Raw genomic sequence first — 51,784 nt, 5'->3', positions numbered from 1 at the left:
CTCGTCGACTACGGCGTCGTCGGCGACCTCTTCCAGGTCCTGCCCCAACTCACCGACGCCATCACCACCCACAAGGGCTGACCACCCGACGGAGGCGACGACCGTCGGGAGCGGGGGCCACGACGCTGCCGCCGCCGGAACTCCTCCCGGGCGCGCGCGTTCGTGGCCCCCGGTCGCCCCGCGGCCGGGGGCCGTCGTGTTGCCTGTTGACCCGCGCCGACCGCCGGGCTAGCTTCGCTTCAACGTTTTGTTGAAGCGGTCTGAGTCGGGGAGGGCACAGCCCATGGCGCAAGCGGCCGGTACGACGCTGGCGGACGCGGTACGAGCGGAGGTCGGCGCGGCCCTGGCCGCCACCGACGCCGAACTGGCCCGGCGCTACCCGGGCGACCCCGGCACGCGGCAGCCCGTCCACACCGTCTACGTGCCCGCCGACGCCTTCGGCGCCGGGACCGCGCGCGCCTGGGGCGACGAGGCGCTGGCCCTGCTCGACGCGCACGCGCCCGGCGCGGGCGCGCTGACCGGGGTGCTCGGCCTGCCCGCCGCGCTGGCCGCGGAGGTCCACGACCGGGTCCGGGACAAGCTGCTGCGCGAGCCCGTCGAGGACCTGCGCATCGACTTCGAGGACGGCTACGGGGTGCGGTCCGACGCGGAGGAGGACGCCGCCGCGGTCGCCGCGGCCCGTGCCGTCTCGGCCGCGGTCGCCGACGGCAGCGCGCCCCCGTGCGTCGGCATCCGCATGAAGTGCATGGAGGAGGCCGTCCGCGACCGCGGCATCCGCACCCTCGACCTGTTCCTCACCACCCTGCTGGACGGCGGTGGCCTGCCCGACGGGCTCGTGCTGACCCTGCCGAAGGTCACCTTCCCGTCCCAGGTCGCCGCGATGGCCCGGCTGTGCGGGGCTTTCGAGCAGGCCGCGGGGCTGCCCGCGGGCCGGCTCGGGTTCGAGATCCAGATCGAGACCACCCAGGCGATCGTCGGCCCCGACGGCAGGACGGCCGTGCCGCTGCTCATCGACGCCGCCGAGGGACGCGCCACGGCCCTGCACTACGGCACCTTCGACTACAGCGCCGCGTGCGGCGTCAGTCCCGCCCACCAGTCGATGGACCACCCGGCGGCCGACCACGCCAAGGCCGTGATGCAGGCGGCGGCCGCGGGCACCGGTGTCCGGCTCTCCGACGGCTCCACCAACGTCCTCCCGGCCGGTCCCGCGGAACAGGTGCACGCCGCATGGCGGTTGCACTACCGGCTCGTGCGCCGGTCGCTGGCCCGCGCCTACTACCAGGGCTGGGACATGCACCCCGGACACCTGCCCACCCGGTACGCCGCCGTCTACGCCTTCTACCGCGAGGGCATGGCGGCCGCGGCGGCCCGACTGGCGGCGTACGTGGCCGGGTCCGGCGGCGCGGTGATGGACGAGCCCGCGACCGCGCGGGCGCTCAGCGGCTACCTGCTGCGCGGCCTGGACTGCGCGGCCCTCGACGGGCAGGAGGTGGCGGAGGCCACCGGACTCACCCGCGCGGAGCTGGAGGCGCTCGCGGGACGCGCGCCCGGGGCGTCCTGACGCCGCTTCGGGCGCGGCGTCCTGGCACCGCCTCGGACGTCCGCCCGCCGCGAAGGCGCGGGCGGCCGTCCCGGAGCCTGGTGCCGTCCGGGCCGTCCGGGCCGTCCGGGCCGTCCGGGCCGTCCGGGCCGTCCGGGCCGTCCGGGCCGTCCGGGCCGTCAGGACGCGGGCGGGATCTCGCCGGAGCCGCGCGGAATCAGGCGGGCCGGCAGCTCGGTGCGGGTCGGGGCGTCGCTGGCCATGCCGTCGAGGCGGCGGAACAGCAGCTGGGCCGCGGTGCGGCCGAGACCGGGTGCGTCCTGGGCGACGACCGTGACCGGCGGGCTCAGCAGGTCCGCGAGCTCGAAGTCGTCGAAGCCGACCAGCGCCACCGGACGGGTCAGCCCCGACAGCACGCGCACCGCCGTCACCGTGACGCGGTTGTTGCCGGCGAGCAGCGCCGTGACCGGTTCCGGGCCGGACAGCATCGCGTCGATGGAGGCGCGCACCCGCTCCGGGGTCGTCGGGCCCATCGCGTACCAGGCGTTGCTCACCGGCAGGTTCGCGGCGGCCATCGCCTCGCGGTAGCCGCGCAGGCGCTCGGCGGCGGTGTGGATGCCGGGCTGGTCGCCGATGAAGCCGATCCTGCGGTGTCCGTGGGCGATGAGGTGCGCCACGCCGTCCCGCACGCCGCCGGCGTTGTCGGTGAGGACGACGTCCGCGTCCAGCCGGCCGGCCGGGCGGTCCACGAACACCGTCGCCACGCCGGCCTCGATCTCCGGGCTGAGGTAGCGGTGGTCGTCGCTGGCGGGCACCACGATCAGGCCGTCCACCCGCCGCGCGCAGAAGGCCAGCACGAGCTCCTGCTCGCGCCGGGGGTCCTCCGCGCTGGAGCCGGTGAACAGCAGTGCGCCATGCGCCCTGGCCACGTCCTCCACGGCCCGGCTCAGCGGCGCGTAGAAGGGGTCGGCGAGGTCCTCGAGCACCAGCCCGATGCTGGAGGTGCGGCGGGTGCGGAGCAGCCGCGCGCTGTCGTTGCGCCGGAAGCCGAGCGCCTCGATGGCGGCCTGGACGCGTGCCACGGTGTCGGGCGTGACGCCCGCTTCCTCGTTCACCACGCGGGAGACCGTCTTGAGGCCGACGCCCGCACGGGCGGCGACATCCTTCATCGTGGGCCGGGGGGCACGTCCAGGTGTTTGGGTCACGGTCGTAGTATTCCCTGCGGCAAGACATGGACAACGTTGTCAGGATCAGGTGAGACTACTCCTGGGGCCGCTCAGTGCGGAACCCTTGGGGTCGAGACCCCGACGGCGCCGGACGTGCACGGCACTGGACGACACACGACGAAGGAGACCACCGAGCGATGCAGTCCCCCCACGGCGCCATTGGACCACATGTGGCCGCGCTGGACATCGGCGGTACGAAGATCGCCGGTGCGCTCGTCGACACCGAGGGACGGCTGGTGGCCCGCGCCCTGCGTCCGACCCCCGCCGGAGAGGACGGCGAGACGGTGCTGCGGGCGGTGACCGAGGTCCTCGGCGACCTGCGGGCCGAGGCCCGGTGGCAGGGCGCCGTCGCCGTCGGGATCGGCAGCGCCGGACCGGTCGACGCCGCGCACGGCACCGTCAGCCCGGTGAACGTCCCCGGCTGGCGGGAGTTCCCGCTGGTCGCGCGGGTCTCCGAGGCGAGTGAGGGGCTGCCCGTCGTCCTCACCGGCGACGGCGTGGCCATGACCGCCGCCGAGCACTGGCAGGGTGCGGCCCGCGGCTACGACAACGCGCTGTGCATGGTGGTCTCCACCGGCGTCGGCGGCGGACTGGTGCTCGGCGGCGCTCTGCTGCCCGGGCCGACCGGCAACGCCGGTCACATCGGGCACATCAGCGTCGACCTCGACGGCGACCGGTGCCCGTGCGGTTCGCGGGGTTGCGTCGAGCGGATCGCCTCCGGGCCGAACATCGCCCGGCGCGCGCTCGACAACGGCTGGCAGCCGCCGGCCGGTACGGCGCCCACCGCCGCGGCCGTCGCGGAGTCGGCGCGGGCCGGCGACCCGATCGCGCTCGCCTCCTTCGACCGCGCCGCCCAGGCGCTCGCCGCGTCCATCGCCGCGACCGCGACCCTCGTCGAGATCCACGTGGCCGTCATCGGCGGAGGCGTCGCCAACGCGGGCCCGATCCTCTTCGACCCGCTCCGCGACCACCTCACCCGCTACGCCACGCTCTCCTTCGCCGCGGGCGTCGACGTCGTCCCGGCCAAGCTCGGCACGGACGCCGGCCTGGTGGGCGCCGCCGCGGCCGCCGCGCAGGCGCTGCGCCTGGAGGGCTTCACCCTCCGTCCGTGACCCGTGGCGTCCAGGGGCCCGTCCCGGCAGGGGCGGGCCCCTGACGCATGCCTCCGCCCCGGCCGCGCCCGGCGGCCCACCGCATCCCCGCGCGCGAGGGCCCGAGCAGGCGCGTACCGGACGGCCGCGGGAGGCGGGGCGTTTGGTGGGGGCGCGGATCCGGGCAATTCGTAGGGGTCTACGGAGAAGGGGGCACCGTGATCATCTGGGTGAACGGGGCGTTCGGCGCGGGCAAGAGCTGTGCGGGCCGCGCACTGCTCGACCTGCTACCGGAAAGCACCCTGTACGAACCCGAGGTGCTGGGCTGCGGCGTGCGCCGCCTGCTGCCCGAGAAGCGGCTCCAGGAGGTCACCGACTACCAGGAACTGCCCATCTGGCGGCGGCTGGTCGTGGAGACCGCCGCCTCGCTGCTCGCCGAGGTCGGCGGGGTGCTGGTCGCGCCCATGTCGCTGCTGCGCCAGGAGCACCGTGACGAGATCTTCGGTGGCCTCGCCGCGCGCGGCATCGAGGTCCGCCATGTGCTGCTCGACCCCGGAGAAACGATCCTGCGATCACGGATCGCCGCCAGGGCCGACAACCCGGACCAGCCCGAGGCCGACGACGCTGCGCGGCGGTGGGCCCTGGACCGCATCGCCGACTACCGCGCCGCCCTGCCCTGGCTCGGCTCGGACGCCCATCCGGTGTCCACAGCGGGGCTGACGCCGGAGCAGACCGCGGTCCGGATCGCCGAGGCGGTCGGCCGCGGCGCGGGCGACTGCGGCATCGTGCAGACGCCGGAGCCGCGCGCCGAGACGGTCGCCGCGGGCGTGCTGCTCTTCGACGAGGACGACCGGGTGCTGCTGGTCGACCCCACCTACAAGCCGGGCTGGGAGTTCCCCGGCGGGGTGGTGGAGCGCGGGGAGTCGCCGACCCGGGCCGGCTACCGCGAGGTCGCCGAGGAACTCGGCATCCAGCTGACCCGCGGGCTCGAACTGCTCGTCGTGGACTGGGAACCGCCCAGACCCCCGGGGTACGGGGGACTGAGACTGCTCTTCGACGGCGGGCGGATGCCCCGCGCCGACATCGGCCGGCTGCTGCTGCCGCGCTCCGAACTGCGCGACTGGCGGTTCGTCACCGAGGACGAGGCGGCCGGGCTGCTGCCGCCGGTGCGGTTGGACCGGCTCCGCTGGGCGCTGCGCGCCCGGGAACAGGGCCGGCCGCTGAACCTGGAAGCCGGCCACCCGGCCGAGTGAGCCCGCCGCCACGGCCCCTGTGCGGTCCGCCGCCCGCCGCGTGCCCCCCACCGCGCCGGCGTCCGGACCGCACCGCGGGCCGTCGCGGCCATGCCGGCCCGCGGCGTGACGACCGGTCAGACTCCCTGGCCCGCCGTCCGGGAGACGGCGTAGCGGCGCAGGAACAGCGCCTCGGTGAGCGACAGCTTCTCCAACTCCTCCGGCGAGACGCTCTCGTTGACCGCGTGGATCTGCGCGTCGGGCTCGCTGAGGCCGATCAGCAGGATCTCCGCCGCCGGGTAGAGCCTGGCCAGGGTGTTGCACAGCGGGATGGAACCGCCGTTGCCCGCGACGGCCATCTCCTGGCCGTAGGCCTCCCGCATCGCCTCGGCCATCGCCGCGTACGCCGGGCTGCCGGTGTCGGCGGCGAACGGCTCGCCGCTGCCGCGCAGCGTCACCTCGACCCGGGCACCCCACGGCGCCGCCGCGCGCAGGTGCGCGGTCAGGGCGTCGGCCGCCTTGGCGGACTCGGCGCCCGGCGGGACCCGGACGCTCACCAGGGCGCCGGCCCGCGCGTGGACCGACGGGGTCGCGCCGACGACGGGCGGCGCGTCGATGCCGAGGACGGTGACCGCGGGCCGCGCCCACAGCCGGTCGGAGATGCTGCCGGTGCCCACCAGGCCGACCCCGTCCAGCACCTTGGCGTCGCGCCTGAAGTCGGCCTCGTCGTAGGCGATCCCGGGCCAGGTGCCCTCGGCGTCCAGGCCGTCGATGGTGGTCGCGCCGGTCTCGTCCCGCAGCGAGGCGAGCATGTGGATGAGCGCGGCCAGCGCGTCGGGCGCCGCGCCGCCGAACAGCCCGGAGTGCAGGTTGCCCTCCAGCGTGGCGACCCGGACGTCCATCAGCGCCATGCCGCGCAGGGACGAGACGACGGTCGGCAGACCCAGCCGGAAGTTGCCCGCGTCGCCGATGACGATCGTGTCGGCCGCCAGCAGTTCGGGGTGCTGCTCGGCGTAGCGCTCCAGGCCGCCGGTGCCCTGCTCCTCCGAACCCTCCACGATCACCTTGACGTTGACCGGGACGCCGCCCTGCTCCTTGAGCGCCCGCAGCGCCGTCAGGTGCATCATCACCCCGCCCTTGCAGTCCGCCGCGCCGCGCCCGTACCAGCGGCCGTCGCGCTCGGTGAGCTCGAACGGCGGGGACAGCCAGGCCGACTCGTCGAGCGGCGGCTGCACGTCGTAGTGCGCGTACAGCAGCACCGTCGGCGCGTCAGCGGGCCCCGGCAGGTACCCGTACACCGACTGGGTGCCGTCCGGGGTGTCGAGCAGGGCCACGTCCTGGAAGCCCTCGGCGCCCAGCGCGTCGGCGATCCACCGCGCGGCCTTCTCGGACTCGCTCCGCGGGTACTGCCGCTCGTCGGCGACCGAGGCGAAGGCGACCAGTTCGGCCAGCTCGGTCCTGGCGCGCGGGAGCAGCGCGGCCACGGTCTCGGACAGCGGAACGGACGGCATGGGAACTCCTTGAGGGGACAGGCGGACCACGACTGACTCGGCCGGACACGGCCGAACCCCCGCCGGACACGGCCCGGCGGGAGCCGGGCCCGGCGCGACACGGGCGGAGCCAGTCTGACTCAGACCGACCCGGCCGGACGCGGCGGGAGGCGGATCAGGCGTGATCGGGGCCGGTCGGACGCGTGCGGACAGCGGAAACGCGGTGCCGTGACGCCCTCCGGCGGACCGCGGGAACACCGTGGGCACCCCCGCCGCCGGACTTCGCGACGGCACGAGCCGACGGTGCCACAGCATGCCGTGGACCTCGGCGCATAGGATGCGGCTGAACAGCCATTGAACAGCCATGACAGCACGAGGCAGTCGAACGGGCCCGAGTGGGAGCGGAATCAGACGTGAGCGGTGAGCAGGCGGCGCAGGACAGCGGCACGGGGGACGGCGAGGCGCTCGGGGTCTGGGACGTCGTGGTGATCGGCGCGGGCCCCGCGGGGGCCTCCGCGGCGCACGCCGCCGCCCTGACCGGCCGGAGCGTCCTGCTGCTCGAGAAGGCCGAACTGCCCCGCTACAAGACGTGCGGCGGCGGCATCATCGGCCCGTCCAGGGACTCCCTGCCGCCGGGCTTCGAACTGCCCCTGCGCGACCGGGTGCACGCGGTCACCTTCAGCCTCAACGGCCGGCTCACCCGCACCAAGCGGTCCCGGCAGATGCTCTTCGGGCTCATCAACCGCCCCGAGTTCGACGCGGGCCTGGTCGACGCCGCCCGCGAGGCGGGCGCCACGGTGCGCACCGGGGCGACCGTCGTGCGGGTGGAACAGCACGGCCCCGGGGTGCCCGACCGCCGCACCGTCGCGGTGGTCGTCAGCACCGGCGGTCCGGACGGCAAGCGCGAGGAGACGGTGTACGCCCGCGCGGTCGTCGGCGCGGACGGCAGTGCCAGCCGGATAGGGGCCCACGTCGGGGTGAAGCTCGACCAGGTCGACCTCGGGCTGGAGTCCGAGATCCCGGTGCCCGCCTCGGTCGCCGAGGACTGGGCGGGACGCGTCCTCATCGACTGGGGCCCGCTGCCGGGCAGCTACGGCTGGGTGTTCCCCAAGGGCGACTCGCTGACCGTGGGCGTGATCTCCGCGCGCGGCGACGGCAGCGCCACCAAGCGCTATCTGGACGACTTCGTCGCCCGCCTGGGCCTGGCCGGCTTCGAGCCGAGCGTGTCCTCCGGGCACCTGACCCGCTGCCGGTCCGACGACTCGCCGCTGTCCCGCGGCCGGGTCCTGGTGTGCGGTGACGCGGCCGGGCTGCTGGAGCCGTGGACCCGCGAGGGCATCTCGTACGCGCTGCGCTCGGGCCGCCTCGCGGGGGAGTGGGCGGTGCGCATCGCCGAGGCCCACGACGCGGTGGACGCCCGGCGCCAGGCCCTCAACTACGCCTTCGCGGTCAAGGCCGGGCTCGGCGTGGAGATGGGGGTCGGCCGCCGCATGCTGGCGCTGTTCGAGAAGCGCCCCGGTGTCCTGCACGCCGTGCTCACCACGTTCCCGCCGGCCTGGCGGGCGTTCGCCGGGATCACCCGCGGCAAGAGCTCGCTGGCCGAACTCGTCCGCACGCATCCGATCGCCCGCCGTGCGCTGGAGGCCGCCGACCGGCCCTGACCGGGCCGGCCGGGCGAGCCGCGCCCGAACACGGGGCTCGTCGGCCGCACCCGTCACTCGCCCTGCGCGCGGGTGACGGCGAACACGGGGTGCTTGGGCGCTATGGCCAGCAGTTCCTCGTCCGTGGAGTCGGCGCTGACGCCGCCGAAGAAGACGCCCACCTCGGCCTTCCACCGCTTGAGGTAACCGCGCAGCACGGCGATCTTCTCGGCGTCGTCCACCACCTCGGTGGCCGTGAACTCCTCCACGCGCTTGCCCAGCACCAGGCGGCCGCCGCCCGCCGCGCGCATGTTGTGCGTCCACTGGACGTGGCCGCGGGGGGCGACCAGGTACCGCCGGCCGTCCAGGGTGAGCACGTTGACCGGGGTGCGGCGCCACTCGCCGCTCTTGCGTCCGCGCACCTCCAGGACCCGCGAGCCCCAGACGCTGAAGCCGCGCCGGGTCATCCAGGCCACGGTGCGGTTGAAGACGTTGACGGTGAACCAGCCGGGCTTCTGGACGTGCAGGGCCTGCTCGGACATGACGACTCCTCGTGAATCCTCTGTGGTGCTCGTTGCCGCCGGGAACCGCGTGAGCGGAGTGGGCGGTGAGCACCTTCCCCGTTTTGTGAGCGGTGCTCTCGCTTGAGAACAGTGTGCACCGTGGTCCCGCGCAAAAGCAAGAGCACTGCTCTCTTCGTTGGCCGCCGCTCTCCCGCATGGCACACTGTTTTCATGAGTGTCATCCAGGGAGCCAGGGAGCGCGCCAGGACGGAAGTCACCGCCGCGATCAAGGAGGAGGCCCGGCGGCAGCTGGCCTCCGAGGGTGCGGCACGGCTGTCGCTCCGCGCGGTCGCCCGCGAACTGGGCATGGTCTCCTCGGCGCTGTACCGCTACTTCCCGAGCCGCGACGACCTGTTCACCGCGCTGATCATCGACGCCTATGACGCCATAGGGGCCGCTGCCGAGCAGGCACTCGCCGCGTCCGCCGGCGCCGCTCCCGCGGACCGGTGGATCGCGGTCTGCCGCGCCGCGCGCGACTGGGCGGTGGACCACCCCCACGAGTACGCCCTCGTCTACGGTTCGCCCGTGCCCGGCTACGGCGCCCCCCAGGACACCGTCGTCCCGGCCTCCCGCGTCGGCCTGGCCCTGGTCGCCGTGGTCGGCGACGCGCAGCACGACGGCGTGCTCGGCCCACCGCTCGGCCGCCCGCTGGCCGGACCGGTGCGCGCCGACGCCGCGCTGCTCGCCTCCGAGCTGGCGCCCGACCTGCCGGTGCCGACCATCGCCGCGCTCGTCGCGGCCTGGGCGCAGGTCTTCGGCATCGTCAGCTTCGAGGTCTTCGGCCAGTTCAACCGGGTGGTCGAGGCCCGCGGCCCGTTCTTCGACCAGGCCGCCGCGGCGCTGGCCGCGCAGGTGGGGCTCGCCCCTTCCGGTGGCCCGCCCGCCGACGGCCAGGCCGGCGACGGCGATCGGGCCGGCGGGGAGCAGCGGTCCTGACGCCTCCTGACCTCTCCAGGCGACTGCCTGGATCGACGGGCCGGATCGACGGGCCGGATCGGCGGGTCCGGACCGACGGGGCTGCCGGTCAGTCCCAGGTGGGGATGTGGCCTTCGGCGTAGCGGGCGCCGTACCCGCCGGTGGGGAGGATCTCGCTGATCGTGGCGAGGTCGTCCGGGGAGAGGGAGAGTTCGGCGGCTGCGCTGTTCTCCTCGATGCGGGCGGTGCTGCGCGTGCCGGGGATGGGGACGATGTGCTCGCCCTGGGCGAGGAGCCAGGCGAGGGCGAGCTGGGCGACGGTGGTGCCCTTGGCGGCGGCCAGGGCGGCGAGTCGGGTCACGGCATCGAGGTTCTTCTCGTAGTTGCCGGGCTGCCAGCGGGGGTCGTTGTTGCGCATGTCGGTGGCGTCGTACTGGCCGGCCGGCTTGGCGGTACCGGTGATGAAGCCGCGGCCGAGCGGGGAGTAGGCGACGAAGCCGATGCCGAGGTCGGTCAGGGTGGGGAAGAGCTGTTCGGCGTCGCGTTCGAAGAGGGAGTACTCGGTCTGGAGCACGGAGACCGGCTGCACGGCGTGGGCGCGGCGGATGGTCTGCGGGCCGGCCTCGCTGAGGCCGAAGTACGTCACTTTGCCCGCGTCGATGAGCTCCTTGACGGTGCCGGCGACGTCCTCGATGGGCACGGCGGGGTCCACGCGGTGCTGGTAGAGGACGTCGATCCGGTCGACGCCCAGGTGGCGCAGGCTGTTGTCGGCGACCTTGCGGATGTTCTCGGGGCGGCTGTCCAGGCCCAGGCCCTGCTCCGTGCGGGCGAAGCCGAACTTGGTGGCCAGCACCACCTGGTCGCGGAAGCCCCGGACGGCCTTGCCGACGAGGGCCTCGTTGTTGCCGGTGCCCCAGCCGTAGAGCTCGGCGGTGTCGAAGAACGTCACGCCCAGCTCGTACGCCCGCTGGAGGGCGGCGATGCCGGCCTGTTCGTCGCCGGGCCCGTAGGCCATGGTCAGGCCCATCGCGCCGTAGCCGAGCGCCGAAACGGTCAGGCCCTGCGTGCCCAGTGTCCGCTGCTGCATGGAGTCTCCCAAGGTCAAACCAAACTGTTCGGTTTGACATTACGCCGCCGATTGCCCACCACCAAACCGAACGGTTCGGTCGGGTAGCGTGGGGCGCATGACCCCCGCCAGGAGCAGCGCCGACTCGGCCCGCGAGCGCATTCTCGCCGCGGCCTTGGCCGAGTTCTCCAGGCATGGGATCGCCGGAGCACGGGTGGACCGCATCGCCAAGGCCGCCAGGACCAGCAAGGAACGCTTCTACGCCTACTTCGCCTCCAAGGAGGAGCTGTACCGCCACGTCTCCGCCCAGGAACTGGCCGCCGTGGCGGAGGCGACCCGCCTGGACCCCGCCGACCTGCCCGCCTACGCCGGCCGCATCCACGACTACTTCCTGGACCACCCCGACCACTTCCGCCTCATGCGCTGGGGCCAGCTGGAACTGGACACCAGCGGGGACGGAGCCGACGACGCCGTCCGGCAGTCCGTCGCCGGCAAGGTCGAGCAACTGCGCAGGGCCCAGCAGGTGGGTCAGCTGGACACCGCCTGGGAGCCGATCGACATCCTCATGTTCGTCAACCAGATCGCCATGGCCTGGGCGGCCCAGCCCGACCTCCTGCCACCGGGGCACGAAGAGCGAACCGCATTCCTCGCAGCCCGCCGGGCGGCGATCGTCGCCACCGTCGCGTGCCTCTTCCCGGCACACGCAGGCTGACCGCGAACGCGCCGCTGCCCCCGGGGCAACCTCGTGGGACAGGCGCGTGTCGGCGCCCCCTCGCGTACTCCTGGTGAAGTATCCGCCCTGCCCACGCAGGGTGGACGCGTGCGCTCCCGGTGCCGGTCTAGCGTGGGAGCCATGACCAACCAGGAACTGCCCGGGCCGCCGAGCCGCAGGTTCCCCGCCGCGGGACGCCCGGCACGCGCCTCCTGGTTTCCGGTGCTCGCGCTGGCGATCGTGCAGGTCGTCGGCACCAGCATCGCCGGCCGCCACCAGCCCCACCGGGTGGAGCTCGATCCGTTCGGCTACGTGCTGCTGCTCGCCGGGCCCGCCATGCTGCTCTTCCGGCGCCGCCGGCCGGTCGCCGTGGTGGCCGGCACCGGCGCGGTGACGCTGCTCTACGTGGTGCTGGGCTATCCCTGGGGGCCGGTGGTCGCCAGCCTCGTGGTGGCGATCTTCAGCGCCGTCGCCGCGGGCCACCGCAGAGCCGTGCTGATCGTGGCGGCGACGGTCTTCGCGGGCCACGCGGTCGTGGGGCTCTGGCTCTACCGCTGTCTGCCGCCCGCCGGCGACCACGGGACGTCCTGGACCCAGCTGTCCGGCACGGCCGCCTGGCTGCTCGCGGTCCTGGCCGCGGCCGAGCTGTTCCGGCTGCGCCGCGACCAGATCGCCCGCGACCGGCGCGAGCGCGCCGAGGCCGAGCGCCGCAGGACCGACGAGGAGCGGATGCGGATCGCCCGCGAGCTGCACGACGTGCTGGCCCACAGCATCTCGGTGATCAACGTGCAGGCCGGGGTGGCGCTCGCGCTGATGGACGAGCGCCCCGAGCAGGCCCGCACCGCGCTGACCACGATCAAGGCGGCCAGCAAGGAGGCGCTGGGCGAGGTCCGCCAGGTGCTCGGCACCCTGCGGGCCCCCGGGGAGGCGCCGCGCGCCCCGGCCCCCGGGCTGGACCGGCTGCCCGAGCTCCTGGAGCAGGCGACGGCCGCGGGTCTCAGCGCCGACGTCCATGTCGAGGGCGCCCGCGTCCCGCTCCCGCCGGGCGTGGACCTCGCGGCCTTCCGCATCGTGCAGGAGGCCCTCACCAACGTGGTGCGGCACTCCGGTTCACGCGCCGCGCGCATCCTCCTGCGCTACGGCTCCGGCGCCGTCCGCGTGCAGGTGGACGACGACGGGCCGGCCGTCGGCGGCGGCGACAGCGGCGGCGGCAACGGGCTGGTGGGGATGCGCGAACGGGCGGCCGCGCTGGGCGGCGAGGCCGAGGCGGGGCCGCGCGCGGACGGCGGCTTCCGGGTGCTGGTCCGGCTGCCGTTCACCGGGGCCGACGAGGAGCGCGCCGACCCGCACCGTCCCCAGGACCCCGGCCGCACGGCCGGGACGACCACCGAGGAGCGCCCGTGATCCGCGTCGTGCTGGCCGACGACCAGGTACTGGTGCGGGCCGGATTCCGGGCGCTGCTCGACGCCCAGGGCGACATCGAGGTCGTCGGGGAGGCCGCCGACGGCGAGCAGGCGCTGCGCCTGGTCCGGGAACTGGCCCCGGACGCCGTGCTGATGGACATCCGGATGCCGGTCATGGACGGGCTGGCCGCGACCCGCGCGGTCACCGGCGACCCCTCGCTGGAGAGCGTCAGGGTCGTCATCCTCACCACGTTCGAGCTCGACGAGTACGTCTTCGAGGCGATCAGGTCCGGCGCGTCCGGCTTCCTGGTGAAGGACACCGAGCCGGACGAACTGCTGCGCGCGGTACGGGCGGTGGTGGGCGGCGACGCACTGCTGTCGCCCGGGGTGACCCGCCGGCTCATCGCCGAGTTCGCGGCGCGCTCCAAGCAGCCCGCGGCCGCGGCCGGGCTCGACCAGCTCACCGAGCGGGAGCGCGAGGTGATGGCGCTGGTCGGCATCGGGCTGTCCAACGAGGAGATCGCGCGCCGGCTGGTCGTCAGCCCGCTGACCGCCAAGACCCACGTCAGCCGCACCATGGTGAAGCTCGGCGCCCGCGACCGCGCGCAACTCGTCGTGCTGGCCTACGAGTCGGGGCTGGTCCGGCCCGGCTGGCTCGGCTGACCCCCGGCCGGCCGGCCGGTGTCCCGGGTCCTGGCGGCGCGCTCGAAGCGCAGCAGGACGCGTCCCGCCCACAGGCAGAACACCGCGACGGCCACCCCGGCCGCTCCCGCGAGCCAGTGCCCGCGGGCCGTGCCGTGCACGGCGCCGAGCAGCGCGGGCGCGGCGGCCGCGAGGAATCCCGCGGCGGCGAGGAGGGCGCCGGTGAGGACGGCGTAGGCGATCTCGACCGTGACGGCGTCGCGTCCGGCCTGGGTACGCGTTCCCGGGCGTCCCCCCGTGTGGCGCTGCCGCATGGCCGCCCTCCCTGCCCCTGAGACCCGTCCAGTCCGGCACGCGCGGGCCCGGCTCGTCCGGGTGTCACAGCGGTGGGACCCGACCCGAGGTGCCGGGCCGGAGGGGACGCCGGCCCGGGAGCGAACGGGGGCCGGCCCCGCGCGTTCCCTCGTCGCGCGGGGCCGGCCGGTCGTGCCCCTGGGGACAGGGACGCTGGCGGTGCGTCAGTCGCGGGTGCTGACCCGCTCGGAGCCCGCCGCCTGCTGGGCCTGGGCCTCGTCGTCCGCGGAGGAGGCCACCAGGATCCCGTAGGACGGGCGGCGGCGGCGCAGGCCGGAGACCGTCACCAGCAGGCCGAACAGGCCGATGGCGGTGACCACCCACAGGCCGGGCCGGTAGCTGTCCAGCACCGCCTGCTTGGTGGCCGCGTGGCCGCCGACGTTGGCCGTGACGACCGCGGTGACGATGGCCAGGAAGATCGCGCCGCCCACCTGGAACGAGGTGTTGAGCAGGCCGGAGACCATGCCCTGCTCCTCGTTCCTGACGCCGTTGGTGGCTTGGATGTTCAGGGACGGGAAGGCCAGGGCGAAGGCGCCGCCGAGCAGCAGCATCGAGGGCAGGATGATGGCCGCGTAGCTCGGGTGCAGGTTGATCCGCAGGAACAGCGCGTATCCGACGACCAGCAGGGTGAAGCCGACCGCGATCACCCGTGGCGTGCCGAACCGGTCGACGATCGGGCCCATGCGGGTGGACAGGATCGCCACCAGGGCGCCGGCCGGCAGGAACGCCAGGGCCGTCTGCATGGCGCTGTAGCCGAGGACGTTCTGCAGGTACTGGGTGACCAGGAACTGGAAGGCCACGTAGGAGCCGAAGAACGTGGCGCCGCCGATGTTGGCGCGGATCTGGCCGGAGGAGCGGAGCACGCCCAGCCGGATCAGCGGGCTGGCCGAGCGCTGCTCGATCGCCACGAACGCGGCGAGCAGCACGGCGACACCCGCGAACGAGCCGAGGGTGCGGGCCGAGGCCCAGCCGGCGTCGGACGCCGAGACCACCGTGAAGACGAGCAACAGCATCGACACCGTGCCGACGACGGCGCCCGGCAGGTCGTACCCGCGTCCCGCCCGGTCCTCGCGCGGGCTCTTCGGGATCAGCTTCAGGCCCGCGATCAGCGCGGCCAGGGCGACGGGGGCGGGCAGCAGCATCGTCCACCGCCAGCCGGCCTCGGTGAGGAAGCCGGACAGCACCAGGCCCATGGAGAAGCCGGTCGCGCCGCAGCTGGAGTAGATGGTGAGCGCGCGGTTGCGGATCGGGCCCTCGGCGAAGGTCGTGGTGATGATCGACAGGCCGGCGGGGGCGGTGAACGCGGCGCTCAGGCCCTTGACGAAGCGGGTGGCGATCAGCAGGGAGCCGGAGTCGACGAGGCCGCCGAGCAGTGAGGCCACCGCGAAGATCGCCAGCGCGATCAGGAAGACCCGGCGCCTGCCGAGCAGGTCGGCCGCTCGGCCGCCGAGCAGCAGCAGGCCGCCGTAGCCGAGGATGTAGCCGCTGACGACCCATTGCAGGGAGGACGTGGACAGGTGCAGGTCGCTGCCGATGGAGGGGAGCGCCACCCCGACCATCGACACGTCGAGCGCGTCCAGGAACAGGGCCGCGCACAGGACGAACAGGGTGCCCCATTGGAGCGCGGTCCAGCGGTCCTGGGGGCGGGGGACGGAAAGGGCTGACGCGGAAGACGGAGATGACGGAGAGGTCATGCGGCACACACTACATGCAAGTGCATCCAATGCAAGCGCATTTAATGTTCGTGCATGTGGTTCCGATTTCTGCTACCCTCGCGGCATGACCGGCGACAGGGACGAGCGGGCGCTCATCGCGGAATGGCGGGACATCCTCGCTGTTCACGCGCGTACTGCCTGCGAGATCGACCGTGCGCTGCACCGCTACGGACTCGGCGCCAGCGACTTCGAAGTACTCGACGTGCTCGCCGGAGGAGACGCCGAGGACGGCTGCACCTTCCGCGTGCAGGAACTCGCCGACCGGGTGCACCTGAGCCAGAGCGCGCTGTCCCGGCTGGTGGCCCGCCTGGAGAAGGAGGGCCTGGTCGACCGCGGCATCTGCAGCGAGGACCGGCGCGGCGTGCGCGTCGCCATCACCGCCGACGGCCGCGCGCGTTACGACGAGGCCCGGCCGAGCCATCGCGCCGTGCTGGAGCGGATGCTGCCCAAGGGCGCGCTCGTCAAGAGCTGACGCCCGCCGAGGGCGGACCGGCCGGGCCGAGGGCCCGGGTCCGGTCCGCGGGGGCGCGGTGACCTGTCAGACGGCCGAGGTCCGCTGCCACAGCTCGACCAGTGCGCCGTCGCCTTCCACGGAGAGCCCGTCGTACGGGCCCCGGTTCCACAGCGCCAGGTAGAGCGCGGTCGCCGGGCCGCTCAGCGTGCAGTCCGCCGCGCCGGGAACCGCGCGCTCGACCACCGGTGGCTCCGCGGACAGATGCACCAGCCAGTCGCCGCCCGGGTGGTCGGCGGCCAGCACGCGCAGGGAGCGCGGCCGGTTGGTGCGCACCCGGCTGCGCTTCCGCACGTGGAACCCGGTGAGCAGCTCGTCGAGTCCGTCGGACGCGAACGCGGTGTCCACCGGGTCGCGTTCCGCGCCGAGCGCGGACTGCGCGTCGATGCGGTGGATCGTCGTCTCGTGCGCCTGGCGCCGGGCCCAGAAGGCCAGCGGGGAGGGTGCCGGCAGGAACGTCCAGCAGTCGGTGTCGGCCGGCGCTCCCGCGAGGGTGTCCGCGAGGCCGGAGTGCAGTGCGCGGTACCAGTCGAGCAGGGCCGCGTCGCCGGGCGCGGACTCGTCCCATTCCACCGGCGCCGTCCTGCGCTCCGCGACGAACGCCGCCGCCCAGCGGTGCACCGCGCCGACGTGCCGCAGCAGATCCCTGACCTGCCACTGGGGGCACGACGGGACGGGCGCGTCGAGGCCTGATCGCTGTGCCGCGTCGGCCAGCAGCCGCCCCTCGCGCCGCAGCGTCGTGATGAAGTCATCCGTGTCCATGGCGCGGATTCTCGCAGCCCGCCGCCGGGCGCCGGAGGTCAGCGTGCCGCGAGGCGACGCCGGCGCAGCCGGGCCGCGTACCCCAGCAGGACGGCGTTGAGTGCGGCGGACAGCAGCGCGGAGACGATCGTGAGCGTCCAGCCCGACCAGCCGAAGGACGCGAAGCGCTCGCCCGAGCCGCCGGCCGAGACCAGCACCGAGAACAGCAGCGGCGTCCACGGCAGGGTGAGCAGCAGGAGCAGCACGCCGGTCAGCGACGCGTCGCTGTGCGAGAGCAGCGCCGTGTCGAGCAGCATCAGCGCCAGCGCGGCGGCGACCACCGCCAGGTACACCCGGGACACGCGTTCCCGGTGAAGGGGCCTGGTGGCGGTGACGGCCCAGGACGGTATGTGCATCGCTCCTCCTTCGGCGGGCGGCGGCCGGCGCACGGCGCCGTGCTTCCGGTGGCGCGGCCCGGACGCCCGATGTGGTGCACCAGCATGCCGCCGTGGCGGCCGCAGAGCTCCTGTGACGTTCGTCAAAACGCGCCGCGCCGTGGTGCGCCCGGCCCGCGAGGCGTACGCCCGCCGGGCGCCTTCCCGCGCCCGGCGCCGTCAACCGTCCTGCCGCGCCCCGCTGTTGCGCGCCAGATAGGCGATGACCGCCGCGACGGCCGCGAGCGCGGCCACCGTCGTCAGCGCGCTGGGCAGGCCGAAGGCGTCGGTGAGGAAGCCGATGGAGGGCGGGCCCAGGAGCAGGCCGCCGTAGCCGAGGGTCGAGGCGGCGGCGACCCCGCTGGGACCGGTCAGCTCGCCCGCGCGGGCGATGGCGGTCGGGAAGAGGTTCGCCAGCCCCAGTCCGGTCAGCGCGAAACCGATCATCACCAGCGGCAGGTAGGGCGCCAGCGCCCCGACCAGCATGCCGGTGCAGGCGGTGAGGCCGCCCAGGACCAGGGCGCGGGTCTGGCCGAGCCGGACGAGCAGCGTCGTGCCGGACAGCCGGCCGAGCGTCATCGCCAGCGTCACGGCCGAGTAGCCGGCCGCCGCGATGCCCGGACCGCCGTGCAGGTCCTGCTGGATGTGCAACGGCCCCCACTCCGCGAGCGCGCCCTCGCCGTACGCCGTGCACGCCGCGATGAGGCCGAACACGGCGACGAGCAGCGTGGTGCCGCCGGCGCGTGACGGCGCGGCGGCCGTCCCCGCCGTCGTTCCCGTGGCCGGGGCTTTCGCGGCCGCGGAGGAGTCCCGCGGCTCGGCGGGCGCGGAGGAATTCCGCGGCTGGGCGGGCGCGGAGGCGGATGCGGATGCTGGGACGACCGCGCGCCTGCCCCGCTCGGGCCTCCGCAGCGGGTGCGCCAGCAGCGGCCGGCCGGCCAGCGCGACGGCCACCAGGCCGACCGGAGTGAGCAGCAGCAGGTGCGTGGCGGGGGACAGGTGCGGGGCCAGCAGGCCGCCGATGCCCGAGCCGAGCAGGCCGCCCAGGCTGTAGGCGGCATGGAAGCTGGACATGACCGGGCGGCGCAGGGCGGCGACCAGGTCGACGGCGACGCTGTTCATGGCGACGTTCAGGCCGCCGTAGGAGATGCCGAAGAGCAGCAGCACCAGGCCGAGGCCGAGCGCCGAGTGGGTGCGCGGCGGCAGGGCGATGCTCAGCGCGAGCATCACGCCGGTGACCACCGTGACCCGCTCGCTGCCGAACATCCGGCACAGCCGCCCGGTGAGCAGCATGGTCGCCACGGCGCCCGCCGACACGCCGAGCAGCGCGAGGCCCAACTGGCCTGCGGACGCGCCGACCTGGGCCTTGATGGCCGGGATGCGGACCACCCAGCCGGCGAACAGGAAGCCGTCGACGGCGAAGAACACGGTCAGGGCGAGGCGCAGCCGGCGCAACGCCGGATCGATGGGTATGTGGTGGGATCGGGACAGCACCGTCCCTATTTTGTTTAGCGTCGGCACAAAGTGAGAATAGAGGGGTGACACAGATTCGGACAAGGCTTGAGCGGGGCCGGGCAGCACTCGGTCCCGCGCTCTCCCTGGTGCACACCGGCCGCGCCGGGACCCGCGCCGTGCTGACGGCGGAACTCGGCGTGACCCGGGCCACAGCCGGAGCGGTCGCCGCGGAACTGGAGGCACTGGGCCTGATCCGGGTCGACACCCGGCCGCCCGGGTTGTCCGGCGCCCAGGGCCGGCCCTCCCACCGGCTCGCGGTGGCGCCGGGCGGGCCCGTCGCGCTCGCCGCCCAGGTGCACGCCGACGGATTCCGGGCCGCCCTCGTCGGACTCGGCGGCGAGATCGTCGCGACGGCCCCCGGTTCCATGACCGTGCCCGCCGATCCCGCCCATGTGCTGGGCGCGGTCGTCGAGGCGGGCGCCGAACTGCTGCGCGCGTCCGGCCGGGTGTGCGTCGGCGCCGGGCTCGCCGTGCCCTCCGCGGTCGCCGAACCCGACGGGACCGCGCTCAACCCGCTGCACCTGGCCTGGCCCGCGGGCGCGCCCGTCCGCGAGGTGTTCGCCGGCCAGATCACCAGGGCGGGCATCCTCGCCCCCGGCGGCAGGCCGGTGCCGTCGTTCGTCGGCAACGACGTCAACGTGGCGGCGCTGGCCGAGCACCGGCACGGCGCCGGGCGGGGCGCCGAGCACCTGCTCGTGGTGGCCTCCGGGCACCGCGGTGTCGGCGGCGCGCTCGTCCTCGACGGCCGCCTGCACACGGGCAGTTCGGGCCTGGCCCTGGAGGTCGGCCATCTCACGGTGGAGCCGGAGGGACGGCCCTGCCACTGCGGGAGCCGGGGCTGCCTTGACGTCGAGGCGGACCCGCTGGCGTTCGTGGAGGCCGCCGGCCGCACGCCGGGCCCCGAGGTCTCCCTGCTCGCGCAGGGCGCCGCCCTGCTCCAGCAGGAGTACGGCGACCCGGCCGTGCGCGAGGCCGCCCATGTGCTGATCGACCGGCTCGGCCGCGGCCTGGCCGGCCTCGTCAACGTCCTCAACCCCGACCGGATCCTGCTCGGCGGCCTGCACCGCCACCTGCTGGACGCCGATCCGGAGCGGCTGCGGGCGGTCGTCGCCGACCGCAGCCTGTGGGGCCGCAGCGGCAGCGTCCCGCTCCTGGCCTGCGCGCTGGACCACAACAGCCTCGTCGGCGCCGCCGAGTTGGCGTGGCAGCCGGTACTGGACGACCCGCTCGCGCTCCTCGGCGGGCAGCCTGCGGGCTGAACCGGCGGCGTCCGCCCCGCCCCTCGTGGGGCTCCGACCCGACCCTCCTGCCCCTGCCCGTGCCCCGCGGCCCGGTACCTCCGGTACCGGGCCGCCGCCGTGCGCGCGCCCCGGCCGGAGCAGCACGCGCCCGGCCGGCTACTCCCACCGGAGCAGGACAGGTGCCGCTGGCCGTACGACGACGTGCGGCGGCGCGGAAGCCAGGCTCGAAGGTGCCGGAAGGACCGGCACCGAACGAGGAGATGACCAGCGATGACCACCCTGGCGTGGCACGACGGCGGGCCCGGCCCGTGGATCCTGTTCTTCCCGCTGATCTGGGTCTTCGCCGTGGCCGCGGTGATCACCGTGCTGCGGCGCACCGGTTGGGCCGGGCGCGGCGGACCCTGGCGGCAGCGCCCCCCCGCCGCCACCGGCGAGCACTCGCCGATGGCCGTGCTGGGACGCCGGTTCGCCGCGGGCGAGATCGACGAGGAGGAGTACTGGCGGCGGATGTCCGTGCTGGAGGAGCACTTCGGACGCGACGTCCGCCGTGACCTGCGCGGCGGCAAGGGGGGCCCGGCGTGAACGCCTCCGCGGACCCTCCCGGGCCGGCGGGGGAGGTTCGGGCGCCGCGGCGGCGACTCCGGCGGTACCTCCCCGGGCGCGGCCGCGCACGCCGGCGAGGTGGTCTTCCTCGCCGACGGCAGACTCGTCGACACGATGGCCGCGCCGACGGCCGATCGCGTGCTGGGCGGGATGAAGGATGTCGACGGCCGCGCGCGGGCCCGGCGGACGGCACCCCGGGAGGTGCGCGGCCATGACCGGCACCGCGACCGCCGCGCGCACGGGCCGCCCGGCGGCCGCCGGGCGGCCCGTGCGCGCGGCGGTATGCCGCACGGTCGCGGGCGGGCGCCCGACGACCGGCCGCCGCCTCCCCCTTGGCGGGGGAGGCGGCGGCCGGTCTGGTGTACGGACGGGGGTCAGGCGACCGAGGCCGCGACGGCGACGCGCTCGGGCGCGGTCCGCTCGACCGGCACGGTCGCGGTGCGCAGCGGCACCAGCGTCGGCACCGGAACCGGCGTGCGCAGGACGAACCACACCACCTTGCCGCCGTCGCCGGGCAGCAGGTCGGTACCCCAGCTGTCGCTCATGGCCTCCACCATCGCCAGCCCGCGCCCGGTGGTGGCGGTCGGCTCCACGGGCTGCATGTGCGGCAGCCGCGTGTCGTGGTCGGCGACGGCCACCGTGAGACGGCCGTTCTCGACGGACAGCTTCACCGCGCACTGCTTGTCGGGCCTGGCGTGCCGGTGGACGTTGGCGAGCAGCTCGCTGATGCCGGTCGACGCCGCGTCGATGAGCGGGTCGAGGCGCCAGTAGCGCAGCTGGGCGGACACGATCCGACGGATCTGCTGGATCCGGTACGGGTGCGCCTCGAGTTCGAGGGCACACTCCCGGGCCGCTGGATCGGCTTGGTCGGCTTGCATGATCACGGCTGCGACTCCCTCCGCGGCATGGGCCGGTACTCCGCGGTGGTCGCGGGCCGGGCCAGGTGCCGCTCCGATGGGAACACCTGAGCGAGATTGCGTAGAGTGACTGCTGCAGCACTCCGTGATGCGTCTCCAGAGTGAACCCGCGCGACACGGACCGCAACTCGTCGCGCACGGCGTGCGACCTGGGGGCCCTTCCGTCCGGTTCACTCCGGTGCCGCAGCCTCCGGGGAGATGCGGGCCAGGTCCGCCAGGACGGTGAGCGCGCGGCGCAGTTCCGCGGGTGGCGGGGAGGCGAGACCGACCCGGACCGCGTTCGGCGCGCGGTGCGGGCCGACGGCGAACGAGGCGCCGGGGGTGACGGCGATCCCGCGCCGGGCGGCGGCCGCCACGAAGGTGTCGGCCCGCCACGGTTCCGGCAGATCCCACCAGCAGAAGTAGGCCCGCGGGTCGGCGCGCACCGCGAGACCGGCGAGCGCCTCGGCGGCGATCCGGCGGCGGTCCGCCGCGTCGGCGCGCTTGGCCGCGGCGATCGTGTCGGCCGTGCCGTCGCTCAGCCATCCGGCCGCCGCCTCCAGGGCGAAGCCGGCCGCCGTCCAGGCGCCCGAGCGCAGGGCGGCCGCGACCGGCCCGGCCAGCCGCGGCGGGACCACGGCGAAGCCGAGCGTCAGGCCGGGGGCCAGGCGCTTGGACAGGCTGTCGGCGAGGATCACGTGGCCGGGCGCGTGGGCGGCCAGTGGCGCCGGCGCCTGGTCGTGCAGGAACGACCAGATCGCGTCCTCCACCGCGACCAGGCCCGACTCCCGCAGTGCCGCGGCGAGTTCGGCGCGGCGGCCGTCCGGCATGGTGACGCCCAGCGGGTTGTGCAGCGTGGGCTGCAGGTAGACCGCGGACAGCGCGGCCTCGCGGTGGGCGGCGCGCAGCGCGTCCACGCGCAGGCCGGCGGCGTCGCAGGCCAGCGGGACGAGGACGATGCCGAGCCGCGCCGCCGCGGCCTTGACCACGGGGTAGGTGAACGCCTCCACGCCCAGGCGGCCGCCGGCGGGGACGAGCGCGGCCAGCGCACCCGCGATGGCCTGCCGGCCGTTGCCCGCGAACAGCACCGTGGAGGGGTCGGGCGACCACCCGGAGCGGGACAGCGTGCCGGCCACCGCCTCGCGGACCGCCGGCGTCCCCGACGTCGTGGCCGGGCGCAGTGCTGCGGCCAGCACGTCGGGCCGGGACAGGCGGGCAAGCCCCGCCCCCAGCAGCTCCGACTGGCCTTCCACCACGGGGTAGTTGAGCTCCAGGTCGATCCGGGCCGGTGCGGGTTCCGCCAGTGCCGGGCCGGTGGCGGGAGCGGCCGCACGGACGAAAGTGCCGCGCCCCACCTCGCCGACCACCAGCCCGCGCCGGGCCAGTTCGCCGTAGACCCGGCCCGCGGTCGAGTCCGCGATGCCGTGCCGGCGGGCGAACGCCCGTTGCGTGGGCAGCCGGTCGCCCGGCCGCAGACGTCCCGCGGCGATCTGCGCGGCCACCACGTCGGCCACCCGCCGGTAGTCCCGCACCGCGTCTCCTTCCGCTCCGGCCCCGTCGGGGCCCCTGCGTCGATTGCACCGAGGTCAATATAGGGATTGCACCGACCACGGTCCATCCCTAGCATCGGGACGGCCGGCCGGACGAGGGGAAGGGCGCAGGTGGGAGCGGTGGAGCTGAACGGGATCACGGTGGCGTACGACGACACGGGGGAGGGGGACGGCAAGGAGCCCGGCACCCTCGTGCTGGTGCACGGCCACCCCTTCGACCGGACGATGTGGGAGCCGCAACTACGCGCCTTCGGCGACCGGTTGCGCGTCGTGGCGGCCGACCTGCGCGGCTACGGCGGGACGAGCGTCGTCCCGGGCAGGACGCCGCTGGAGGTGTTCGCGCGCGACACCGCGGCACTGCTCGACCGCCTCGGAGTGCGGCGGGCGACGCTGTGCGGGCTGTCCATGGGCGGCCAGATCGTGCTGGAGTTCCACCGGCTGTTCCCCGAGCGGGTCGCCGGCCTCGTCCTGGCCGACACCTTCGCCCAGGGCGAGACACCGCGGGGACGGCAGGAGCGCAACGACCGCGCGGACGCGCTGCTGCGCGAGGGCATGTCCGGGTACGCGCACTCCGTGCTGGACTCCATGATCGCCCCGGCCACCGTCCGCGAGCAGCCGGAGACCGCCGCGCACGTGCTGCGGATGATGCTCGGTGCGCCGCCCGAAGGTGCCGCCGCCGCCCTGCGCGGCCGGGCCGAACGCCCCGACTACACCGCCATGCTGCCGCGGATCGCGGTCCCCACGCTCGTCGTCGTCGGCAGTGAGGACGTGTTCACTCCCGTCGCCGACGCCCGTTTCCTGCACGAACGCATCCCCGGCGCCACGCTCGCGGTCGTCGAGGGCGCCGGGCACATGCCGAACCTCGAGCGGCCCGCGGAGTTCGACCGGGCGCTGGCCGGGCTGCTGGACGCCGTGGCGGCGGCAGATGTGACGAATCTCTGACGTCCGCCCGCCGCCCCTGGTCACGGCGCCCACGACGTGCTCGAATCGAACCATGCACAGCAGCACGCCCGCGGCGCCGAGCGCGGGAGAACCCGACCCCGAGCGCGGCCGCGGCACGCCCGTCGGACGCCGGGTCGTCCTCGGCATGCTCGGGCTCGGCGCGGCCGGCGTCGCCGTGGGCGGCAGCGTCCAGGGCACGCTCGACAACGTGCTGGCCTCCGTCAGCGCCAAGGACCCCACCGGCGTCACCGGGCTTCTGCCGGGCGGCGGCGGGTTCCGCTTCTACTCGGTCTCGGACTCCATCCCGCACCGCGGCGAGACCGACTACCGGCTGCGGGTCGACGGGCTGGTGGACCGACCCGGCTCCTACCGGCTGTCCGACCTGCGCACACTGCCGCAGACCCGCCTGGTGCGGGACGTCCAGTGCGTCACCGGCTGGCGGGTGCCGCACACGGCCTTCTCCGGCGTCCTGCTGTCCACGCTGCTGGACGCCGCGGGCATCCGGGCCGGCGCCACCGCCCTGCGCTTCACCTGCTTCGACGGCGTCTACACCGAGAGCCTCACCCTCGACCAGGCCCGCCGCCCCGACATGCTCGTCGCGCACACCATGAACGACAAGCCCGTGACCGCCGCCCACGGCGGCCCGGTGCGGCTCTACGCGGCACCCATGTACTTCTACAAGTCCGCCAAGTGGCTGTCCGGGATCACGGTCACCAAGGACGTCCAACCCGGCTACTGGGAGCACTACGGCTATGACGTCGACGGATGGGTGGGCAGGTCGAACGGCCGCCATGATGACCCGACTTCATGAGTCGCGGGCCGTCACCGGACTGCGCCGCTTCACCCGCGCCGAGACCTGGGTGCACCGCACGCTCAACTGCCTCATGGCCGTCTGCGTGTTCACCGCCGCCTGCCTGTACTTCCCGCCGCTGGCCGAGATCGTCGGCCGCCGGCGGCTGGTGGTGACCGTCCACGAGTGGTCCGGCATCCTGCTGCCGGTGCCGATCCTCGCCGGACTGGTCTCGCGCGCCTTCCGGGCCGACACCGGGCGGCTCGGGCGGTTCTTCCCGCACGACTGGCGGTGGCTGCGCGCCCTGCTGCGCACCCGCAGGCGGCAGCCGGAGTTCGCCGGCAAGTTCAACGCCGGCCAGAAGCTCTTCGCCGCGTTCGTCACCGGCACGATCCTCGTCATGATCGGCACCGGGCTGCTGATGTGGTTCCCGCGGCTGTCTCCCCTGGTGTGGCGGACCGGCGCCACGTTCGTGCACGACTGGCTCGCCCTGCTCGTCGGCGTCGTGATCACCGGTCACGTGTGGCTGGCCACCAAGGACCCCGAGGCCCGGCGCGGCCTGCGCACCGGCCACGTGCCCCGCTGGTGGGCCCGCGAGGAGCACCCGCTGTGGCGGGCCGGGACCGGCGAGGAGCGGGCGGCGGACGAGACCCAGCAGCACTGACCGCGCGGGCGGCCCGGAGAGGGCGCTCGGGGCCGCTCCCGGTGGGGGGTTCCGGCGGCCCGGCGAGCGCGGTTCCGGCGGGCGCCGGGAGGGCGGGTACGCCGACCGGACGGGCCACGCGTTCGGGGCGGATCCGTTACATCCAGGACACCGCGCGTCCGCCCGCGGGCCACCGGACCGTCGCCGCCCGCTCCTAGCGTCCCACCATGACGACGTCTCAGACGACGACGGAACGGCCCGTGGCGCTCGCGGGGGAGCAGAGCGCCGCACTCCGGAACACGGCGACCGCTCCCGAACCCGAGACGTACCGGCCCAGGCGGAAGCCGCGCCGGCCCGTCGGCCCGCGGCGCCTCGGCACCAGGGCGGTCGTCGCGCTGGTGCTGGTGGGCGCCCTGTGCGCGCTCGCCGTCACCGCCGCCGTGAACGTCCGCGACGACACCGCCCGGTTGCGCACCACGGTGGCTGAACGAGCCGAGGCGGCCGCGCAGTTGCGCTTCGCGCTCGCCGACCTCGACGCCCAGCGTGCCGACACGCTCGCCCCCGGCACCTCCGGCGCCGACCCCAGGGTCACCGTGGGCAACCAGCTCAACGCCCTGATCACCGCGCAGCAGCGGCGCTCCCAGATCAGCGACCTGCTGCGGCAGCTCGGCGCCGACGCCACCCAGGGAGACCGGGTCCGCACCCTGCTCGACGCGTTGGGCCGCTACGACGACCTGAGCGGCCGGGCCTCCTACGTCGACGAGCAGTCGCCCGACCGCGTCGCCGGCCACCCGCCGCGCATCGCGGTGGCGCTCAACGCGCAGGCCGGGCTGGTCATGCACGACACGCTGCTGCCGGCCGCGACGCAACTGTCCACCGCCTACCTGCGGGAGGCCGACGCCACGCAGGCGCAGGCGCACCGGGCCGCCCGGCGCTGGGCCCTCGCCGTCGGCCTGCTCGGGGCGCTCACCCTGCTGTACCTGCTGTGGTGGCAACGCGAACTGGCCCGGGACTACCGGCGGTTGGTGAACCCGGCGATCGCCCTGGGCACCGCCGTGCTGGTGGCCGTGACCATGGCCGGGACCCTGGCCCTCACCGCCGGCGCGTCCGACGTGGACACCGCGGTCGCGAGCGGGCTGCGCCCGTGGACCCGGCTGGCCGAGGCACGTGCGGTCGCCGCGCAGGCGGCCACGGCGGAGAGCCGCTGGTTCGTGCACGACGGGGACTTCGCGAAGAACTACCGGGACGAGTTCACGACGCTGTCCACGTCGCTCGGCGGCCTGCTCGCGCCCGGCGCGCGCGCCGACGGCGCCGAACGCGCCGCCTACCAGGACGTGATCGACCGCTACCACCACTTCCTCGCGGACGACACCAGGCTGCGGTCCCTCAAGGACTCCGGCGACATCGACCAGGGTGCCACGGTGCTCACCGAGGTGGGGCGCGGGGACGTCGCGTTCGACTTCTGGGACTTCGCCACCACGCTGGACGGCCTCGCCGAGCAGCAACTGGCGGACTTCACCGCGCACGTCTCCGACGCCCACGCCTCGCTGGACGGCTGGCCCGCGCTGCCGGCGGGCCTCCTCGGGGCGGCCGGAGTGCTGGTGCTGCTGGGCGTGCGGCCGCGGCTGGCCGAGTACCGCTGAGGGCCCGCGCCGGACCGGGACCCCGGCGAGCGCCGGGGGCCCACGTGCCGTCCGCAAGCGGACTTGTAGGCTCACAAGTTCGACAGGTAATAGTGGCCGTATTAGTGGCCCGAGCCGAAGATCCACCCGCGGGGGGCGGACGCGCATGTCGCCGTCCCCGGTCCGGACGAGACGAGAGCACCTACCGTGACCACCGATTCCTCCCCCCTTCCCGAGGGTGAGCCCCCCGTGCCGGACGACGTGTGGGAGCGGTTCCTGACCGACAGCGAGCGGGACATCCGCGCGACGGCGCCCAGGGAGCCGTCGGCGCGGGCCCGGATCGTGGCGCGGCGGCTGCGCGAGGAGGACGAGCGGGCCGCCGTCGCGGACGCCCCGCGCCGCCGCTTCGGGCGCCGCGCCGCCGCCCCGGCCGCGCCGCCCGCATGGCGGTCCGGCACCACCGAAGCCGCGGAACGGCGCCTGGCGCGCCGCCGGCTGATACGGGCCTCGGCCGGCATCGTCGCGGTGGTCCTGCTGCTGCTCGTCGTGCTGGCGCCCGGGCGTGCCTGGTCACTGGTGAACGGCAACGGCTGGAATGAGCACCGCGAGACGCGCACGCCCGCACCGGTGCTGCACGCCGCCCCCGCGTCACCCGGCCCGGCGCGTCTGGCCGCCGCGTCCTGACGCGGCGGCGTCCCGGCACGGCAGGCGGGGGCGGGCGGAAAGCCTCGCCCTGCGGCGAGTTCAGGCCTGCGTCGCGAGCCTGAGGTCGAGCCGCCGCATCGCGCGGCGGAACGCCGCGCGCAGCAGGGGAGCGGACAGCCGCAGGAACGGCGCGGCGGCCGGGGCCGGTTCGACGGCGATGGTCCACTGCACGAGGCTGCCGCCGCCGGCCGGGGCGACCCGCCACTCCTCCGCTATGGCCCGCACCCCGGGCCGGTTCACGGTGTCGGCGCGGTAGGCGTACCGTTCGGGCGCCTCGACGGCCAGTACGGTCTCCTCGAACCTCAGCCCGCCCGCGAGCGCGATGAACCGGCCGTCGGCGGTGGGCCGGGCCCGGCGGACGGCACCGAACCACCGCGGCCAGTTCTCGGTGTCCTCGGCGAGCGCGCGGTGCACCGCACCCGGAGAGGCCGTGATCGCGGTCGAGAACGCCATCCGCAGCGGCGCGGCGTCCAGGAACTCCAGCCCCACGGGGCGCAGTCGGCGGTGAGGGCGGGCCATGGGCAGCAGCCTACGCGTCCCCGTCCGGGGTGCGCGCCCGCGCTCCCTGCCCGTGCTCACGTGCCCGCGCGGCGCGCCGTGCTCACGCCGGAGCCTCACGCCTCCGCGTCGTTCCCCGCCTCGGCCGGTGGCTCGCCCGCCACGATCAGCTCGGAGAGGTGCTCGGCGATCTCCTCGCGCAGCACCTCGGGGATGCCCGCGTCCGTCACGAGCGTGTCGACGTCCTCCAGGGCGGCGAACGAACTCAGGCCCACCGTGCCCCACTTGGTGTGGTCGGCGATCACCACGACCCGCCGCGCGGAGCGGACGAACTGCCGGTTGGTCTCGGCCTCCGCGAGGTTCGGCGTGGACAGGCCGGCCTCCACCGAGATGCCGTGCACGCCCAGGAACAGCAGGTCGAAGTGGAGCGACTGGATCGCCCGGTCGGCCACCGGGCCGACGAGCGTCTCGGACGGGGTGCGCACCCCCCCGGTGATGACCACCGTGGCCGTCGCCTCGCCGTGCCCGTTGCCGGGCCTGCGCTGCCCCGACTGGAACACGTCCGCGACCCGCACCGAGTTGGTGACCACGGTCAGGTCCGGGACGTCCAGCAGGTGGTGGGCGAGCGCGTATGCGGTGGTACCGCCGGCCAGGGCGATCGCGCTGCCGGGCGGGACCAGCGCGGCCGCGGCCCGGGCGATGGCCTCCTTGGCGCCCAGCTCCAGCGCCGACTTCGCCTCGAAGCCCGGCTCGTGGCTGCTCGCCTCGACCACCGGCACCGCGCCGCCGTGCACCTTCTCCACCACACCCTGGCGGGCCAGGGCGTCCAGGTCGCGGCGCACCGTCATGTCGGAGACGTTGAGCCGCCGGGTCAGCTCGTTGACGCGGACGCCGCCGCGTCGCCGCACCTCGTCCAGAATCAGGGCCCGCCGCTGCTCCGCGAGGAGGTTCTGGTTGTCGCTCACCCGTGACCCCGTCCCGTCCGTGTCGTTGTGGTCAGTGCCGTCCGCGCACCCGCCGTGCGTCCGCGGTCCCCCGGTGTGCTGCGGGTCATCCTTCCACGCGAGACCCACCAGGTGTACGCCGCACGACCGGTCGGTACCCGCGAGCGGTCACCGGCCCCACGATTTCGCCACATAACGGCCCCGAGTGGGTGGGGTTCGCCGGGCCGCGGCGCGGGCACCACCGCAGGGAGAACACGAGGATCGGGGGTACCAGTGGCCACGGAACTGGACACCGGACCGCACACCACGAGCCCGCTCGCCCTGGAACTCCTCGTGCACGGAGTGGGCGGCACCACCCCCGAGCAGATGCTCGGCGACCCGCGCACCGTGCGCCTCGCCGGCGACGACACCGCCGGCATCCACCGCCGCGCCTGCGACGCCGACGCCGAGGCGCACCCCGAACAGCGGCGGGACGAACCGGTCCAGGAGGCGTACTGCTGGTCCAACCTGACCTCCGGCAACGGCAGCCGCGCGCTGTGGCTGCTGCTGCTTCCCTTCATGATCACCAACCTGGCGCACTGGATGCGGCCGCCGACCCTGCGGACCCGGCTCGCCCGCGGCTACGAGGTGATCGTGCGGCTGCTCGCCCTCACCCTCACCGTGCTGCTCGTCGCGGCCGTCAGCGAGGTCGCCCTCGACATCGTCGGCTGGCAGTGCGCGGGCCGCGCCGGCTGCGCCCGCGACAAGACCTGGCTCGGCTTCGCCGCGGCCGGCCACCACGGCTGGTGGAGTCAGCCCGGACGCCGGCTCGCGCTGGCCGCCGCCGCACCCGTGAGCCTGACCGCCGTGCTGTGGTGGCTGTCCCACCGCACCTGGTACGCCTACGAATCGCAGCGCCCGGCCGTCCGGCCGGGGCCGCCGCCCCCCGGCACGCCGCCGCTGGCCCTGCCCGGCTTCTGGTACGGCCGCAGGTCCGTCGCCCGGCTGCGCACCGCCCACACCGCCGCCGGCCTGCTCACCGTCACCACCGCGCTGTGCGTGCCGGCCCTCACCTTCGACACCGGCCACGGCGGCACCGCGCTCCGCGCCGCCGGCTGGACGATCGTGGCGGCGCTGTCCGCACTGGCCGTGACCGCCGCCGGAGCCGTCTGCGGCGCCGACCGCAAGCTGCGCGGACTCGACGACACCCCCGACCCGCGCACCACGCGCGTGCTCCTCGGCGGATCCACCGGCATCCTGCTGGCGGCCGTGCTCTACGGCGGCTGGAACCGGCCCGGCTGGGCCTCCGGTGGCAGGCTCCCCTCCGCCCAGGCGTTCTCCGCGCTCACCGTCTGCCAGGGCGCGCTGGTGGCCGCCCTCGCGGTGTGCGCGGTACTCCTGCACCGCGCCCCGCCACCGGACTTCGAGGACTGCGGCCTCGCCCTGCGCGGGCTCGCGGGCCCGGCCGTCGCGCTGCTCGGCTGCGCCCTCGGGGGAGTGCTGACCGGCGGCGTGGCACAGCGCACCGCCGACTGGCTCGACGGCGGCCGCACTCCCGGCTCGCACGGCAGCCCGCTCGTCGGGCCGCCCGCGGTGCTCACCTGGGAGGCGTCCGTCATCCCCGCCGTGCTGGCGCTGCTCGCCCTGGGCGGCGCCGCACTCGCCGCCCGGCTGCGCCGCCGCGAGCACGCCCTGCGCCACGAAGTGGAGCAGATGTACCCGCACGAGGAGCACCACGCCTCGCGGACCCGGCAGATCGCCCGCGCCATTGCCCGCGCCGGACTCACCGACTCCGCGCCGATGCTGATCGCGGTCGTCTGCGCGGCGGCGTTCGCCCTCGGCGCCGGGGCCGTGGCCGGCGCGTGGCAGGGCGGCGGCCCGCCCGTCCAGGTCGCCGAGGGCGCGCCACCGGTGCTGCGCGCCCTCGCCGCCGGGGCGCAGTCGCTCGGCTCGTGGCTGGTGGGCGCCGGCGTGGTGGCACTCGTCGCGCTCGGCCGGCGCGCCTACCGCGACCCGTCGGCCCGCCGGACCGTCGGCATCCTGTGGGACGTCGGCACCTTCTGGCCGCGCGCCGCCCACCCGTTCGCGCCGCCCTGCTACGCCGAGCGCGCCGTGCCCGACCTCAGCTGGCGGATGGCCTCGTGGACCCAGGCCACCGGCGGGCGGATCATCATCTCCGGCCACTCCCAGGGCAGCGTGCTGGCCGCCGCCGCGGTCTGGCAGCTCGACCCCGCGGTCCGCGGCCGGGTCGCCCTGCTCACCTACGGCTGCCCGCTCGCCCGCCTCTACGGCCGCTGGTTCCCGGCCCACTTCGGCACCGCCCGCCTGCGCGACCTCCACGACGACATGCACATCTGGAGCAACCTGTGGCGGCGCACCGACCCGATCGGCGGCCCGGTCGCCCTCGGCGACCACGCGAGCGAGGTCGACTGCGGGCCGCTGCTGGACCCGGCCGCCTACGGGCGCAGCACCGCCCACCCGCTGCCCGAACCGGTCCTCGGCCACTCCGACTTCCAGGCCGACCCGGCGTTCGCCGAACAGCGGGCTCTCCTGCTGGCCCGGCTGCCCGAGGCCAAGAGCGTGCCTGCTCAGGGCAGTTCGGGCAGATCCTCCGGGTAGAGCAGCAACAGCTCCTCGTGCGTCGGCTCGTCGATGTGCGCGAGGCGCACCGCGTGCCGCTCCACCATCGCCTCGAACGTCTGGCGCGCGGTGCGGCCGTTGCCGAACGCGGGACCCTTGGGCATCGCGGTGAAGAACTTCAGCACCGCCTCGCCGGTGTCCTCGCCGAGCTGGTACTCGTGCTCCGCGGCCTGCGCCTCGACGATCCGCAGCAGCTCCGCGGACGTGTAGTCGCCGAACGTGACGGTGCGTGAGAACCGCGACGCGACACCGGGGTTGGACGCCAGGAAGCGCTCCATCTCGGCGGTGTACCCGGCGACGATCACCACCACCGCCTCGCGGTGGTCCTCCATCAGCTTCACCAGCGTGTCGATGGCCTCACGCCCGAAGTCGCGCCCGGCGTCCTCCGGGGCGAGGGCGTACGCCTCGTCGATGAACAGCACACCACCGCGCGCCCGGTCGAACGCCTCCTGGGTGCGGATCGCCGTCGAGCCGATGTGCTCGCCCACCAGGTCGACCCGCGCCACCTCGACCAGGTGCCCGCGCTCCAGCACGCCCAGCGACGCCAGGATCTCGCCGTACAGCCGCGCCACCGTGGTCTTGCCCGTGCCGGGGGAGCCGGTGAACACCAGGTGCCGCCGTGGCGACGGGGCCTTCAGGCCCGCCTTCTCCCGGCGGCGCCCCACCGAGATCAGGTCGATCAGCGTGCGCACCTCACGCTTGACGCCGTCCAGCCCGACCAGGGCCTCCAGGTCGCCGAGCACCTCGTCCTCCGGCCGCGTCGGGGCGGCCGGCTCGGCCGCCGCCTGCTGCTCCGGGACCCCGCCCAGCAGGCCGTACGACGGCCCGGCGGCCTGCCGCACCACGGGCGTGGCGGGGGCCGGGACCGGCGCCGGCGACTCCTCGGTCGCGGCACGGTCGCTGGTGCAGTCCTCGGTGACCGGACCGGGCTCGGCGAACTCGTAACCGCCGCGCGCACAGCGCTCGGTGCGGCAGCGCGTCAGCGTCGACCGGCAGCCGTCGATGATGTGGAACCCGTAGCCGCGGCTGCCGGTGACGCGGCAGCCGTCGAAGGTGCCGCGGCCCTCCGCGGACACGTACACCCCGGCCTCCGCCGGGTCGGTGACCGTGCACCGCTCCAGCGTGGGGTCGGCGCCCTTGGTGACGATGACCCCGGTCGCCGCGCCGTCGATGGTGACCTGCGCGAGGGTGCCGCCGCTGCCGTGGTCGCGGAACCAGGCGCCCGTCGACGCGTCACGGATCCGGCAGTCGTCCAGCTGCACGCTCGCGCCGTCGCTCACCGACACCGCGGTGTTGCGGATCTGCGCGAAGTCGCTGTCCACGACGTCCGCCCGCGAGCCGCGGTCCAGCACGAACAGCGCGTCGGGCACGTCGTGCACCCGGCAGGCGTCGAGTATCGCCACGGCGCCGTCGCTCACCCACACCGCGGGGTAGTCGCCGGTGCTGTCGTGGATCTCGCAGTGGTCGGCGTCCGCGCGGGTGCCCGGGTCCCACACCGACAGGCCGTTGCGGCCGAAGCGGTGGACCGAGGAGCGGGTGAGGGTGAGCACCGAACGGGCCCGCAGGTCGACCGCGTTCTCCGGGATGTCGTGGATCTCGCAGTCGGCCAGCGCCAGCACGGCGTCGGTGTCCAGGGCCACGCCGTCCCCCGTGGTGCGGTGCACCCGGCAGTCGGTGAAGCTGCCGGTGGCCCGCGCGGAGAGCTGCACGCCGGTACCGCGGACCTCGAACACCTCGCAGCCCACCGCCTCCAGCGTCGTGCCCTCGCCGGTCACCGACACCCCGGCGCCCGAGGTGTGGTGGAAGCGGCAGCGCTCCAGCCGCGGCGTGGCGCCGCCGCGGACCGAGATGCCGCTCTGACCGGCGGCGACCACCTCGCAGTCCTCGAACAGGCCGGCCGCGCCGTCCAGCACGCTGATGCCCAGTCCGGCCGGGTTGTCTATCGTGCAACGGCGCACCGTCGGGCGGGCGTTGTCACGGACTTCGAGGCCCACCGCCGAGTGGGTGTTCATCCGCAGCCCGGACAGCTCGGGGGAGCACGCCTCGACCAGCAGGGCGGCCGCGGAGGTGTCCTGCCCCTCCACCACCAGGTCCTGGACGACCGCGGAGGACCGTATCGTCAGCGCCACGCCGGACGCCGGGGCGATCCGCACGGTGCCCGGTCCCTCGGCGCAGCGGAGCGTCACCGCGCGGTCGACGACCACGTTCTCCCGGTAGGTGCCGGGCGAAACCGACAGCACGTCGCCGTCGCTCGACGCCTCCAGCGCGCCTGCGAGCGTCTCGTACTCACCTGTGCGGCGGCGCCACCGCGAACTGCTCGGGTTGGTGACCTGCACCACGCCATGTGCCATCGGGCTGCTCTGCCCCCACCTCTTGCGTCGGCCGGACGGGGGTCAACGGTAGCGCGAGCAGGGGACTCCTTGATGCCGCCCTCAACGGTCCGGGCCCGCACACTCGCCCTTTCCGCCGCAGAACGCCCCTCGTCACCGGCACGGAGTCCGTCGTCGACCGGGCCGCCGACGGGGCGCCTGCGGCCGTCGCACGTCAACCCCCGGCGCCCGCACGGCCCCAGTCCTGGCCGGCCCGGTCCCAGGCTCGCTCCCAGGAGTCCATCCGGCGCAGCATCAGCCGCCACAGCAGCACCTGGCGGACGATCAGCAGCATGCCGCCGGCCGCCGACGCGGCGGCGATCCCGGCGAGCACCGAATGGGTCACGGCCGTCGCGGAGTCCAGAGGCGGCGGGGCGATCCGGCCCTGGCGGTCGGTCCACAGCCGCAGCGTGCCGTCCCGCCACACCTCCAGATCCGAGGAGACCGTGGCCGAGTGCTTCCTGTGGTCCGGCCCGGTCCACACCAGGAGGTCACCGCGCTGGGCGTCCTCCGCCGCCGAACCGGCCGATCCGGGAAGGGACTTCGCGGCGTCCTTCGCCGTGCGGGCCGGTGCCACTGCGGCGGCGACCAGCGTCCGCTCGCGGTGCTCCACCCGCACCACGTGCTGCAGCGCGCGGTCGACGGAACGGCCCGACCACCAGCCCAGGAACGGCACCGTGCACAGGAGCAGGGCCGTCACCAGCCCGAGCCACGCCTCCACCAGGTCGCTGCGGCGGCGCAGCGGATTGCGCCGCCACCGCCAGCCCAGCAGCCGGACCTTCGTGCGGCGACGACGCGCCGACAGGTACGCGAACACCCCCACAGCCGCCCACCCCTTCACCCAGTGCGCCGCCTGGCAGGCGGCGCTCCCCAAGCAGGAGCACGGACCGGCCCGGTGGGACGCGCGGGCCCTCCTACTCCACCACGCTCAACGCGTCGCCCACCCGGAGGGTTCCGGCGCTTTCCGGAATCAGGTTCTGGCCGAACAGCAGGCTCGATCCGACCCTGCGGTGCCGGCCCAGGGTGTGCAGCGGTTCCTTGCCGCGCGCGCCCGTTCCCTGGTCGGTGGTGGTCACCACGCAACGACCGCACGGCTTCGGCACCCGGAAGACCACCTCGCCGATCCGCACCCGGCGCCAGCCGTCCTCCGCCCACGGGGCGGTGCCGTCGACCACCACGTTCGGGCGGAACCTGTTCATCGGCAGCGGGCCCTCCGCGGCGTGCCGGCCCTCCGCGATCAGCGCGTTGAGGGCGTCCAGCGACGCGGTGGCGGCGACCAGCAGCGGGTACCCGTCGGCGAGGCTCACCGTCTCGCCCGGCAGCGCGAACTCCGGGTCCACCGGCCGTCGCAGGGCGGGTTCGTCGAGGTGCACCAGCCGCACCGGAATGCCGAGGTACGTGCTGAACCAGGCGTCCGCCCGCTCGCCCGCGGGCAGCAGTTCCAGCTTGTCGCGGAACAGCCGCACCGTCTCCAGCGCCGCGGGCGCGGGCACGTCGACGCGCAGCGGTGGCTGCCCCGGCGCCGACAGCCGCAGTCCGGACTCCCCGTCCCAGACCGCGGCCGCAAGGGCCAGCCTCGGTTGTTCCCGCTGGGTGACGGCCTTGAGCGTCACGGCGTCGACGAGCATCCAGCGGCGGTCCCCCGCGAGCCCCCACGGCTCCACGACCGCATTCCCCGTACTGGTGCCCCGCAGCGCCTTCACCGGGTACACGTGCAACGCGCTGACGTGTGGAGTGGTCATAGGACCATCCTTGCAGGCGCGGCCGTGTGCCGGTCAGCCCTGGTAGTAGCCGCCGCCCTGGGCCGGCGGCACGCCGAGCCCCAGGTTCCGGCGCTGGTAGTTCTCCTCCGGGTGGCCCGGCATCTGCCGCGGCTGCATCGGCCGCGGCGGGACCGGACGCGCGGCCTCGTAGCCGGCCGGCGACGGCTGCGGCGGCTGCGGGTAACCGGCGCCGTTGCCGTAGCCGTTGTACGCCGGGCGGGCCGCCTGCTGCGGGATGTACGACGCCGGCGGCTGCTGGTACCCGGCCGACGGGTAGCCGTTGTGCACCGGCTGGGGCTGTGGCTGGGAGTGGTGCTGCTGGGAGTGGTGCTGCTGGGCCGACGGTCCGGACGGCAGCGCGGGCAGCGCCGGCAGGGCCGGCAGATTGCTGCCGCCGCCATAGGAGTTGTAGCCCGGCGTGTCGTACGGGGTGTAGGCCGACGGCACGCGGATGGGGGCGATCTGCGGGGTGCCGCGTTCGGCGACGAGGCTGTCGTAGATCGGGGTGTCCGGGAAGGACGCAGACGAGGGGTAGCCGCCGTAGCCGCCACCGTACGAACCGCGGGGGGTGGTCATGAGCCATAAGTTAAGCCCACGATGTGGTCGTTGGGGAGACCGATTAGAAGGTTGTTTCGCGTGCAGCGAGTGACCATCGGTCCCCAATCTGAGCGAATCCTCGGAAAACGGTCACCCTTTCATGGTGTGATCAGGTAAAACGCGCGCTGCGGGATGCCCGGGGGCCGGGGCGCGTCGGAGTGCGGCCTGGAGTGCGAACCGGAGGGGGATCGAATGACGCTGCGCAGAGGGGAGAACGCACCGCTGCCGACCACGGCGGTGCGCCTCGAGTTCGGCAGAGCCGCAGGTGGCGGCGGCCCGCGCACCGACCTGTGCGCGCTGCTGCTGACCGGCGACCGAAAGGCCCGCGACGCCGGGGACTTCGTGCACGCGGCCGCCGCCCACCCTTCGGGCGCGGTGCGCCACGAGGGCACCGTCGTCAACGGCTCGCTGCTGGTGGACACCCTTTCGGTCGACCTCGCGTCGGTCGAGTCCACGGTGGGCACGGTGCTGGTCGTCGCACGCGGTGACGGCGGACCGTTCGGTCAGGTGCCGGGCATGTTCGTGCGTGCCGTCGCGGACGGCGCGGAGGCGGCCCGCTACGCGTGCGCGGACGCCGGCCGGGAGACGGCGTACGTGCTCGCGGAGTGCTACCGGCGGGGCGGGGGCTGGCGGTTCCGCGCGGTCGGACAGGGCTACGAGGGCGGGATGCGCGGGCTGGGCGCGGCGTACGGGCTGGCGCCCGACGCGCTGCCGGACCTCCCCGAGCCGGCCCCCGCGCCCGTGACACCCGCGCGGCCTGCCCCTGTGGTGGCTGTTCCCGCGGCGCCCGCAGCGCCCGAGACGCCCGCGGCACCGGTGCCGCCCGTGCCGCCGGCGCCCGTCCTGCTGTCCAAGGTGACGCTGACCAAGCAGGCGCCCGCCGTCTCCCTCGCCAAGCAGGGCGCGACGTCCGGCGCTCTGCGGATCACCCTGGACTGGCAGGCGCAGCAACGGCGCTGGGGCGGCCGCGACGTCGACCTCGACCTGTGCGCGCTCTTCGAGCTGACCGACGGCAGCAAGGGGGTCGTGCAGGCCCTCGGCGGCGCGTTCGGGGCGCTCGACCGGCCGCCGTTCCTCCACCTCGACGGCGACGACAGGTCCGGCGGCACCGGTGAGCAGATCACTCTGAACATGGACCGCGCGGCGCACTTCCGGCGGGTGCTGTTCTTCGTCACGATCTACGACGGCGCCCGCAGCTTCGCGGGGCTCCACGCGACCGTCACCCTGCGGCCCGAGCGCGGCGCGCTCGTCGACTTCACCCTGGACGAGTGCACCGTCGATTCGCGGGTCTGCGCGCTGGCCCTCCTGGTCCGTGACGGGGACGAGCTGGTCGTGCGCCGTGAGGCCCGCTACCTGGTGCCCCGGCGAGGGGTCAGCCCGCAGCGCACCGTCGACTACGCGTACGGCTGGGGGCTGACGTGGACGCCGGGGCGCAAGTGAGGCGCCGTCAGGCGAGGGTGTCGTCGGGGCGGGCGTAGGTGCGGCCCTTCCAGGCCGCACCGCGGCCGCGGTAGTGCTCCACCGCCGAGTCCACGGTCATCAGCAAGTACAGGGACGCGGTGTACGGCAGCACCGGCGCCAGCCACAGCGGCTGCCCGTAGTAGCGCAGCATCGGCAGGTAGGTGCCGGCCATCACCGCCCACGCGGCCAGGCCGAGCGCGGCCACCGGCCACGCACCGGCGGCCGCTCCGCCGATCACGGCCACCGGCGGCACCAGGTAGATCAGGGCCAGACCCAGCACCGTGCCGGCCAGCAGCAGCGGGTTGTGGCGCAGTTGGGCGTACGCGCTGCGGGACACCATCCGCCACAGCTCGCCCAGGCCCGGGTACGGGCGGACGCTGTCCACCTTCTCGGCCAGGCCCAGCCAGATCCGGCCGCCCGCCCCCTTGACCGCCCGTGACAGCGCGACGTCGTCGATCACCGACTGGCGGATCGCTTCCGGCACATGGGCGGCCGCGGCGGTGGACGAGCGCAGCAGGACGCAGCCGCCGGCCGCGGCGGCGGTACGGGAGCCGGCGCGGTTCACCCAGCGGAAGGGGTAGAGCTGCGCGAAGAAGTAGACGAACGCCGGGACGATCAGGCGCTCCCAGCCGGTGGTGACCCGCAGCCGGGCCATCTGCGACACCATGTCGAGGTCCGCCGCGTAGGACGCGGTCACCAGGGACCGGAGGCTGTCCGGCCGGTGCGCGATGTCGGCGTCGGTGAGGAGCAGGAACTCGGGGCCGGCCTGCTCGCGCGCCGCGGCGATGCCGTGGCGCACGGCCCACAGCTTCCCGGTCCAGCCGGCGGGCGGTTCGCCCGGTGATGTCACGGTCAACGGCAGGCCGCCGTGCGTGGCGTGGAGGGTGCGGGCGAGGTCGCCGGTGCCGTCGGAACTGCCGTCGTCCACGAGGAAGACGGTGGCTTCGCCCGGGTACTCCTGGGCGAGCAGGGACGGCAGGCTCACCGGGAGCACGTCGGCCTCGTCCCGGGCCGGCACGACGACGGCCACGGACGGCCAGGCGGTCGGTTCGGCCGTCGCACGGGGGAGGCGGACGTCGGTCCGCCAGAACATGCCCCGTCCCACGAGGAGCCAGAGCCAGGCGGCGAGGGAGACGGCGGCGACAGCGATCATTGCGTCCACGCCGGCAGTCTGCCGTACGGCGGGGTGCGGTGGGGCGCGCCCCGCCTGGTGGTCGCGGCGGGTCGGGATGCCGGGCGGTGCGCCTGTGGTGGGCGGGTTCGCGGCCGCGCCGCGTGCGCGGGGTTCGTCGGCGGCGGGCCGCCGGTGGGCGGTGCACGGCGGGCTGCGCCCGCCGGCGTTCCCACCCGCACCACCCGTGCAGGTTTCGTCGTCGGGTGCGGGTGGCCCCTGCCGGGGCGGGGGTTTCGTCGGCGGCTGCGCGCCGGGGGGTGGGTGTGGCGGCGGGGCCGGGGAATTGTCGGTGGCTGCGGGGCGGCGGGGGTGGTGACGGGGTGCGGCTGGGGGGGAGGGGGATGCGCATATGGTGGGGGGGTGAAGATCGGGCTGGTGGATTCGGGGATCGGGTTGCTCGCCGCGGCCGCGGCGGTGCGGCGGATGCGGGTGGACGCGGACCTGGTGCTCTCGTCGGACCCGGAGGGGCTGCCGTGGGGGCCGCGGGCGGGCGAGGACGTGACGGAGCGCGCGCTGCAGTGCGCGAAGGCCGCCGCGTCGCTCGGTCTGGACGCGCTGATCGTGGCCTGCAACACCGCGTCCGTGCACGCCCTGCCCACGCTGCGCGCCGCGTTCGAGCCGGGGCTGCCGGTCATCGGGACGGTGCCGGCGATCAAGCCCGCGGCGGCGGCCCACCGCTCGGTGGCGATCTGGGCCACGCCCGCGACCACCGGCAGCGTCTACCAGCGCGCCCTCATCGAGGAGTTCGGCAACGGCGCGGAGATCACCGAGGTGCCGTGCCCCGGCCTCGCGGACGCCGTGCAGGCGGCCGACGCCGAGGCCGTCGCCGCGGCGGTCGGTGCCGCGGCCGCGCTGACCCCGGCCGGCGTCGGCGCCGTCGTCCTCGGCTGCACGCACTACGAGCTCGTGGGCGACCGGATCTCCGCGGCCGTCCCCGGCGCCGCGTTGTACGGCTCGGCGGACGCGGTCGCCGCCCAGGCCTTGCGCCGGCTCGGCGCGGACGGTGACGGGACGATCGACGGGGTGGCCGGTGGAACCCCCGCGGCGCCCGGCGGCGGCACCCGGCCCGGCACCCTGGACGTGCTCCTCAACGGCCGCCCGTCCGCCCTGCCCGAGGTCGCGCTGGCCTACCGGGAGGGCGCGCTGCTGGCTGCGACGCCCGCCACAGCTTGACGCGGGACGCTGGCGCGCGCCCGTGCACTGAGTACGCTTCGAGTCATGACGCACGCTCCTCGGCCGGCGAACCGTGCGCCACAGGTGTGGACGGGCCGGGCCAGTAACCGAATGCAGTGGCTGCTCGCGGGAGCGGGCGCCGCCTGCCTCGCCCTGGGCATCCTGCTGGCCGTGAACGGTCCCGGGACCTCCGGTCTCGTCCCCCTCGTGATGTCCGTCGTGGGCTGCCTGGCGGTGGGCCTGCTGGTCCTGTTCGGGACCGTCGCTTTCACCCATGTGCACGTATGCATCGACCGTGATGCGGTGCAGGTGCGGTGCGGGCACATCGGGGTGCCTCGGCGCCGCATCCCCATGGAGGACGTGAGCGGCGCGCAGGTGGCCCCGCACATCAGCCCGCGGGCCTGGGGCGGCTGGGGCTACCGCTGGCGTCCCGAGAAGGGCACCGCCGTGGTGGTGCGGCGCGGGCCGGGCGTCGTCATCGACCTGGGTACCGGGCACCGCTTCACCGTGACCGTGGACGACGCCGAGGGCGCCGTCCAGGCGATCCGCGACCTGGTGCGGCTGCGCACCCGCGCTTCGGGCGGGGGCCGCGGGGGAGTCTGACCCCGCTGTCCGTCACCCCCGTGGCGCCATGGCGTCGCGATCCGGCGGACCCGGCGGACCCGTCACGGCTCCGTGGAGAGCGGTTGCGCCGTCGCGACTCCGGCCAGGAAGCCGGCGCCCGCGGTGATGACGGGGTAGCTGAGCACGTGGTCGACGGTGGCGAGCATGGCCAGTCCGGTGAGGGCCGCGCCCGCGGTGAGCACCACCGGGGTCGAACGTGACGAACGCCACAGTGCGCACAGCACCCACGTGTACGCGGCGGCCAGCAGGGCCACGCCGGGCAGCCCCTGCTCCGCGGCCACCTGCAGTGGAGCCGACTGCGGTGAGCCCGCGCCGGGCGCACCGGACGCCGGCAGAGCGCTGCTCTCGTCGGCGAACCGCTCGGGGCCGACGCCGCGCAGCGGATGGTGCTCGGCGAGGGTGACGGCCTGGTGCCACAACTGGACCCGCGGCTGGGTGAGCTGGCCGGTCAGCGACTCGGTGAGGCCGGCGGGCAGGGCGTTCACGGCGACCGCGTAGCTGGTGCCGGCCGCGAGCGTGACGGCCAGGGCGAGGCCCGCCAGGCCCAGCAGGCGGTGTGCGCGCATCAGGTCCGCGGCCAGCGAGCACAGGACGACCGCGACGCCCGCGGCGAAGGCGGCCGCGGAACCCAGTGCGAGCGCGGTCACGGCCGCGCCGGCGCCCACCACCCGCAGCCCCGCCCGGCGCACCCGTCCCGGGCAGGCCCAGGCCGCGCAGCAGGCCGCGCCGGCGGCGAGCACCAGCAGGGCGGCGTCCGCGTTGGCGTAGCCGAGCGGCGGTGCGTCCGGCCGCGCGGACAGCCGGGTCGGCGGGACCAGGACGAGGGCGAGGACGGCCAGGGCCGCGACCGCCGGTGCCAGCACCGGCAGCAGCGCGCCCAGTATCCGCCCGGCCGCGTATCCGGCGGCGACGGCGAGCAGGGCGAGCAGCGTCCCCTCGGGTCGCGCGGGCCGGCCCGTCGCGGCGACCAGTGCCCAGACGGCGCAGCACGCCATGACCGCGATGCCGGCCGCGTCGGTCGCCGCGCCGTGCGGGCGCGCGGCGCGCAGCGGTGCGGCGGCCGTGTCCTGCCGGCCCGCCGGAGCAGCGTCCGGCGCACCGCCGGCCGTCATGTCCATCCCCCGGTACCCCCTGCCGCCGCCCGGGCGCGAACGGAGGGCCGCCTCGCCCGCGTTTCCCCGCGCGGGCGCGCGCTCCCTCCGGGTCACGGTAACGGCTGCGGGGCGGTGCTGTGGATATGTTGTGCCGGAACCTTGCCGCACTTGTGAAACGTGGTGCTGATGTGGCGTTCATCCTCCGTCTCGTAGGCTCTGGGCATGGCGACTCCCCAGTTCATCAAGGACATTCGCGCGAAGGCGGGGGACACCCTGCTGTTCCTGCCCGGTGTGGTGATGGTGGTCTTCGACGAGCGCGGCCGGGTACTGCTCAACCGCCGCGCGGACAACGGCAAGTGGGCCCTCATCAGCGGTATCCCGGACCCGGGCGAGCAGCCGGCCGAGGCCGCGGTGCGCGAGATCCACGAGGAGACCGGCGTCTCCGCGGTGGTCGAGCAGGTCCTGAGCGTCTTCACCAACGAGCCCGTCACGTACCCGAACGGGGACCGCGCCCAGTACATCGACATCGTGCTGCGCTGCCGCGCGGTGGCCGGCGAGGCCCGGGTGAACGACGACGAGTCGCTCGAGGTGGGCTGGTACGCCCTGGACGAGCTGCCCCCGTTGGGGCCGATCGCCCGTGGCCGGATCGAGCTGGCGCTGCGCAACGAGCCCACCTGGTTCGCGCCGGCCGAGGTCCCCGGCCTCGCCGGTCCCGGCTTCGCCCCCTGAACCGCCCCCTCCCCGGCCCCGCGCGGACCCGGGTGCGAGGACCGAACCAGCCCTCGCCTCCGGGTTGTTACGTCGTCGCGTCGAGTCTTTGCGTGAAAAATGATTGAATGTTGCGTCCTCCTCTGATGGGATGCCTCTACTCCGGCGCGTCCTGACCCGCGCCGGAGTCCGAAGCACGCACAGGGGGAGGGCACATGACCCAAGGCGGAGCCGCGGCACCGCTGATCGAGGCGGCCGGCCTGCGGAAGGTGCACGCGCCGCGCGGCCAGGGCGCGCCCACCGAGGCCGTCGCCGGTATCGACTTCCGCGTCAGGCGCGGCGAGGCGTTCGGCTTCCTCGGTCCCAACGGCGCCGGCAAGTCGACGACGATGCGGATGATCGCGGCCGTCTCCCCGGTGTCCGGCGGGACGTTGCGCGTCCTGGGCATGGACCCGGCCGTGCAGGGCGCCGAGATCCGGGCCCGGCTCGGCTCGGTGCCCCAGGACGACACGCTCGACACCGAGCTGACGGTCCGGGAGAACCTGCTCGTGTACGGCAGGTACTTCGGGCTGCCGAGGGCCGTGGTCCGCGAACGGGCCCTGCGGCTGCTGGAGTTCGCGCGTCTGGAGGACAAGGCCGACGAGCAGGTGGAGGCGTTGTCCGGCGGGATGCGCCGCCGGCTGACGATCGCCCGTTCGCTGGTCAACGAGCCCGAGATCCTGCTGCTCGACGAGCCCACCACCGGCCTGGACCCGCAGGCCAGGCACCTGCTGTGGGAACGGCTGTTCCGGCTGAAGCAGCAGGGTGTCACCCTGCTGCTCACCACGCACTACATGGACGAGGCGGAGCAGTTGTGCGATCGCATCGTGGTGATGGACCAGGGCCGGATCGTCGCCGAGGGCTCCCCCGCGGAACTGATCACCCGTCACTGCACGCGTGAGGTACTGGAGTTGCGGTTCGCCGCCGACGAGCAGGCGGGCCACGCCCAGCGGCTCGTCGCGGCCGGTGAGCGCGTCGAGGCGCTGCCCGACCGGCTGCTGGTGTACGCCGACGACGGCGAGTCGGCGCTGGCCGCCGTGCACGCCACGGGAGCCCAGCCGCTGACCGCGCTGGTCCGCAGAGCCGGCCTGGAGGACGTGTTCCTGATCCTGACTGGCCGGACGCTGGTGGACTGACATGACGACAGCGCTTCCCACGACGGCCGGCGGCCCGCCGGCAGTCCCCTCCCCGGGCGATCGGGCACCGCGCCCCGCGGCAGGACCGCTCGACAGCCTGGTGGCCGCGGTGCCCGCGCTGCGCGAGTTCGGCTACTGGATGCGGCGCTACCGGCGCGTGTGGCGCGGTTCGGTGGTGATCAGCGTGGTCAACCCCCTGCTGTTCCTCACCGCGCTCGGCGCCGGTCTCGGCAAGCTCGTCGACGCCCACCACAGCGGGCACCTGGCGGGCACGCCCTACCTGCACTTCCTGGCGCCGGGCCTGCTGGCCGCCTCCGCGATGCAGAACGGCTTCGTCGAAGGGGCCTTCCCCGTCTTCCAGTCGGCCAGGGCGCGCGGCAACTACCCGGCCGCCGCGGCCACTCCGATGCGCCCGGGCGACATCCTGGCCGGGCACCTGCTGTTCGTGGCGTTCCGCATCCTGCTCAGCGGGGCGCTCTTCCTCGCCGTCGTCGCCGCGTTCGGCGTCGTCGGGCCGCTGCGCGCGCTGCTGACCGCCGGGCCCGTGCTGCTCACCGGACTCGCCTTCGCCGCGCCCCTGATGGCCTGGGCGGTCACCGTGGACCGGCAGAGCCGGCTCAACGGCCTGTACCGGTTCCTCGTGATGCCGCTCTACATGTTCTCCGGGACCTTCTTCCCCATCGGCCAACTCCCGTCCTGGGCACGGCCGATCGCCGAGTGCTCGCCGCTGTACCAGGGCGTCGCCCTGACCCGCGGCACCGCGCTGGGCACCGTGCACCCCGGTGCCGCCACCGTCCACATCGTGTACCTGCTGGTCCTCGTCGCCGCCGGGACCGTGTGCGCCTGCCGCGGGTACACCCGCCGCCTCCACCGCTGAAAGGACCGCCGTGCTCACCGCGCTGCTGAGGAAGCCGGGCCTGGCGGGCCCCGCCACCCTGGTCGAACGCAACCTCGTGATCTACCGCCACACCTGGTACCTGCTGCTCGCCGAGATCTTCGAACCGCTGCTGTACCTGCTGTCGATGGGCCTGGGCATCGGTGCGCTGGTCGGGCACGTCCCGGGCCTCGGCGACCCGTCGGTGAGCTACGTGCAGTTCGTGGCCCCCGCGCTGCTGGCCACCGCGGCGATGAACGGCGCCATGAACGAGACCACGTTCAACATCTACGGCAAGCTGAAGCTGCTGCGGACCTACGACTCGATCCTCGCCACGCCGCTGCGGGTCCGCGACGTGGCCGTCGGCGAGGTGCTCTGGGCGCTGCTGCGGGGGACCGCGGTCACCGTGGTGTTCGGCGCGGTCGTCTGGGCGTGCGGGCTGGTGCAGTCCGCGTGGGCCGTGCTGATGCTGCCCGGGGCGCTCCTCATCGCGTTCGCCTTCGCGGCGACCGGGCTGGCCGTCGTCACGTACCTGCGCAGCTGGCAGGACTTCCAGCTGATCCAGCTCGTCATGCTGCCGATGTTCCTGTTCGCCACCACCTTCTACCCGCTGAACGTGTACGCGCGGCCCGTCCAGTTGCTCGTGGAGTGCCTGCCGCTGTACCAGAGCATCGAACTCGTACGGGAGCCCGCGCTCGGCGTCGTGGACGCGCGGGTCGCGGTCGCCGCGGCGTACCTGCTGGTCCTGGGCGGCCTCGCCACCGCGGTGGCCCTGCGCCGGCTGGAGCGCACCCTCGTGCAGTGACGCCCTCTCGCGCGGGCCGGTCCTCAAAGCCCGTCTGGCCAGCGGACTTTGTCAGTGCTTGGCGGTAAAATCGACAGTGTTCGAGAGCGTTGGCCGACGCCTCAGGAGGATGCCGATGGCTGCTGCCGTACTGCCCCTGCCGATGTCCCGCCCGATGTCCCCGTCGTTGTCCGGACCGCTGTCCCTGCCCAGGAAGCCGCTGCCGGCCGGCCTGCCGCGCGAGTGGTACGTCGCGCACAACCGCAGGCTCAAGACGATGCGGCTGGCGATAGCCCTGCTCGACTCGGGGGTCTACGAGCCGTCCCAGGCGGGCAACCGCCGGATCCGCGCCACCGCCGAGCTGATCGGCGTCCGCCCGCCGTCCGACATCACCTGCCGCATGGTTCGCGCCCTGCTGGGCTACGGGCACTGACCCGAGGCCGAACCGCTGTTCCGGGCCCCCTTCGCCGAGTGAGGCGGAGGGGGCCCGGTGCCGGCCGGAAGGCGCGCGGAACGGCCGGCGTGGGCGCACCCGTGCGGGGTGCCGCTCAGCCCTTGCGGTAGTCGTACGCCTCCCCGGCGGCCGCGGCCACCGCGTCGATGTCGGCACCGGCCGAGGCCGACACCACCGCCGCCACCGCCCCTTCCAGGAACGGCGCGTCCACCAGCCGCGACCCGGCGGGCAGTTCGTCGTCGGCGAGCAGCGCCTTGACGGTGAGCACGGCGCTGCCCAGGTCGGCGAGCACCGCCACGCCCGCGCCGCGGTCGACCGACCGGGCGGCGGCGGCGATCAGGTCCGAGCTGGTGCCCAGGCCTCCGTCGGGGCCGCCGCCGGCCGGGGCCACCGGCACCTCGGACGCGCCGCCGGTCAGGTTGGCGGACAGCTCGGCCACCGCCCTGGCGACGGCGGCGCTGTGCGAGACCAGCACCACTCCGACGAGCGGTGCGGGGGAGCCCGTCATGCGCCTGCCTCCCGCGCGGTGTCCGCGAACGCGGTGACGAGCAGGGCCGCGGAGGTCGCCCCCGGGTCCTGGTGGCCGATGCTGCGCTCGCCCAGGTAGCTGGCCCGTCCCTTGCGGGCGCGCAGCGGCGTGGTGGCCACCGCGCCCTCGTCGGCCGCCGCGGCCGCGGCGGCCAGGGCGTCGGCGGTGCCGCTGCCTCCGTCCAGGGCCTTCGACATCGCGTCGACGGCCGGGAACAGCGCGTCCAGCATCGTCTTGTCGCCGGGCGCGGCACCGCCGAGCTGGGCCACGCCGTCGACGCCGGCGCGCAGCGCGTCGCGGAACTGCGCGGCGCTGACCGCCGGTTCGTCGCCGAGCTGCTTGCCGGCCCGGCGCAGCAGGGTGCCGTACAGCGGGCCCGAGGCGCCGCCGACGGTGGAGATCAGCTGCCGGCCCACCGCGACCAGGACGGCGCCGGGCGTGTCCGGCGGCTCCTGCTCGACGGCGGTGCGCGCGGCCACGAAGCCGCGGCGCATGTTGGTGCCGTGGTCGGCGTCGCCGATCGGGGAGTCCAGCTCGGTGAGGGCGGCGGCCTCGCGCTCGACGACGGTGGCCGCCGTGTCCAGCCAGCGGCGGACGAACGCCGCGTCGATCGGTGAGCCGTCCGGGGGAGTCGCGTTCATACGGAGCCTTTCCGCGGGTGCCGTGCGGAGCGTGCGGGACGGGGCGTGGCGGGCCGGTGCGGGACCGGCGTGCGGGTCGTGCGTCGTGCGGGACGTGCGCAGGCCCGCCGGCCGCTCAGTTGCCCCAGCTCAGGCCAGGAGTCTCCACCGGGGCGTCGTACAGCCGCAGCAGTTCCTCGTCGGCCTGGCACAGCGTCACCGAGCAGCCTGCCATGTCGAGCGACGTGACGTAGTTGCCGACGAGGGTACGGGCCACCGGCACCTTGCGCTCGGCCAGCACACGGTGCACCTCGGCGGCGAAGCCGTACAGCTCCAGCAGCGGGGTCGCGCCCATGCCGTTGACCAGCGCGAGCACCGGCGCGTCCGGGCGCAGGTCCTCCAGGATCGCGTCCACCGAGAAGTCCGCGATCTCGCCCGAGGTCATCATCGGCCGCCGCTCGCGGCCCGGCTCGCCGTGGATGCCGATGCCCAACTCCAGCTCGCCGTCCGGCAGATCGAAGGTGGGGCCGCCCTTGGCGGGGGTGCTGCACGCGGTCAGCGCGACACCGAAGCTGCGCGACGACTCGTTGACCTGGCGGGCCAGCGCGGCCACCCGGTCCAGCGGCGCCCCCTCCTCCGCGGCCGCGCCGGCGATCTTCTCCACGAAGAGCGTCGCGCCGGTGCCGCGGCGGCCGGCCGTGTAGAGGCTGTCGACGACCGCCACGTCGTCGTTCACCAGGACCTTGGCGATCTGCACGCCCTCGTCCTCGGCCAGCTCCGCCGCCATGTCGAAGTTGAGCACGTCACCGGTGTAGTTCTTCACGATGAACAGCACGCCCGCCCCGCTGTCCACGGCGGCCGCGGCGCGGGCCATCTGGTCGGGCACCGGGGAGGTGAACACCTCGCCCGGACACGCCGCCGTCAGCATCCCCCGCCCGACGAAACCGCCGTGCAACGGCTCGTGCCCCGATCCGCCGCCCGACACCAGACCGACCTTGCCCTCGAAGGGCGCGCCCTTGCGGACGATCACGCGGTGCTCGACGTCGACGACGAGGTCCGGATGGGCCGCGGCGATCCCGCGCAGAGCGTCGGCTACCACGGTCTCGGGGACGTTGATCAGCATCTTCATGAGAAGTACCTCCTGGTGGGACGGGTGCCGCACGGAGTCCTGCACACCCTCCAGTATCGGTCGGCGAGTGACACGCGTCACGGACGCCGGGCGCAGCGCGGCCGGGGCAAGCCGCCGACCGGGTAGCCTTGACACCGCGGGCGCCCCGGCGCGCCGCGCGGCGGTGGGGCCCGCCGTACCCGAACCGCGGCACTCCGCCGCCAACGGTCCCTGCTTGCGAGAGGCATGCCGTAGTTTCGGCGTGCCCTGTCCTGCGAGTGGGAGTTCCCGTGCCCGATTCACCGGCCCAGACCGTCGGCGACCCCCTGCACCCCCGCGCCCTGCCCGAGCAGCGGCCCCGGCGGCACCCCGGCCAGGGCGCCGTCGTCGCGGTGGTGGCCCTCGGCGGCGCCATCGGCGCCTGCGCCCGTTACGGCATAGCGCTCGGCTGGCCCACCGCCCCGGACGCCTTCCCCTGGACCACGCTCGTGGTCAACGCCGTGGGCTGCGCGGTCATCGGCGTCTTCATGGTGGTGATCACCGACGTGTGGGCCGCGCAGCGGCTCGTCCGGCCGTTCTTCGGCACCGGTGTCCTCGGCGGCTTCACCACGTTCTCGACCTACACCACCGACGTGCAGCGGCTCGCCGACGGCGGGCACCCCCGCACCGCCCTGGCCTACCTCGCCCTCACCGTCGTGGCCGCCCTGGCCTCGGTGTGGGCCGCGGCGGCCGCCACCCGCCGCGTCGTCGCCTGGAGGCAGAAGTGAGACTCACCGGCCCCGCCCTGCGCCTGACCGTGCTGATCGGTGAGAGCGACACCTGGCACCACAAGCCGCTGTTCACCGAGATCGTGCACCGCGCCCACGGCGCGGGGCTGGCCGGCGCGTCGGTGTTCCGCGGGATCGAGGGGTTCGGCGCGTCGTCGCGGATCCACACCAGCCGGCTGCTGTCGCTCAGCGAGGACCTGCCGGTCGCCGTCGTCGTGGTCGACACCGAGGAGCGGATCAGGGCGTTCCTGCCGCAGCTCGACGAGCTGGTCACCGAGGGGCTCGTCGTCCTCGACCCCTGCGAGGTCATCCGCTACACCGGGCGCGGGGCCGCTCCGGAGAGTGAGGGGGAGCCGGAGTGAACTGGCTGCTGGTGATCGCCGGGGCCGTCGTCGGCGCCCCCCTGCGCTACCTCACCGACCGCACCGTGCAGGTGCGCCACGACAGCGTCTTCCCCTGGGGCACGTTCACGGTCAACGTCGTCGGCAGCGCGATCCTGGGCCTGGTCGCCGGCGCGGTCGCCGCGGGTGCCGCCTCCCCGCACGTCCAGCTGCTGCTCGGCACCGGGCTGTGCGGCGCGCTGACCACGTACTCGACGTTCTCCTACGAGACGCTGCGGCTCACCGAGGACGGTGCGCGCTTCTACGCGGCGGCGAACGTCGTCGGCAGCGTCGCGGCCGGGCTCGGGGCGGCGTTCACCGGTGACGCCCTCGCCCGCGCGTTCTGGGGCTGAGCCGCCGCACCGGCTGACCGGCCGCACCCCGGCCGGGAGCGGCCGGCCGGTCCCGGCCGCCCGGCGGCCGGGAGGCCGGGGCCCGTGGTCAGGAGCCTGCGCGGCCCGTCTCGTGGACGTGTTCCTCCAGCCACTCGTCCCAGGTCTGGCCGCCGCGGTCGCCGGGCTCGGTCGGCAGCAGGCCCCCGTCCGCCATGGCCGCGAAGACCGCGCCGGGCAGCCGCGGTGACAGGACCAGCCGGCGGCTGCCCCGGGCGTGCAGCAGGCGCCGCGTCAGGTCGGCCATGTTCTCCACCCGCGGCCCCGCGAGCTGCGGCGCCATGCCCCCGGGCTCGCCCTCCGCGAGGTCGACGAGCGCCTCGGCGACCTCGCGCACCGCGACGGGCTGCGTGGCCATCGGCGGCACCACGGCCACCGGACCGCGGGTCCGGTCCAGCAGCTGCAGTGCGAACTCGTGGAACTGCGTGGCCCGCAGCACCGTCCACGGCACCGGGCCGGTGCGTACGAGCTTCTCCTGCAGCAGTTTGCCCTGGTAGTAGCCGAGCGCGACCCGGTCGATGCCCACGATGGACAGCGCCACGTGGTGCCGCACCCCCGCCTTCTCCCCGGCCGCGAGAAGGTTGCGGCCCGCGGTGCCGAAGAACGCCTCGGACCTGCGACGTCCGACCGTCGTCACGTTCGACACGTCGATCACCACGTCCACCGACTCCAGCGCGGCGTCCAGGCCGCGGCCGGTCAGCAGGTCCGCGCCGCGCGAACGCGCGACGACCACGGGATCGTGGCCGCGTGCCGCCAGCGCCTGGACCACGTGCCGCCCGGTCATCCCGGTCCCGCCCGCCACTGCTACCCGCATCGCCCCGCGTCCTCTCGCCGTGCCGGCACCGGCCGAACGCCCGCCGGGCGCGGCCCGGGCGTCACGGTGCGGACACCGGAATCCGGGGCGTGGCGGCGTAGGCGGCACTCGGCGTCATCGCGACCCCGCCGACCGTCACGGCGCGGTCCCGGGACACCTTCGCACACGCCGTGCCGTCGGCGGTGCGGATCGGGGGACCCGGCGGGGTCGCCTCGCCCGCCGGCACCTCGTAGGCATCGTCCGAGCCCGGCCCGCGGGACGCGGACGGCGAGCCCGGGCCCGCCTTGCCGTCCACCCGCGCCGGGCCCGCGGCGTGCGGCGCGAGGTCCGCGGCGACCGCCGCGAACAGGCGCTCCGCGCCCGGCCCCGGGATCAGCCGGTTGCTGTCGACCGGGTCCGGGACGCTCGGCATCGTCGTGAAGCCGAACCGCGCCGACGGCACCTTGCGGACGTCCTCGGCGAGGCCGGCCAGCCGCCGGACCGACGCCAGCCCCGGGTCGACGGTCAGACCCTTCGTCGCGGCCTCCGCGAGCGAGAGCATCCCCGCGGGATCGGTCGGCGAGCCGCTGCCGCGCAGCCGGCGGGCCAGCGCCGCGAGGAACAGGTGCTGGGCGTCGGTGCGGCCCAGGTCGCTGCCGTCGCCGAAGGAGTGCCGCGACCGCAGGAACTCCAGCGCCGACTCGCCCTGGAGGCGGTGGGTGCCGCGGGCGAGCTTCAGCCGCGAGTACGGGTCGTAGACGTCGCGGTCGACGCACACCGGCACGCCGCCGGCCGCGTCCGACAGGCGCACCACGCCCGCGAAGTCGGTCAGCACGAAGTGGTCGATCGGGATGCCGGTCAGCGTGTGCACCGCGGCGACCGTGCAGCCGGGGCCGTACCGCAGCGTGCTGTTGACCGGACCGCGGCGGGCCGCCACGACGCCGCCGTGCTGCGTGCGGCAGGCCGGCAGGTCCGTGACGGTGTCCCGCGGGATGCTCATGACGGTGGCGTGCGAGCGGTCCGCCGACACGTGCAGCACCATGTCCACGTCGGCGTTCTGGCCCGGTCCGCAGTCACCGCCGAGCGCGCAGTCCGCGTGGCC

Annotated in this window: 52 protein-coding genes and 1 pseudogene (1 of these 53 running past the window's edge); 29 read left to right on the top strand and 24 right to left on the bottom strand. The window is 75.0% G+C overall.

Going from position 1 to position 51,784, the window contains the following annotated elements; genetic code table 11:
* The first annotated feature begins 283 nt into the window (after positions 1 to 283).
* Positions 284 to 1,561 carry a DUF6986 family protein gene (locus tag BMW99_RS26850; protein WP_075017696.1) on the top strand — a complete coding sequence of 426 codons (1,278 nt, stop codon included), beginning with the start codon at positions 284 to 286 and terminating at the stop codon, positions 1,559 to 1,561.
* Positions 1,562 to 1,719: 158 nt separating this feature from the next.
* Here BMW99_RS26850 and BMW99_RS26840 read toward each other — a convergent pair whose 3' ends face one another.
* Positions 1,720 to 2,709, bottom strand: coding sequence for a LacI family DNA-binding transcriptional regulator (locus BMW99_RS26840; RefSeq protein ID WP_069465074.1), 990 nt, complete (start codon positions 2,707 to 2,709; stop codon positions 1,720 to 1,722).
* 194 nt (positions 2,710 to 2,903) lie between these two features.
* Between BMW99_RS26840 and BMW99_RS26835 the strand changes: the two genes are divergently transcribed.
* On the top strand, positions 2,904 to 3,878 hold the full coding sequence (locus BMW99_RS26835; RefSeq protein WP_069465073.1) for an ROK family protein: 975 nt from the start codon (positions 2,904 to 2,906) through the stop codon (positions 3,876 to 3,878).
* A 197-nt stretch (positions 3,879 to 4,075) separates the two neighbouring features.
* On the top strand, positions 4,076 to 5,110 hold the full coding sequence (locus tag BMW99_RS26830; RefSeq protein ID WP_075017695.1) for an NUDIX hydrolase: 1,035 nt from the start codon (positions 4,076 to 4,078) through the stop codon (positions 5,108 to 5,110).
* Positions 5,111 to 5,226: 116 nt separating this feature from the next.
* On the opposite strand, the gene BMW99_RS26825 is transcribed toward BMW99_RS26830, so the two are convergent.
* On the bottom strand, positions 5,227 to 6,600 hold the full coding sequence (locus BMW99_RS26825; protein WP_075017694.1) for a dipeptidase: 1,374 nt from the start codon (positions 6,598 to 6,600) through the stop codon (positions 5,227 to 5,229).
* Positions 6,601 to 6,992: 392 nt separating this feature from the next.
* On the opposite strand from BMW99_RS26825, the gene BMW99_RS26820 reads away from it, so the two are divergent.
* Positions 6,993 to 8,240 carry a geranylgeranyl reductase family protein gene (locus BMW99_RS26820; protein ID WP_075017693.1) on the top strand — a complete coding sequence of 416 codons (1,248 nt, stop codon included), beginning with the start codon at positions 6,993 to 6,995 and terminating at the stop codon, positions 8,238 to 8,240.
* A gap of 53 nt (positions 8,241 to 8,293) precedes the next feature.
* Here BMW99_RS26820 and BMW99_RS26815 read toward each other — a convergent pair whose 3' ends face one another.
* A complete protein-coding gene (locus BMW99_RS26815) occupies positions 8,294 to 8,761 on the bottom strand; it encodes a nitroreductase family deazaflavin-dependent oxidoreductase (protein ID WP_069464994.1) in 468 nt (155 codons plus the stop codon).
* Positions 8,762 to 8,953: 192 nt separating this feature from the next.
* Between BMW99_RS26815 and BMW99_RS26810 the strand changes: the two genes are divergently transcribed.
* A complete protein-coding gene (locus BMW99_RS26810; protein WP_079138647.1) occupies positions 8,954 to 9,718 on the top strand; it encodes a TetR/AcrR family transcriptional regulator in 765 nt (254 codons plus the stop codon).
* Positions 9,719 to 9,806: 88 nt separating this feature from the next.
* Here the strand turns inward: BMW99_RS26810 and BMW99_RS26805 are convergent, their stop codons facing one another.
* Positions 9,807 to 10,784 carry an aldo/keto reductase gene (locus tag BMW99_RS26805; RefSeq protein WP_069464995.1) on the bottom strand — a complete coding sequence of 326 codons (978 nt, stop codon included), beginning with the start codon at positions 10,782 to 10,784 and terminating at the stop codon, positions 9,807 to 9,809.
* A 97-nt stretch (positions 10,785 to 10,881) separates the two neighbouring features.
* Here BMW99_RS26805 and BMW99_RS26800 point away from each other — a divergent pair, with 97 nt between their 5' ends.
* From BMW99_RS26800 to BMW99_RS26790, 3 genes are all read left to right on the top strand, one after another.
* The gene (locus tag BMW99_RS26800) at positions 10,882 to 11,475 is read left to right on the top strand and encodes a TetR family transcriptional regulator (protein WP_069464996.1); all 594 of its coding nucleotides are present in this window, start codon (positions 10,882 to 10,884) and stop codon (positions 11,473 to 11,475) included.
* Positions 11,476 to 11,616: 141 nt separating this feature from the next.
* Entirely contained in the window at positions 11,617 to 12,879 is a 1,263-nt protein-coding gene (locus tag BMW99_RS26795) for a sensor histidine kinase (RefSeq protein ID WP_069464997.1), read from the top strand.
* A complete protein-coding gene (locus BMW99_RS26790) occupies positions 12,876 to 13,541 on the top strand; it encodes a response regulator (protein WP_069464998.1) in 666 nt (221 codons plus the stop codon). The genes BMW99_RS26795 and BMW99_RS26790 overlap by 4 nt, the downstream gene beginning before the upstream one ends.
* Here the strand turns inward: BMW99_RS26790 and BMW99_RS26785 are convergent.
* Both BMW99_RS26785 and BMW99_RS26780 read right to left on the bottom strand, forming a co-directional pair.
* Complete coding sequence (locus tag BMW99_RS26785) at positions 13,502 to 13,834, bottom strand: DUF6332 family protein (protein WP_075017692.1); 333 nt, start codon at positions 13,832 to 13,834, stop codon at positions 13,502 to 13,504. The genes BMW99_RS26790 and BMW99_RS26785 overlap by 40 nt on opposite strands.
* Positions 13,835 to 14,038: 204 nt before the next feature.
* A complete protein-coding gene (locus tag BMW99_RS26780) occupies positions 14,039 to 15,568 on the bottom strand; it encodes an MFS transporter (protein ID WP_075017691.1) in 1,530 nt (509 codons plus the stop codon).
* Between the two features lie 85 nt (positions 15,569 to 15,653).
* On the opposite strand from BMW99_RS26780, the gene BMW99_RS26775 reads away from it, so the two are divergent.
* Positions 15,654 to 16,061, top strand: coding sequence for a MarR family winged helix-turn-helix transcriptional regulator (locus BMW99_RS26775; RefSeq protein ID WP_069464657.1), 408 nt, complete (start codon positions 15,654 to 15,656; stop codon positions 16,059 to 16,061).
* A gap of 66 nt (positions 16,062 to 16,127) precedes the next feature.
* Here BMW99_RS26775 and BMW99_RS26770 read toward each other — a convergent pair whose 3' ends face one another.
* The 3 genes from BMW99_RS26770 to BMW99_RS26760 form a co-directional block, all read right to left on the bottom strand.
* Positions 16,128 to 16,862, bottom strand: coding sequence for a maleylpyruvate isomerase family mycothiol-dependent enzyme (locus tag BMW99_RS26770; protein WP_069464658.1), 735 nt, complete (start codon positions 16,860 to 16,862; stop codon positions 16,128 to 16,130).
* A 38-nt stretch (positions 16,863 to 16,900) separates the two neighbouring features.
* Positions 16,901 to 17,257, bottom strand: coding sequence for an SCO4225 family membrane protein (locus tag BMW99_RS26765; protein ID WP_069464659.1), 357 nt, complete (start codon positions 17,255 to 17,257; stop codon positions 16,901 to 16,903).
* A gap of 198 nt (positions 17,258 to 17,455) precedes the next feature.
* Entirely contained in the window at positions 17,456 to 18,796 is a 1,341-nt protein-coding gene (locus BMW99_RS26760; protein WP_177226109.1) for an MFS transporter, read from the bottom strand.
* Between the two features lie 17 nt (positions 18,797 to 18,813).
* Between BMW99_RS26760 and BMW99_RS26755 the strand changes: the two genes are divergently transcribed.
* The 3 genes and pseudogenes from BMW99_RS26755 to BMW99_RS42255 form a co-directional block, all read left to right on the top strand.
* A complete protein-coding gene (locus tag BMW99_RS26755; RefSeq protein WP_075017690.1) occupies positions 18,814 to 20,049 on the top strand; it encodes an ROK family protein in 1,236 nt (411 codons plus the stop codon).
* A gap of 252 nt (positions 20,050 to 20,301) precedes the next feature.
* Positions 20,302 to 20,613, top strand: a complete 312-nt coding sequence (locus tag BMW99_RS26750) for an SHOCT domain-containing protein (protein WP_075017689.1) — start codon at positions 20,302 to 20,304, stop codon at positions 20,611 to 20,613.
* Between the two features lie 72 nt (positions 20,614 to 20,685).
* A pseudogene (locus tag BMW99_RS42255) lies at positions 20,686 to 20,808 on the top strand (ABC transporter ATP-binding protein); the annotation flags it as partial.
* 200 nt (positions 20,809 to 21,008) lie between these two features.
* Here BMW99_RS42255 and BMW99_RS26745 read toward each other — a convergent pair.
* Positions 21,009 to 21,512, bottom strand: a complete 504-nt coding sequence (locus BMW99_RS26745) for an ATP-binding protein (RefSeq protein WP_079138773.1) — start codon at positions 21,510 to 21,512, stop codon at positions 21,009 to 21,011.
* A gap of 209 nt (positions 21,513 to 21,721) precedes the next feature.
* Positions 21,722 to 23,062 (bottom strand): aminotransferase-like domain-containing protein, encoded by a 1,341-nt coding sequence (locus BMW99_RS26740; protein WP_075017688.1) that lies wholly within the window; start codon positions 23,060 to 23,062, stop codon positions 21,722 to 21,724.
* Between the two features lie 129 nt (positions 23,063 to 23,191).
* Here BMW99_RS26740 and BMW99_RS26735 point away from each other — a divergent pair, with 129 nt between their 5' ends.
* The 5 genes from BMW99_RS26735 to BMW99_RS26715 all read left to right on the top strand — a co-directional run bounded on the left by BMW99_RS26735 (position 23,192) and on the right by BMW99_RS26715 (position 27,761).
* Positions 23,192 to 24,022 (top strand): alpha/beta fold hydrolase, encoded by an 831-nt coding sequence (locus BMW99_RS26735; protein ID WP_245791631.1) that lies wholly within the window; start codon positions 23,192 to 23,194, stop codon positions 24,020 to 24,022.
* A 52-nt stretch (positions 24,023 to 24,074) separates the two neighbouring features.
* Positions 24,075 to 24,833: a molybdopterin-dependent oxidoreductase gene (locus BMW99_RS26730; RefSeq protein ID WP_075017687.1), complete on the top strand. Its 759-nt coding sequence runs from the start codon at positions 24,075 to 24,077 to the stop codon at positions 24,831 to 24,833.
* Positions 24,814 to 25,476, top strand: coding sequence for a cytochrome b/b6 domain-containing protein (locus BMW99_RS26725; RefSeq protein WP_069466863.1), 663 nt, complete (start codon positions 24,814 to 24,816; stop codon positions 25,474 to 25,476). Before BMW99_RS26730 ends, BMW99_RS26725 begins: the two co-directional genes overlap by 20 nt.
* Before the next feature lie 206 nt (positions 25,477 to 25,682).
* Positions 25,683 to 27,098: a hypothetical protein gene (locus tag BMW99_RS26720; protein WP_141726473.1), complete on the top strand. Its 1,416-nt coding sequence runs from the start codon at positions 25,683 to 25,685 to the stop codon at positions 27,096 to 27,098.
* 228 nt (positions 27,099 to 27,326) lie between these two features.
* The gene (locus BMW99_RS26715; RefSeq protein WP_075017686.1) at positions 27,327 to 27,761 is read left to right on the top strand and encodes a hypothetical protein; all 435 of its coding nucleotides are present in this window, start codon (positions 27,327 to 27,329) and stop codon (positions 27,759 to 27,761) included.
* A gap of 60 nt (positions 27,762 to 27,821) precedes the next feature.
* Here BMW99_RS26715 and BMW99_RS26710 read toward each other — a convergent pair whose 3' ends face one another.
* The gene (locus tag BMW99_RS26710; protein WP_075017685.1) at positions 27,822 to 28,301 is read right to left on the bottom strand and encodes an SRPBCC family protein; all 480 of its coding nucleotides are present in this window, start codon (positions 28,299 to 28,301) and stop codon (positions 27,822 to 27,824) included.
* Positions 28,302 to 28,396: 95 nt separating this feature from the next.
* Positions 28,397 to 29,245 (bottom strand): DeoR/GlpR family DNA-binding transcription regulator, encoded by an 849-nt coding sequence (locus BMW99_RS26705; RefSeq protein ID WP_069466787.1) that lies wholly within the window; start codon positions 29,243 to 29,245, stop codon positions 28,397 to 28,399.
* A gap of 252 nt (positions 29,246 to 29,497) precedes the next feature.
* On the opposite strand from BMW99_RS26705, the gene BMW99_RS26700 reads away from it, so the two are divergent.
* Positions 29,498 to 31,822, top strand: coding sequence for a hypothetical protein (locus tag BMW99_RS26700; protein ID WP_075017684.1), 2,325 nt, complete (start codon positions 29,498 to 29,500; stop codon positions 31,820 to 31,822).
* Here the strand turns inward: BMW99_RS26700 and BMW99_RS26695 are convergent.
* The 4 genes from BMW99_RS26695 to BMW99_RS26680 form a co-directional block, all read right to left on the bottom strand.
* A complete protein-coding gene (locus BMW99_RS26695; protein WP_075017683.1) occupies positions 31,792 to 34,194 on the bottom strand; it encodes a right-handed parallel beta-helix repeat-containing protein in 2,403 nt (800 codons plus the stop codon). The genes BMW99_RS26700 and BMW99_RS26695 overlap by 31 nt on opposite strands.
* A gap of 193 nt (positions 34,195 to 34,387) precedes the next feature.
* Positions 34,388 to 35,035, bottom strand: a complete 648-nt coding sequence (locus BMW99_RS26690) for an Rv1733c family protein (protein ID WP_079138866.1) — start codon at positions 35,033 to 35,035, stop codon at positions 34,388 to 34,390.
* Positions 35,036 to 35,126: 91 nt separating this feature from the next.
* Positions 35,127 to 35,954 (bottom strand): MOSC domain-containing protein, encoded by an 828-nt coding sequence (locus BMW99_RS26685; RefSeq protein ID WP_069466225.1) that lies wholly within the window; start codon positions 35,952 to 35,954, stop codon positions 35,127 to 35,129.
* Between the two features lie 33 nt (positions 35,955 to 35,987).
* A complete protein-coding gene (locus BMW99_RS26680) occupies positions 35,988 to 36,551 on the bottom strand; it encodes a DUF6643 family protein (RefSeq protein WP_069466226.1) in 564 nt (187 codons plus the stop codon).
* A 213-nt stretch (positions 36,552 to 36,764) separates the two neighbouring features.
* On the opposite strand from BMW99_RS26680, the gene BMW99_RS26675 reads away from it, so the two are divergent.
* The gene (locus tag BMW99_RS26675; protein WP_075017682.1) at positions 36,765 to 38,012 is read left to right on the top strand and encodes a TerD family protein; all 1,248 of its coding nucleotides are present in this window, start codon (positions 36,765 to 36,767) and stop codon (positions 38,010 to 38,012) included.
* Between the two features lie 7 nt (positions 38,013 to 38,019).
* Here the strand turns inward: BMW99_RS26675 and BMW99_RS26670 are convergent, their stop codons facing one another.
* Positions 38,020 to 39,186, bottom strand: coding sequence for a glycosyltransferase (locus BMW99_RS26670; protein ID WP_107451657.1), 1,167 nt, complete (start codon positions 39,184 to 39,186; stop codon positions 38,020 to 38,022).
* A gap of 381 nt (positions 39,187 to 39,567) precedes the next feature.
* On the opposite strand from BMW99_RS26670, the gene BMW99_RS26665 reads away from it, so the two are divergent.
* On the top strand, positions 39,568 to 40,380 hold the full coding sequence (locus BMW99_RS26665; RefSeq protein ID WP_075017681.1) for a glutamate racemase: 813 nt from the start codon (positions 39,568 to 39,570) through the stop codon (positions 40,378 to 40,380).
* Positions 40,381 to 40,425: 45 nt separating this feature from the next.
* Entirely contained in the window at positions 40,426 to 40,983 is a 558-nt protein-coding gene (locus tag BMW99_RS26660) for a hypothetical protein (protein ID WP_069462500.1), read from the top strand.
* A gap of 62 nt (positions 40,984 to 41,045) precedes the next feature.
* On the opposite strand, the gene BMW99_RS26655 is transcribed toward BMW99_RS26660, so the two are convergent.
* Entirely contained in the window at positions 41,046 to 42,122 is a 1,077-nt protein-coding gene (locus tag BMW99_RS26655) for an O-antigen ligase family protein (RefSeq protein WP_079176189.1), read from the bottom strand.
* 198 nt (positions 42,123 to 42,320) lie between these two features.
* On the opposite strand from BMW99_RS26655, the gene BMW99_RS26650 reads away from it, so the two are divergent.
* The 5 genes from BMW99_RS26650 (at position 42,321) to BMW99_RS26630 (ending at position 46,072) form a co-directional block, all read left to right on the top strand.
* Complete coding sequence (locus BMW99_RS26650) at positions 42,321 to 42,827, top strand: NUDIX hydrolase (protein WP_069465969.1); 507 nt, start codon at positions 42,321 to 42,323, stop codon at positions 42,825 to 42,827.
* A gap of 194 nt (positions 42,828 to 43,021) precedes the next feature.
* Positions 43,022 to 43,981 (top strand): ABC transporter ATP-binding protein, encoded by a 960-nt coding sequence (locus BMW99_RS26645; protein ID WP_079176188.1) that lies wholly within the window; start codon positions 43,022 to 43,024, stop codon positions 43,979 to 43,981.
* Between the two features lies 1 nt (position 43,982).
* Positions 43,983 to 44,858, top strand: coding sequence for an ABC transporter permease (locus BMW99_RS26640; protein WP_079138582.1), 876 nt, complete (start codon positions 43,983 to 43,985; stop codon positions 44,856 to 44,858).
* Between the two features lie 10 nt (positions 44,859 to 44,868).
* Entirely contained in the window at positions 44,869 to 45,660 is a 792-nt protein-coding gene (locus tag BMW99_RS26635; protein WP_075017680.1) for an ABC transporter permease, read from the top strand.
* Between the two features lie 109 nt (positions 45,661 to 45,769).
* The gene (locus BMW99_RS26630) at positions 45,770 to 46,072 is read left to right on the top strand and encodes a hypothetical protein (protein ID WP_407640322.1); all 303 of its coding nucleotides are present in this window, start codon (positions 45,770 to 45,772) and stop codon (positions 46,070 to 46,072) included.
* A gap of 115 nt (positions 46,073 to 46,187) precedes the next feature.
* Here BMW99_RS26630 and BMW99_RS26625 read toward each other — a convergent pair whose 3' ends face one another.
* The 3 genes from BMW99_RS26625 to dhaK form a co-directional block, all read right to left on the bottom strand.
* Positions 46,188 to 46,601, bottom strand: coding sequence for a PTS-dependent dihydroxyacetone kinase phosphotransferase subunit DhaM (locus BMW99_RS26625; protein WP_069464561.1), 414 nt, complete (start codon positions 46,599 to 46,601; stop codon positions 46,188 to 46,190).
* Positions 46,598 to 47,263, bottom strand: coding sequence for a dihydroxyacetone kinase subunit DhaL (gene dhaL / locus BMW99_RS26620; protein ID WP_069464560.1), 666 nt, complete (start codon positions 47,261 to 47,263; stop codon positions 46,598 to 46,600). The genes BMW99_RS26625 and dhaL overlap by 4 nt, the downstream gene beginning before the upstream one ends.
* Positions 47,264 to 47,378: 115 nt before the next feature.
* The gene (gene dhaK / locus BMW99_RS26615; protein WP_069464559.1) at positions 47,379 to 48,371 is read right to left on the bottom strand and encodes a dihydroxyacetone kinase subunit DhaK; all 993 of its coding nucleotides are present in this window, start codon (positions 48,369 to 48,371) and stop codon (positions 47,379 to 47,381) included.
* Between the two features lie 305 nt (positions 48,372 to 48,676).
* Between dhaK and BMW99_RS26610 the strand changes: the two genes are divergently transcribed.
* From BMW99_RS26610 to crcB, 3 genes are read left to right on the top strand one after another with little or no spacing between them, the layout of a single operon-like run.
* Positions 48,677 to 49,117: a fluoride efflux transporter FluC gene (locus tag BMW99_RS26610; RefSeq protein ID WP_069464564.1), complete on the top strand. Its 441-nt coding sequence runs from the start codon at positions 48,677 to 48,679 to the stop codon at positions 49,115 to 49,117.
* A complete protein-coding gene (locus BMW99_RS26605) occupies positions 49,114 to 49,479 on the top strand; it encodes a DUF190 domain-containing protein (protein ID WP_075017679.1) in 366 nt (121 codons plus the stop codon). Before BMW99_RS26610 ends, BMW99_RS26605 begins: the two co-directional genes overlap by 4 nt.
* Positions 49,476 to 49,850 (top strand): fluoride efflux transporter CrcB, encoded by a 375-nt coding sequence (crcB, locus tag BMW99_RS26600; RefSeq protein ID WP_075017678.1) that lies wholly within the window; start codon positions 49,476 to 49,478, stop codon positions 49,848 to 49,850. Before BMW99_RS26605 ends, crcB begins: the two co-directional genes overlap by 4 nt.
* Positions 49,851 to 49,938: 88 nt before the next feature.
* Here crcB and BMW99_RS26595 read toward each other — a convergent pair whose 3' ends face one another.
* Both BMW99_RS26595 and BMW99_RS26590 read right to left on the bottom strand, forming a co-directional pair.
* Positions 49,939 to 50,703: an SDR family oxidoreductase gene (locus BMW99_RS26595; protein WP_075017677.1), complete on the bottom strand. Its 765-nt coding sequence runs from the start codon at positions 50,701 to 50,703 to the stop codon at positions 49,939 to 49,941.
* Between the two features lie 61 nt (positions 50,704 to 50,764).
* Positions 50,765 to 51,784 carry the 3' portion of an LCP family protein gene (locus tag BMW99_RS26590; protein WP_075017676.1) on the bottom strand. The gene runs 318 nt beyond the window's last position, so 1,020 of the gene's 1,338 nt are visible here — the last part of the coding sequence; its start codon lies off the right edge, out of view; it ends in the stop codon at positions 50,765 to 50,767.

This window comes from Actinacidiphila rubida (assembly GCF_900110255.1).
Lineage (GTDB): Bacteria > Actinomycetota > Actinomycetes > Streptomycetales > Streptomycetaceae > Actinacidiphila > Actinacidiphila rubida.
The sequence above is the reverse complement of the archived record's forward strand: the minus strand, read 5'-3'. Positions and strand labels throughout refer to the sequence as shown.

Excerpts from the sequence above, each read along its gene's own strand:
- BMW99_RS26775 (WP_069464657.1), top strand. The coding sequence starts at position 15,654 with ATGACCGGCGACAGGGACGAGCGGGCGCTCATCGCGGAATGGCGGGAC.
- BMW99_RS26670 (WP_107451657.1), bottom strand. The coding sequence starts at position 39,186 with ATGATCGCTGTCGCCGCCGTCTCCCTCGCCGCCTGGCTCTGGCTCCTC.
- BMW99_RS26795 (WP_069464997.1), top strand. The coding sequence starts at position 11,617 with ATGACCAACCAGGAACTGCCCGGGCCGCCGAGCCGCAGGTTCCCCGCC.
- BMW99_RS26815 (WP_069464994.1), bottom strand. The coding sequence starts at position 8,761 with ATGTCCGAGCAGGCCCTGCACGTCCAGAAGCCCGGCTGGTTCACCGTC.
- BMW99_RS26765 (WP_069464659.1), bottom strand. The coding sequence starts at position 17,257 with ATGCACATACCGTCCTGGGCCGTCACCGCCACCAGGCCCCTTCACCGG.
- BMW99_RS26770 (WP_069464658.1), bottom strand. The coding sequence starts at position 16,862 with ATGGACACGGATGACTTCATCACGACGCTGCGGCGCGAGGGGCGGCTG.
- BMW99_RS26730 (WP_075017687.1), top strand. The coding sequence starts at position 24,075 with ATGCACAGCAGCACGCCCGCGGCGCCGAGCGCGGGAGAACCCGACCCC.
- BMW99_RS26650 (WP_069465969.1), top strand. The coding sequence starts at position 42,321 with ATGGCGACTCCCCAGTTCATCAAGGACATTCGCGCGAAGGCGGGGGAC.
- BMW99_RS26835 (WP_069465073.1), top strand. The coding sequence starts at position 2,904 with ATGCAGTCCCCCCACGGCGCCATTGGACCACATGTGGCCGCGCTGGAC.
- BMW99_RS26785 (WP_075017692.1), bottom strand. The coding sequence starts at position 13,834 with ATGCGGCAGCGCCACACGGGGGGACGCCCGGGAACGCGTACCCAGGCC.
- BMW99_RS26840 (WP_069465074.1), bottom strand. The coding sequence starts at position 2,709 with ATGAAGGATGTCGCCGCCCGTGCGGGCGTCGGCCTCAAGACGGTCTCC.
- BMW99_RS26720 (WP_141726473.1), top strand. The coding sequence starts at position 25,683 with ATGACGACGTCTCAGACGACGACGGAACGGCCCGTGGCGCTCGCGGGG.
- BMW99_RS26695 (WP_075017683.1), bottom strand. The coding sequence starts at position 34,194 with ATGGCACATGGCGTGGTGCAGGTCACCAACCCGAGCAGTTCGCGGTGG.
- BMW99_RS26660 (WP_069462500.1), top strand. The coding sequence starts at position 40,426 with ATGACGCACGCTCCTCGGCCGGCGAACCGTGCGCCACAGGTGTGGACG.
- BMW99_RS26625 (WP_069464561.1), bottom strand. The coding sequence starts at position 46,601 with ATGACGGGCTCCCCCGCACCGCTCGTCGGAGTGGTGCTGGTCTCGCAC.
- BMW99_RS26630 (WP_407640322.1), top strand. The coding sequence starts at position 45,770 with ATGCCGATGGCTGCTGCCGTACTGCCCCTGCCGATGTCCCGCCCGATG.
- BMW99_RS26725 (WP_069466863.1), top strand. The coding sequence starts at position 24,814 with ATGATGACCCGACTTCATGAGTCGCGGGCCGTCACCGGACTGCGCCGC.
- BMW99_RS26655 (WP_079176189.1), bottom strand. The coding sequence starts at position 42,122 with ATGGACATGACGGCCGGCGGTGCGCCGGACGCTGCTCCGGCGGGCCGG.
- BMW99_RS26680 (WP_069466226.1), bottom strand. The coding sequence starts at position 36,551 with ATGACCACCCCCCGCGGTTCGTACGGTGGCGGCTACGGCGGCTACCCC.
- BMW99_RS26750 (WP_075017689.1), top strand. The coding sequence starts at position 20,302 with ATGACCACCCTGGCGTGGCACGACGGCGGGCCCGGCCCGTGGATCCTG.
- BMW99_RS26710 (WP_075017685.1), bottom strand. The coding sequence starts at position 28,301 with ATGGCCCGCCCTCACCGCCGACTGCGCCCCGTGGGGCTGGAGTTCCTG.
- dhaL (WP_069464560.1), bottom strand. The coding sequence starts at position 47,263 with ATGAACGCGACTCCCCCGGACGGCTCACCGATCGACGCGGCGTTCGTC.
- BMW99_RS26640 (WP_079138582.1), top strand. The coding sequence starts at position 43,983 with ATGACGACAGCGCTTCCCACGACGGCCGGCGGCCCGCCGGCAGTCCCC.
- BMW99_RS26595 (WP_075017677.1), bottom strand. The coding sequence starts at position 50,703 with ATGCGGGTAGCAGTGGCGGGCGGGACCGGGATGACCGGGCGGCACGTG.
- BMW99_RS26675 (WP_075017682.1), top strand. The coding sequence starts at position 36,765 with ATGACGCTGCGCAGAGGGGAGAACGCACCGCTGCCGACCACGGCGGTG.
- dhaK (WP_069464559.1), bottom strand. The coding sequence starts at position 48,371 with ATGAAGATGCTGATCAACGTCCCCGAGACCGTGGTAGCCGACGCTCTG.
- BMW99_RS26780 (WP_075017691.1), bottom strand. The coding sequence starts at position 15,568 with ATGACCTCTCCGTCATCTCCGTCTTCCGCGTCAGCCCTTTCCGTCCCC.
- BMW99_RS26825 (WP_075017694.1), bottom strand. The coding sequence starts at position 6,600 with ATGCCGTCCGTTCCGCTGTCCGAGACCGTGGCCGCGCTGCTCCCGCGC.
- BMW99_RS26645 (WP_079176188.1), top strand. The coding sequence starts at position 43,022 with ATGACCCAAGGCGGAGCCGCGGCACCGCTGATCGAGGCGGCCGGCCTG.
- BMW99_RS26745 (WP_079138773.1), bottom strand. The coding sequence starts at position 21,512 with ATGCAAGCCGACCAAGCCGATCCAGCGGCCCGGGAGTGTGCCCTCGAA.
- BMW99_RS26805 (WP_069464995.1), bottom strand. The coding sequence starts at position 10,784 with ATGCAGCAGCGGACACTGGGCACGCAGGGCCTGACCGTTTCGGCGCTC.
- BMW99_RS26800 (WP_069464996.1), top strand. The coding sequence starts at position 10,882 with ATGACCCCCGCCAGGAGCAGCGCCGACTCGGCCCGCGAGCGCATTCTC.
- BMW99_RS26850 (WP_075017696.1), top strand. The coding sequence starts at position 284 with ATGGCGCAAGCGGCCGGTACGACGCTGGCGGACGCGGTACGAGCGGAG.
- BMW99_RS26685 (WP_069466225.1), bottom strand. The coding sequence starts at position 35,954 with ATGACCACTCCACACGTCAGCGCGTTGCACGTGTACCCGGTGAAGGCG.
- BMW99_RS26810 (WP_079138647.1), top strand. The coding sequence starts at position 8,954 with ATGAGTGTCATCCAGGGAGCCAGGGAGCGCGCCAGGACGGAAGTCACC.